Here is a 56435-nt window from a genome sequence, read left to right as displayed (position 1 = left end):
AGGGCGGGCGCAGTGCTGTCCTTGGGCGGGTCCAGGAAGGCGACGAAACCCGCCAGGGTCAGCGCGGTCTCATCGGTCACATGGTAGGCCGCCTGGGGCGGTACCTCGCGCCAGGCCACGGCCACCACCCGCAGGCCTTCGGCACTCAGGCGTGCCGCGGTGGCGCGGATCTCGGCCAGCCGCTCGGGTGTGAGCGGCTGTGCCGTCTCACCTTGCCCCTCGCGGGCCACCACGGCCTGGCAGCAGGCCAGCACCTCCTCCACCGCACCCTTGCAGACGAGGCGGGCGGCAGCCTCTGCGGCCGGCGGTTGCAGCACCACCGACATGCGCCGGCGCTGGAAGTCGAAGGGCACCTCGTCGAGCTTGGTCCAGCCACCGCAGGCGCTGGCCAGGTCGCCGCGGGCCAGCAGCGCGCGGTCCATCGGGTTTTTCAGACCGGTCTGGTGCTGGCTGTTGAGCCAGGCCCAGCGCAGCGGGCCGTCGTCGGGGCGGCCCCAGGCATCGATGGCATGCGACAGCGCGATGTGGTCCTGCGTCAGCGTACCGGTTTTGTCGGTGCACAGCACGTCCATGGCGCCCAGGTTCTGGATCGCGTCCAGCCGCTTGACGATGACCTGGCGCTTGGCCATGGCCACCGCACCCTTGGCCAGCGTGCTGGTGACGATCATCGGCAGCATCTCGGGTGTGAGCCCCACCGCCACCGACAGGGCGAACAGAAAGGCTTCCAGCCAGTTGCCATGGCCCCAGCCATTGAACAGCAGCACCAGCGGCACCATCACGGCCATCAGGCGCAGCAACAGGCGGCTGACCTGGTTGATGCCGGCCTCGAACTGGGTGGGCACGCGTTCGGTGCTGGCGGCGTGGCCGGCCAGCGCGCCGAAGAAGGTGAGTGAGCCGGTGGCCACCACCAGCACCGTGGCCGAGCCCGAGACCACGTTGGTTCCCATGAAGACCAGGTTGTCCGCCGCCAGCGGGTCGGTCACGGTCTCCAGCGCCCGGGCTTGCTTCTCCACTGGCAGGCTCTCGCCGGTCATGGCGGCCTGGTTGACGAACAGATCCTTGGCCGTCAGCACCCGCGCATCGGACGGCACCATGTCACCGGCCGACAGCAGCACCACATCGCCCGGCACCAGACGGGCCATTGGCGCCTCCTGCGCCGTCTGGCCGGGACGCAGCACGCTGGCCTGGCTGCTCACCATGGCCTTGAGCGCGTCGGCGGCATGGCTGCTGCGCCGCTCCTGCACGAAGCGCATGCCGGTGGCCAGGGCCACCATGGCCAGGATGACGATGGCCGAGCGCAGGTCCTGCGTCAGCCAGGAAATGGCGGCCAGCGCGGTCAGCAGCAGGCTGAAGGGGCTGCGATAGGCCTGCCACAGGTGTTGAGGCCAGGGCAGCGGCCCTTCGGTGCCGACCTGGTTGGGGCCCACCCGCCGGCGCACCCGCTGGGCCTGGGCTTCGGTGAGTCCTTCGGTGCTGCTGTGCCAGTGGGCCAGGGCAGCCTCTGGCGACAGGCGGGCCGTGCTGCGCAGCGGTCCGCCCACCTGGGCTGCCGCATGGCGGTGCGAGGGGCCACCGACCGCATGGCCCCACCAGATCAGGCGGCGGAAGCGGTGGCCGCCGTGCTGGCGGCGCAGAAAGCGTGCAAAGGCGCCGCGGGGGCGGGGGGGGGCCTGGGGCATGAAATGGGGGGCTCGGTTGGCGACTCAGTCCAGGTAATGCTGATGCACGTAGTGGCCTGGCGCCGGGCCCAGCGTGGCGTCTTCCAGCGGCAGGCGGCCCGGCACCGTGCCGCTGCCATGGCCGATCAGCCACTGGTGCCAGGCGGTCCACCAGGAGCCGTCCTGCGGCAAGGCCTGATCCTGCCAGTCGCTGCAGGTCAGCCAGGGGCCGTCGTCCGGGCGGGTCAGCATGGCGTAGTGGCGGTGCGGGTGGCCGGGTTCGCTGACGATGCCGGCGTTGTGGCCGCCACTGGTCAGCACGAAGGTGATCTCGGTGTCGGCCAGGCGGTGGATCTTGTAGACCGACTTCCAGGGCGAGACGTGGTCCTTCTCGGTGCCCACGACGAACATCGGCACCCGGATGTCGGCCAGCGAGACGGCCCGGCCCTCCACCGGGAAGCGGCCCTCGGCCAGCTCGTTGCGCAGGTAGCAGCGCCGCAGGTACTCGCTGTGCATCACCGCGGGCATGCGGGTGGTGTCGCTGTTCCAGGCCATCAGGTCGTTGGGCTGGTCGCTCTCGCCCAGCCACAGCTCGCGCAGGGCCTGCGACCAGACCAGTTCGCGCGAGTGCAGGTACTGGAAGGCCCCGCCCATCTGCGGGCCGCTGAGGAAGCCGCGCTCGGCCATCATGTCCTCCAGCAGCGCCACCTGCGATTCGTCGATCAGCACGCCCATCTCGCCGGGTTCGGTGAAGTCGGTCTCGGCCGCCAGCAGCGACACCGTCTTCAGCGCGGGCAGCAGGTGGGCCTGCTCGATCTGGCCCGGGCGGGAGAGCGCCGCCGCGGCGATGGACAGCAGCGTGCCGCCCAGGCAGTAGCCGCAGGCATGGACCGCCTCGCAGTCGGGCACCAGGGCCTTGATGGCCGCCAGGTTGTCGAACACGCCCTCGTGCAGGTAGTCGGCCATGTCCAGCAGCGCGTCGTTCTCGTCCGGGTTGCGCCAGCTCAGGATGAACACGGTGTGGCCCTGGTCGGTCAGCCACTTGACGAAGGAGTTGTGCGGCGAGAGATCCAGGATGTAGTACTTCATGATCCACGAGGGGACGATGAAGACCGGCTCGCGCTGCACCGTGGGCGTGGTGGGCGAGAACTGCAGCAGCTCGCTCAGGTGGTTGCGGTGCACCACCCGGCCCGGGGTGACGGCCACGTCGCGGCCAGGGCGGTACTCGTGTTCGGTGGGCCGCACCGGGGCCAGGCCGTGCTGCTGGCGCCAGCCGTCCAGCGCGTTGATCCAGCCGTTGAGCAGGTTGCTGCCCAGGGTCTCACGGGTGCGTTCGCGCACCTCGGGGTTGCCCCACAGGCCGGTGTTGCTCGGCGAGAGCATGTCCAGCCACTGGCGGGCGTAGAAGCGTGCCATCTCCTGGTGGTGCGGCTCCATGCCGCGCAGCCGGGTGGCGTCGTCCCACCAGGCCTCGGCCTCGTGGTAGGCATGCACCACGGGCGCCCAGGGCCAGTGCTTCCAGCCCGGGTGCGCAAAGCGCGGGTCGGCGTCGTCCTCCGGGCGGTTGTGCAGGGTGTCGGCCCACCAGTGCAGTGCGCTCTGCTGGACCGCGGTGGCCAGGCGGGCAGCCTGGGCCGGCTGGCTGGCCAGGTGCAAGGCCCAGTCCATGCCCGCCAGGGCCAGCGAGATGGGCGACAGCCCGCTGCTCATGGGCGCCAGGGCCGCATGCAGCCGGCTGTCGAACTGGGTGGCGGTGCGGCGGGCATGCTCTTCGGCGGTGAGCGCGGGGGTGGCGTTGTCTTTCATGGGGACCTTCATGGGGGCATTCAGGCGGGACGGTCAGAGGCAGAACGGCCAGAAGCCGGGGCGTCTGGCGCGGGCAGGGCCGGCAGGGGCAGGGCCGCACCGCAGGCGGTGAAGACGCGTGACAGGTCCACGCTGGCGGCCTGGCCCAGTTGGGCGCCGTGCCGGGCCAGCCACTGGGTGGCCAGCGCGCGGCCCTGCTCGAACAGCGTCAGCAGGAAGTCGTGCTGCACCATCATCTTGCTTTCGACGGACAGCTCGCCCAGCAGGGCGCCGCCGTCGAGCAGGTGAAAGCGGCTGCGGGCCAACAGCCGGTCCAGCCGGTCGGCTGGCCACCAGCGGCGCCGGGCCCGCTGCTGGGCCTGGGCCAGCAACTGCATCTCGCGCAGAAAGCCGGCCTGCACGCTCATCGCGCTGAGTCGGGCCTGGATGTCGGCCCCGGTCTGGGGTGTCTGCGCATAGTGCAGCGGGTTGAGCAGCACCAGCAGGGTGTCGCGGGCGCGGCCTTCCGCCACCAGCGGCAGCACCGCCGGGTTGGCGCTGTAGCCGCCATCCCAGTAGGCCACGCCGTCGATCACCACCGGGTGGAACAGGGTGGGCAGGCAGGCCGAGGCCAGCAGCACCTCGCAGCTGATTTCTTCCTCGGTGAACAGGCGGGTGCGGCCGGTGTCGGCCTCGGTGGTGGCCACCAGCAGCTTGACCGGGGTCTCGCGGCGCAGACGCTCGAAGTTGAACTGCGCCTGCACCACCTCGCGCAGCGGGTTGATGTCCAGCGGGTTGAAGTTGGCCGGCCCCAGGTGACGGGTCCAGTCCAGGGCCAGGGTCATCCAGGGCACGGCGCCGGTGCCCAGGTTCTGCATGGGCAGCATGCCCACCAGGGCCGGGACGCTGTCGGCCACCGCCTTCCAGAAGCGCCGCAGGCTGGCGCGGGCCCCTTCGGCGCCATCGTCCAGCAGCCCCTGGGCCAGGGCCACCGCGTTCATCGCCCCGGCGCTGGTGCCGCTGATGGCCACCGGGCGGATGCGGCCGTCCTCCAGCAGAGCGTCCAGCACGCCCCAGGTGAAGGCGCCATGGGCGCCCCCTCCCTGCAAGGCCAGGTTGACGGGCAGGGACGACTGGGTGGACATGGCGGGGACTCCTTCAGGCCAGGCCCTGCTGACGCAGCAGGGCAAAAGTGGCGCGGGCGGCAACCCGGCCCTCGTCGGTGGGCACCACCCACACCTCCACCGGGCTGCCGGCAGCGTGGATGGGGGCGACCCGGCCCCCCTTGGCATCGTGGTTGGCCGCGGCGTCGGGCCGGGTGCCCAGCCAGGTCAGCCGGGTCAGCAGGTCCTCACGCAGTTGTGCATCATGCTCCCCGATGCCGCCGGTGAAGGCGATCACGTCCACCCCGCCCAGCACGGCCAGCAGGGCGCCGGCCTCGCGCAGCAGCCGGTAGGTGAACAGCTCGATGGCTTCTTGCGCCGCCGGCGCGTCGCTGGCGCGCAGCGTGCGCATGTCGGCCGACAGACCGGACACGCCCTTGAGGCCCGAGCGCTTGTAGAGCAGGGTCTCGACCTGGTCCACCGTCTGGCCCTGGCGCCACAGGTGCAGCAGCACGCCGGGGTCCACGCTGCCGCTGCGGGTGCCCATCATCAGGCCGTCCAGGGCCGAGAAGCCCATGGTGGTGGCCACCGAGTGACCATCCCGCGCTGCACACAGGCTGGCGCCGTTGCCCAGGTGGGCCATCAGCACCCGGCCGCCGGCGCGCGGCGTGCGGCGTTGCAGCTCGCGCATGACGAACTGGTAGGACAGGCCGTGGAAGCCGTAGCGCTGAACGCCCTGGTCCCACAGGCTGCGGTCGACCGGCAGGCGGTGCTCCACCGCCGGCATGCCGGCATGGAAGGCGGTGTCGAAGCAACCCACCTGGGGCAGGTCCGGCAGGGCCTTCTGCAGCGCGCGCACGCCGGCCAGGTTGTGCGGCTGGTGCAGCGGGGCCAGCGGGTTGAGTTCGGCCAGCGCGGCCAGCGTGGCCTCGTCCAGCAGACAGGGTTCGACGAAGCGCTGGCCGCCGTGGACGATGCGGTGGGCCACGCCCTTGAGCCGGATGCCGGCCTGGCCCAGGGTCTCGACCAGCAGGGCCAGGGCCAGCTCAAAGCGGCCCAGCCCGTCGCGCGCGGGCAGCGGCAGGGCGCCGTGGCCGGCCACGCACAGCAGGGGCTGGCCACCGGGCTCCAGGCCCTGGAACTCGCCCGACCAGACGGCCGGTCCGTGCTCGGCGTAGACGCCGAACTTCAGCGAGGACGAGCCGGCGTTGACCGAGAGCACCGCCGCGTGCCCGCGCAGCACCCGGCTCAGGCCGGGCGGCAGGGCCAGGGCGTCGGCGGCGTTCATGCCTGGGCACTCCGGGCGGCCAGCATGGCTAGCGCGGCCGAGGCCATGCGCGAGGCCGCGGTGTCGGCCCGGCTGGTCAGCGCGATGGGCACGCGCGCGCCCAGCACCACGCCGCAGCTGGCGGCGCCGGCCAGGTACTCCAGCTGCTTGGCCAGCATGTTGCCGGCCTCCAGGTCGGGCACCATCAGGATGTCGGCCTGGCCGGCCACCGGCGAGGCGATGCCCTTGATGCGCGCCGCCTCGGCCGAGATCGCGTTGTCGAAGGCCAGCGGGCCGTCCAGCAGCGCACCGGTGATCTGGCCGCGGTCGGCCATCTTGCACAGGGCCGCCGCTTCCACGGTGGAGGGGATGCGCGGCGTCACCGTCTCCACGGCCGACAGGATGGCCACCTTGGGCTGGGCCACACCCAGCGCGTGCGCCAGGTCGATGGCGTTGCGCACGATGTCGGCCTTGGCCGCCAGGTCTGGCGCGATGTTCAGCGCCGCGTCGGTCACCAGCAGAGGCTTGGGATAGGCCGGCACCTCGAAGCGGAAGACGTGCGACATGCGGCGCTCGGTGCGCAGGCGGTGCTCGGCCAGCACGGCCTCCATCAACTCGTCGGTGTGCAGGCTGCCCTTCATCAGCATGGCCACCTGGCCATCGGCCGCCAGGGCCACGGCCTGGGCGGCGCTGTCGTGGCTGTGGGCGCTGTCGCGCAACTCCACACCCTCGAGCGACAGGCCGCCGGCCGCGGCCACCGCTTCGATGCGCGCGCGCGGGCCCACCAGCACCGGCACGATCAGGCCGTGCTGGGCCGCCTCCAGTGCCCCGCGCAGCGAGCCGTCGTCACAGGGGTGCACCACCGCGCAGCGCACCGGCTCGCCGCCGGCCAGGCTGGCGATCCAGGCCTGCAGCCGGGCCTCGGGGTCGAACAGGTGCATCGTCGGCAGGATGGCGCGCGGGCGCACCACCTTGTCCTTGGGCGCCTTGACCAGGGCCTCGCCGGACACCACCTCTTCGCCAGCCTGGTTGTTCACCACGCAATCCAGCACCACATTGTGGTGGGCGTCGTCCTTGCTGCGCACCGTCAGCGTCACCGTCAGCGTGTCGCCCACCCGCACCGGGCGCTCGAACTTCAGCGTCTGCGACATGTAGATGGTGCCCGGGCCGGGGAACTCGGTGCCCAGCACGGTGGAGATCAGCGCGCCGGCGAACATGCCGTGCACGATCACGCCGTGAAAGCGCGTGCCGTTGGCATAGGCCGGGTCCACATGGGCCGGGTTCACATCGCCCGAGACCAGGGCGAAGGCCTGGATGTCGGCATTGCTCAGCGTGCGCCGCAGCGTCGCGCTCTGGCCGACCTGCAGCTCGTCGTAGGTCACGTTCTCGATCAGGTCGCTCGCGTGCAGGCTTTCGCTCATGGACACATCCGTGCAGAAAAGGGGAAGGAACGGGGAACGGCGCCGGCCTCAGCGTACCGCATGGTCGCCGGCGTCCACATACAGGGTCTGGCCGGTCATGCCGCTGGCGTCCGGCCCCACCAGAAAGGCCACGCAGCGACCGATCTCGTCGAGCGTCACCAGCCGGCGCAGCGGCGCAGTCAGGGCGCTGCGGGTCATCAACTCGTCGAAGGCCAGCAGGCCCGAGGCCGCCCGGGTGGGCACCGGCCCGGGCGAGACAGCATGCACCCGCACGTTCTGTGGGCCCAGCTCCACCGCCATGTAGCGCACCAGGGATTCCAGCGCCGCCTTCACAGGCCCCATCAGGCCGTAGTGCGGCACCGCCTCGTCCGCGCCGATGTAGCTCATGGTCACCAGGGCGCCGCCGGCGGTCAAGTGCGGCTCCATCAGCCGGGCCATCTCGGCAAAGGAATGGCAGGACACCCGCACCGCCTGGTTGAAGCCCTCGGCGGTGCTGTCCACCACCCGGCCGTGCAGGTCGTCCTTGGGGGCCCAGGCGATCGAGTGGACGCCGAAGTCCAGGCCACCCAGCGCGTCTGCCGCCGCGTTCACCGCGGCCTGCAGCTCGCCCGGCTCCTCCACATTGCAGCGCAGCAGCGGCGCGCCGATGCGTTCGGCCAACGGGGCGACGTAGGGCACGGCCTTCTCGTTCAGGCAGGTCAGGGCCACGCGGGCACCGCGCTCGGCCAGCACCCGGGCGCAGCCCCAGGCGATGCTGTGCTCATTGGCCACGCCCAGCACCAGGCCACGCAGGCCGTCCAGGGGGCGGTGGATCGGCGGGACGGGATCGCTCATGACGGTCGCTCCTTGCGGCAGGTCAGACCCTAGTTTGCTGCAGTGCGGCAAAAGCTTTGTGAAAGAAGTGCTCAGCTTTGTCGGCAACAGGGGCTTGATTGATTCAGGTCAAGCGAGAGGGTCGATGTCCGGGCGGGCCGTGGGCTGTCACTGGCGCGTCACGGCAGGCACCAAGACTGCGCCCGACCGATTCCGGGAGTCTGTGATGAACAAGGACGAAGCCGTCAACCAGCTGGGCGCCTCGGCGCCAGGCTGGTCCTCGCTGCTGCAGCCGGCCCGTCTGCGGGCCGCGTTGTGCGCCAACGACCGGCTCAAGCTCTACCTCAGCGTGCTGCAGGCTGCGGCTGCCCATGCCCACGCGCCCCACCAGGCCCTGCTGGACCTGGCCCGCGAGATCGCCGCCGCCGGCATTGGCGTGCGCGAGGAGGCCGAGTGGCTGCACGACCTGCCGGCCACCGCCGCGCTGGAGGGCGAGGCGGTGCGTCTGCCCGAGCTGCCGCGGCTGGCGGGCCAGCTGCACGAGGACCTGGGCGTGATGGCCCGTCCGCTGCTGGCCCAGGCCGATGCCGACCCGGCCCTGGCCGAGCGGGTGGGCGGCTGGCAGGCCCGGCTGCAAGCCCTGGCGGCGGGCGCTTCCCTGCTGGACGAGGCCCTGCTGCGCGCGCTGACCAGCGGCCAGCCCGAGGCCGGCGACAGCCTGCACCGCCTGGTGATGGACCTGCACAAGGCGCTCAACCGCCTGGCCGCCCGCCTGGCCAGCGACAACGTGGCCGGCGCCCATGCCTGGGACCTGGCCACCGATGGCAGCGACCGGCCGCGCATCGAGGCCTTCATGCGCGGGCTGGAACGCACCCGCGCACTCAAGGGCGAGCACCCGGGCCTGGACACCGCGGCCACCCGCGAAGGTGCGCGCCTGATGATCCAGAACGACATCGGCACCAACGACGCCCACGTCATCGTGCTGCAGGTGGACACCGGTGCCGTCGCGCCCAGCATCAGCCTGACCTACTCGGACCTGCACCGCCAGCGTTTCACCTTCTTCCAGCGCCTGCTGGCCGAGGTGGGCGCGCAGTGGGGCCCCACCCAGAGCCGCCAGACCCCCGGCCTGAACGCCGGTGAGGCCTACCACGTGGGCAGCGCCCGCTTCGCGCCGGCCGACGAGGCCGCGCTGCAGCAGATGCTCGAAGGCATCGGCGAGCGCATCGTCTTCCTGATCGACTGGAACCGGGCCCGCAAGCGCCTGCTGCCCTTCGTCGACAAGGCCGCCGCGGTGGCGGTGCTGGACGCCACCGCGCGTCAGCGCGTGGGCCACCTGGCCTGGCTCACGCTGGGCGGCGAGCGCCTGATCTGGAACGCCATGGCCGCCCAAGGGCCCAGCGCCTTCCGCCTGGGCGACCGCCTGGACGAGGTGATGGGCGAGGACGCCGCCGCGGCCTTCCTGGTCGAGGCCCTGGCCCTGGCCGACCGCGCCCGGGTGCAGGCGCAGCCGCCGGCCCTGGTGGCCGACCAGGTGCGCACCCTGCTGGCCCAGCGCCTGCAGGGCCGCCACGGTGGCTTCGAGGACCTGGCCGAACACGCTGGCCTGTGCCACGCCATGGCCCAGGGCCTGCGCGACGCCCTGGCCCACGGTCACGACCGCGACGCCGCCGCCGCCGCCCACCTGGCCGCCCGCGCCAAGACCTGGGAACGCCAGGCCGATCACCTGGTGATGCGTGCGCGCAGCCAGGCCGAGCGCTACCCGCAGTGGCAGCCGCTGCTGCGCCTGCTGGAACAGAGCGACGACGTGGCCGACGCGCTGGAGGAGGCCTGCTTCGTGCTGGGCCTGCGGGCCGAGCAGGCCGGCAGCGCCCCGGCTGCCGTGCGCGAGACCCTGCTGGCGCTGGCCGACTGCGTGCTGGGCGCGGTGCAGGACCACCTCAAGGCCCTGGCCGTGGCCAGCACGCTGGGTCAGCGCAGCGACGCCGCCGACCGCGACGAGTTCCTGGGCGCCTCCTGGCGGGTGCTGCAGGCCGAGCGCCATGCCGACGAGCTGCTGCGCACCGCCCGCCGCGCCCTGGCCCAGGCGGCCCGCAGCGACCCCGACCCGGTGGCCCTGACCCTGGGCAATGAGCTGGCCGCCGCGCTGGAGCTGGCCAGCGACGCCCTGCTGTCGCTGGGCTACGGCCTGCGCGAGCGCGTCTTCCAACGCCTGGACCCGGGCAATGCCTGACCTCACCTCACCGCCCATGTCCGACTTCGATCCCCACGCCCCCTGGCTCATCGGCTGCGGCCAACCCTCGGCCGACACCCCGCTGCCCGGCCCCGAACAGCTGGGCAACAAGGCCCACAACCTGGCCCGCATGGCCGCGCTGGGCTTGCCCGTGCCGCCGGCCTTCGTGCTGGGCACGGCCTGGTGCGCGGCGCCGCAGCCGCCCGGCGCCGACGTCTGGCAGCCGGCACTGGCCGCGCTGGAGCAGGCCAGCGGCGCGCGCTTCGGCGACGACCGGCGGCCCCTGCTGCTGTCGGTGCGCTCCGGTGCGCCGGTGTCCATGCCCGGCATGATGGAGACGCTGCTCAACATCGGCCTGTGCGACGCCACCGTGCCCGGCCTGCTGCGCCTGACCGGCAACCCGCGCCTGGTGTGGGACGCCTACCGCCGCCTGGTGGCAGGCTTTGGCGAGACGGTGCTGGGGGTGCCCGCGGCCGTCTTCGAGGCCGACCTGCAGGCCGCCGCCGGCGGGCGCGACGAGCGCGAGCTGGACTTTGCCGAGCTGCGGGCATTGACCCGCGCCCATCTGATCAGCGTGCGCCGCGCGGCCGGCCAGCCCTTCCCGCAGGACCCGCAGGCCCAGCTGCAGGCCGCCATCGGCGCGGTGCTGGCCAGCTGGCAGGCGCCCAAGGCCCGGGACTACCGCCGCCTCAAGGACCTGCCCGACAGCCTGGGCACGGCAGTGACGGTGCAGCGCATGGTCTTCGGCAATGCCGGCGGCACCTCCGGTGCGGGCGTGGGCTTCACCCGCCACCCCAGCACCGGTGAGCCCCAGCCCTGGGTCGACTTTCTCTTCAACGCCCAGGGCGAGGACGTGGTGTCCGGCCGCCGCAGCGCCCACGGCCATGCCCAGCTGGCGGCAGTGGCGCCGCGGGTGTGGGACCAGTTGCTGGCCGCCACCCGCCAGGTCGAGCGGGCGCTGGGCGACATGCAGGACTTCGAGTTCACCGTGGAGAACGGCCAGCTCTGGCTGCTGCAGACCCGCGACGGCAAGCGCACGCCGCAGGCCCAGGCCCGCATCGCGCTGGACCTGTGCGACGAGGGCGTGATCGACGCCGCCGAGGCCCGCCGCCGCACCGCTGAGCTGGACCCGGCCACGCTGAGCGTGGAGCGGGTGGTGGGCGGCGACGGCAGCGCCCCGCTGGCCGAGGCGATGAGCGCCGCCCACGGCGTGGCGGTGGGCCAGGTGGCGCTGGACGAGGCGGCCGCGCGGCGCCTGGCGGCCCGGGGCCGGCCGGTGCTGCTGGTGCGGCAGGATGCCGAAACCGCGGACATCGCCGCGCTGGAGTTGTCGGTGGGCCTGCTGACCGAACGCGGGGCGCGCACCTCGCACGCGGCGGTGGTGGCGCGCCAGCTGGGCAAGGTTTGCCTGGTGGGCTGCGCGGCGCTGCAGATCGACCCGGCGCGGCGCCGGCTGCATTTCAGCACCCCGGCGGGCGAGGTGGCGGTGGACGAGGGCGAGCTGCTGACCCTGGACGGCCACCGCGGCTGGGTGCTGATGGGCGCGGCCCGCACCGAACGCGAGGCCCCGGCCGAGCTGCTGGCCCGGCTGGCGGTGCTGCGGGCGCGGGCCGGCTGAGGGCGGGGCGCTGGGTCAGGGCGGCGGCGCGCTCAGGCGCCGGCGTCCAGGTTCTCGTCGCGCAGGGCCCGCAGCAGGGCGTCCATGTGCAGGGTGGCGCTGCGCTGGCCGTGGGCGGTCAGCACGTTCTCGCGCTTGAGTTGGGAGATCAGCCGGCTGGCGGTTTCCACCGTCATGTCCAGCATGGCGCTCATTTCCTGGCGGGCCGGCAGCCAGACGGGTTCCTCGTCGTGCTCGGCGAATTCGCTGAGCTTGAGCAGGAGGCGCAGCACCCGGCGCCGGGCCGGGCCGGTGCACAGCTCGGTCAGCCATTCGTCGGCATCGTCCAGGGCGCGCTGCCAGCGCTTCATCATGTCGCGCAGCAGGCCGGGCTGATCCTGGGTCAGTTCGTCCAGCAGGTGGCGCGGCAGGCGGCAGACCACCACCTCGGTGCAGGCCACCGCGTCGGCGGCGTAGCTCTGGCCGAGCATGGCTTCCATGCCCACGGTGTCGCTGCGCCCGGCCAGGCGCAGGATGCGGCGCTCGCCACGCTCGTTGGTGCGTTCCAGCCGCACCACGCCCGAACGCACGGTGTAGGCGGCTTGGCCGGCCTGCTGCATGCGGTAGAGCGACGCGCCCGGAGCCAGCCGGATCTCGGCGATCTGGCCATGGATGTGCTCCAGCGCAGCCTCGTCCAGGGCGCCGAACAGGGCGAACCGGCGCACCCGGCATTCCGCGCACAGGCGGGCCTGAGGGTTGTAGAACGCCGGTTGGAGAGGGATGACTTCGGGCGCGCTCATGGCCCCGAGTATGCCCCGCGCGCCTGGGCTTTCATGCGCGGGAGGCGGGGATCAGCGCTTCTGATCGGCCTTTTGCAGGCGGGCGTGGCTGCGGGGGTTGCCCAGCGCGGCCATCCAGAAGGGCTCCGACTTGTGGGCCTTGTCGGCCAGGGGTTCGAAGCTGTCGCGGGTCTGGCGGGACGGAGATTTGGGGGGCTGGGCGGATTTCTGCATGGCGGTCAGGGTGGGTTGTCGTGTGCCAAGCCTCTCATTGGGGTACGTTCGGGGCCCGGTCGATCTGTCTAACGCGACAGGTCCCAGAAAGGATGACACAGGGAAACCTGGATTTGCAACAAATGCTCACACGGGGGGCGGCCGGCCTGCCGGCCCATGCGGCATCACGGCCACAGTCCGTGCGCTTCGCTCCAGCGGGCCGGGCTGGTTATCATGGCGGGTTGCCTGCAGGACCGCCCATGTCGTCCGTCTCCACGAACCCGAATTCTCCGGCCACCGCCGTTTCCCCGGTGGCCGCCGCCACCCGGATCTCGGTGCGCGGCGCTCGCACCCACAATCTCAAGAACATCGACCTGGACCTGCCCAAGCATGCGCTGGTGGTGATCACCGGCCTGTCGGGTTCGGGCAAGTCCAGCCTGGCCTTCGACACCCTGTATGCCGAAGGCCAGCGCCGCTACGTCGAGAGCCTGTCGGCCTACGCCCGCCAGTTCCTGCAGCTGATGGACAAGCCTGACGTGGACGTCATCGAGGGCCTGTCCCCGGCGATCTCCATCGAGCAGAAGGCCACCAGCCACAACCCGCGCTCCACCGTGGGCACGGTGACCGAGATCCACGACTACCTGCGCCTGCTCTACGCCCGTGCCGGCACGCCCTTCTGCCCGGACCACGGCCAGCCGCTGTCGGCCCAGAGCGTCAGCCAGATGGTCGACGCGGTGCTGGCCCTGCCCGAGGGCACCAAGCTGATGGTGCTGGCGCCAGTGGTGCGCGACCGCAAGGGCGAGTTCACCGAGCTGTTCCAGGACATGCAGGCCCAGGGCTATGTGCGTTTCCGGGTGGACGGGGTGATCGTCGAGGCCCTGAACCTGCCCGCGCTGAAGAAGGCTGAGAAACACGACATCGACGTGGTGATCGACCGCCTGAAGACCGGCGAGGGCATGAAGCAGCGCCTGGCCGAGAGCTTCGAGGCGGCGCTGCGCATCGCCGATGGCCGGGCCATCGGCTACGAGATGGACGGCGGGGCCGAGCACCTGTTCTCGGCCAAGTTCGCCTGCCCCATCTGCAGCTACTCGCTGCCCGAGCTGGAGCCGCGCCTGTTTTCCTTCAACTCGCCGGTGGGCGCCTGCCCGCACTGCGATGGCCTGGGGGTGCAGACCCTGTTCGACGCGGAGCGGGTGGTGGCCTTCCCCAGCCTGGCGCTGGGTTCGGGCGCCATCAAGGGCTGGGACCGCCGCAACGCCTATACCTTCTCGCTGCTGGAGAGCGTGGCCGCGCACTACGGGGTGGATGTGGAGCTGCCCTTTGAGGAACTGCCCGAGGCCTTCCGCCGCGTGGTGCTCTACGGCTCGGGCGAGGAGGAAATCGAGTTCACCTACGAGGCCGAGGGCCGGGGCGGCAAGATGCGCAGCGTCAAGCGCAGCCATCCCTTCGAAGGCGTGATCCCCAACTTCGAGCGGCGCTTCCGCGAGACCGACTCGGCCGCCGTGCGCGAGGACCTGGCTCGCTACCAGAGCGCCAAACCCTGCCAGCACTGCGGCGGCGCCCGGCTGCGGCGCGAGGCCCGCAACGTCTTCCTGCCCGGCACCCTGGCCGAGCGCGGTCAGCCCATCTACGAGGTGGAGCACATGACCCTGGCCGAGGCCCTGGCCTGGTTCGAGCACCTGGCGCTGGAGGGGGCCAAGGCCGAGATCGCCGACAAGGTCGTGCGGGAGATCCGCTCGCGGCTGAAATTCCTCAACGACGTGGGCCTGAACTACCTGAGTCTGGACCGCAGCGCCGACACCCTGAGCGGTGGCGAGGCCCAGCGCATCCGCCTGGCCAGCCAGATCGGCTCGGGCCTGACGGGGGTGATGTACGTGCTGGACGAGCCCAGCATCGGCCTGCACCAGCGCGACAACGAGCGCCTGATCGGCACCCTCAAGCACCTGCGCGACCTGGGCAACAGCGTGCTGGTGGTCGAGCACGACGAAGACATGATCCGCGCGGCCGACTGGTGCGTGGACATGGGCCCGGGTGCCGGCACCCACGGCGGCCAGGTCATGTCGCAAGGCACGCCAGCGCAGATCGCGGCCGACCCGAACTCGCTGACCGGCCAGTACCTGGGCCGGGTGCTGCGCATCGCCGTGCCGGCCGAGCGCCGCCAGCCGATGCTGGACGAGCACGGCCAGCCCCGCATGCTGCGGGTGGTCAACGCGCGGGGCAACAACCTCAAGGGCGCGACGGTGCAGATCCCGGTCGGCCTGTTCACCTGTGTGACCGGCGTGTCCGGTTCCGGCAAGAGCACGCTGGTCAACGACACGCTCTACGCTGCGGTGGCGCGCAAGCTCTACAACAGCCACGCCGAGCCCGAGGCGCACGACGCCATCGAGGGCCTGGAGGCCTTCGACAAGGTCATCAACGTGGACCAGAGCCCCATCGGCCGTACCCCGCGCAGCAACCCGGCCACCTACACCGGGCTGTTCACGCCCATCCGCGAGCTGTTCGCCGAGGTGCCCGCGGCGCGCGAGCGCGGCTACGGCGCGGGCCGCTTCAGCTTCAACGTCGCAGCCGGCTCCGGTGGCGGCCGCTGCGAAGCCTGCCAGGGCGATGGCGTCATCAAGGTGGAGATGCACTTCCTGCCCGACGTCTACGTGCCCTGCGATGTCTGCCAGGGCAAGCGCTACAACCGCGAGACGCTGGAGGTTCTCTACAAGGGCAAGAACATCGCCGAGGTGCTGGACCTGACGGTGGAGGACGCGCATGCCTTCTTCAGCGCCGTGCCGGCCATCGCCCGCAAGCTGCAGACCCTGCTGGACGTGGGCCTGGGCTACATCACCCTGGGCCAGAGCGCGACCACGCTGTCGGGCGGCGAGGCCCAGCGCGTCAAGCTGGCGCAGGAACTCTCCAAGCGCGACACCGGCCGCACGCTCTACATCCTGGACGAGCCCACGACGGGCCTGCACTTCCAGGACATCCAGTTGCTGCTCAAGGTGCTCAACCAGCTGCGCGACGCGGGCAACACCATCGTCGTCATCGAGCACAACCTCGACGTCATCAAGACCGCCGACTGGCTGGTGGACATGGGCCCCGAGGGCGGCGCCGGCGGTGGCACGCTGCTGGCCGAAGGCACGCCCGAGGTCATTGCCGCCTGCCCGGCCAGCCACACCGGGCGCTTCCTCAGGCCGTTGCTGGACGAGGTGCGCTGAGTCCGTCGATCATCAGGGCCCGCAGACCCATGAGGCGCCCCGATGCACGACGACGACACGCTCACCGCCTGGCTGGCACAGGCCTGGGACAGCCATGACCAGGACCCCGCAGCCCTGGCCGATGCCTTGCAGGCTCGGGCCCCGCGCCTGCCTGACGGTGCCGATGGGGCGGAGCTGGTGCGCCTGGCCCGGCATGTGATGCTGGCCCACCTGGCCGACGGCGATCGGCTGCAGGCCTTCATCCATGCCCTGCCCGATCACGCCGGGTTGCAGCAAGCGCGGGCGCGAGCCGGCTGGGCCCTGGCCACCTGGCAGGAGCGGACGCCGGCCCTGGCCCTGGCCGACGAGGTCGCCTGGTCGCTGCTGGGCGATGTGCTGCAGGCCCGCTGCCGTGTCGGCCGGGCCAGCGAGGTGCTGGCGCTGCTGACCGCTCGGGAGGCGCAGGCCTGCGACCACCCCGTGCCCGCCGCACGCCGCGCCTTCGCGGCCAACTGCAACAACACGGCCCAGGCGCTGCGTCTGGGCCCCCGGGGTGACGCGCAAGGCGACGCTGCAATGATCGCCCTGGCCCAGTTGGCACGGCGGGCCTGGCAAGCCGCCGGCGGCTGGCTGGAGGTGGAGCGGGCGGACTACCAACTGGCCTTGTGCCATGCGGCGGCCGGGCAGGGTGAACCGGCGCTGCGCCATGCACAGGCCTGCCTGGACGCCTGTGCCAGCCAGGGAGCCGATGCGATGGAGCGCTTCTTCGCGCACGAGTGCGCGGTGCATGCCGCGCGCAGCGCCGGGCGGCCGGCCGAGCAGCTGGCCCATCGCCAGGCCATGCAGGCGCTGCTGTCGCAGATCGATGAGCCGTCAACGCAGGCCTGGTGCGCCGAGGTCCTGGCCGGCCTGCCATCCTGAACCCGCGTCCGCCTCGGACATGAAAAAAGCCGGCACGGGGCCGGCTTCTCGAGTGGGCTGGCGGGCACTGGGCCCGCCCGCATCACTTCAGGTGGCTGTTGATCAGCTTGGTCATCTCGAACATCGACACCTGGGCCTTCTTGAAGATTTCCTTCAGCTTGGCATCGGCGTTGATCATGGTCTTTTGCGCAGCGTCCTGCAGACCATGCTTCTTGATGTAGGCCCAGACCTGCTTGGTCACCTCGGTACGCGGCAGAGCCTTGTCACCGATGATGGCGGCCAGCAAGGGGCTGGGGGTCATCTCCTTCATGAAGGCGGCGTTGGGGGTGCGCTTCTTGGCCGGAGCGGCCGCCTTCTTGGCGGGCGCAGCCTTCTTCGCAGCCGGAGCCGCAGCCTTCTTGGCCGGGGCGGCCGCCTTCTTCGCGGGGGCTGCAGCCTTCTTGGCCGGCGCCTCCTTCTTGGCCGGAGCCGCCTTCTTCGCAGTTGCCATTTGGATTCTCTCCATCAAAGAAATGTTGATGTGCCGGGCGCGGGCGAAAGCTGCATGAACTCTCGCTTCTCTGCATATCCGCAGCGGAGCCAATGGTAATGCCTGCACAGAGGGCTGAGAAGCCGTTTTCCCTCGTAAAACCCCCCGCGCTCCCTCTGAAATCGGGTTTTTTTGTCGCCCAGCAACGCAGGAGTGCCGCATTCGCGGTCCACGGGGTCTGCACGGCACAATCAACGCATCCCTTTCAAGGAGGCCGAGCTTGATCAAACTCCTCGTTCGCTGGGTGCTGCTGGCGGCGGCACTGGGCCTGGTGGCCAACCTTTACAGCGGGGTCGTGGTGGCCAGTTTCGGCAGCGCGATGATCGCGGCACTGGTGCTGGGTCTGTTCAACACCCTGGTGCGGCCGCTGCTGGTGCTGCTCACCCTGCCGGTCACGCTGATCACGCTGGGGCTGTTCCTCTTCGTGATCAACGCGCTGATGTTCTACTGGGCCGCGGGTCTGCTGGACGGCTTCCGTGTCTCCGGCTTCGGCGCGGCCTTGGTGGGCTCGCTGCTCTACAGCCTGTGCGGCGTGGTGATCGACATCGCGATGGAGCGGCTCTTCCCGCAGGACTGAAGCACGCGCTCGGCGCGCCTCAGTTCTTGTCTTCGGCCTGCTCGCGACGCTTCTCGGCTTCCAGTTCGCGCAGACGCGACTGGATGACCGCGGCTTCCACGTAGTCGGCGTTCGGATCTTCCTTGGCCAGGCGTTGCGCCGTGCGGAAGCGGTCCACCGCGCCGACGGTGTCGCCCTGGGTGGCGGCCACTTCAGCCGCCGCACGCAGCGAACGCAGACGCAGGCCCTGAGCCTCGGCGCTGGAGGACAGGGCCTGCCAGGCCAGGGTGTCGTTCTTGTGTTCGGTGACCCAGGTCTGCAGCGCTTCCATGGCGCGGCGCACCTCGGCCGGCGCGGCCGCGTCGCCGGCGCGCTGCCAGGCCAGGGCGGCATCGGTGCGGGCCAGCAGCACCGGGCGCGAGTCGTCCTTGACCAGCGGGGCCAGCGCGGTGGCCAGGGGCTGGTCGGGGCGGTTCATCGCCACCTCGATCTCCAGGTCCAGCAGGCTCAGATCGCGCAGCGCCGCGGCCTCGTCGGCAAAGTGCGCGCGCGCCAGGGCCAGGGCGCTGTCCGCAATGCGGCGAGCCTGGTCGAAGTCCCGCAGCTTCATCGAGGCCAGGGCCCCGGCATACAGCGTGCCCAGTCGCGCGGTGTCGATGGCGGGGGAGCCCGGCTGGGCTTGCTGCTGCAGCCGGCGCAGCGACATCTCGCCGGTGTCCATCAGCACCCGCGCGCGCGCCTGCATCAGCGCATGCACGGCCACGCTGGGCGGGCGGTGCGAGGGCGAGTCGTTCATGCGCAGGCGGGCGTCACTGATGCGCTCGATCGTCAGCGGGTGGCTGCGCAGATAGGGGTACTGGTTGCTGTCGTTCAGGCGCGAGCTGGCCTCGAGTTTCTGGAACATCTGCGCCATGCCCGAGGAGGCGAAGCCCGCCCGTTCCATCAGCTGCAGGCCGATGTGGTCGGCCTCGCGCTCCATCTCGCGCGAGAAGTTCAGCTGGCCCTGGATGGCCGCCGCCTGGCTGCCCATCACCACCGCATTGGCCGCGTCCACGTTGCGGCTGCGCGTGGCCGCGATCAGCCCCAGCACCAAACCGGCCATGGACAGCATGCTCTGGCGCTTCTGCGCCGCCATGCCGCGGGCGATGTGCCGCTGCACCACGTGGGTCAGTTCGTGGCCCAGCACCGAGGCCAGCTCGTCGCTGCTGCCGGTCATCGCGATCAGGCCCAGGTGCACGCCCACGTAGCCGCCGGGCAGGGCAAAGGCGTTGATCGACTTCTCCCGCACCTCGAAGGTTTCCCAGGCGAACAGGCGGGCGCGGTCGGGCTCCAGGTAGCCTGCGTCCTGAGCGGCCTGCACCAGCGGCTGCCAGATCGACTGGATGTAGTCGCTCAGCACCGGGTCGTCCAGATAGTCCGGGTCCTGGCGGATCTCCATCATGATCCGCTCACCCAGCCGGTTCTCGGCGTTGATGTCCAGGTCCTCGGACACCGAATCGCCCAGCGCGGGCAGGTTGACCTGGGCCTGGGCAACAGGGGCCGCGGCCGTGGCCAGCGCGCCGGCCAGGGCCAGGGCCAGGCCGCTGGGGCGCAGCAGGCGCCACGCCAGGAAAGGGTGCATCGACAAATCCGGTTCCTTCGGGGCGGAGCCCCTGCGTCCTTCACAGACCGGCGTGCCCCGCAAAAGTTCGGCTCGCTATCATCGCACCCCCGGGCCAGCCCACGGTTGCGCCTGCGTTTCTCTTCCTTGCACAGGCCCGCCGATGACCCAACCCCTCACCCATTTCGACGCCGAAGGCCAGGCCCACATGGTGGACGTGGCGGCCAAGAGCGAGACCCACCGCGTGGCCCGCGCCTGCGGCAGCATCCGCATGCTGCCCGCCACCCTGGCCCTGGTGGCCAGCGGCACAGCCAAGAAGGGCGATGTGCTGGGCATCGCCCGCATCGCCGCCATCCAGGCCAGCAAACGCACCGCCGATCTGGTGCCGTTGTGCCACCCGCTGCCGCTCACCCGCGTGGCGGTGGAGTTCGCGCTGGACGAGTCGGCCTGCGCGGTGCACATCACCGTGCAGGCCGAGACCCTGGGGCGCACCGGGGTGGAGATGGAGGCCCTGACCGCCGTGCAGGTGGGCCTGTTGACCATCTACGACATGCTCAAGGCCGTGGACCGCGGCATGGTGATGGGCGACATCCGCCTGCTGGAAAAACGCGGTGGCAAGAGCGGCCACTGGGTGGCCGGCGACCCGGCCTGACCCTCGACCCCGGCCAGGTCACTCCTGGGCTGGCATGAAGCCGCGCCAGGGCACGACATGGGCCGGCGCTTCGCACTGGAAGGGGCGAGGGGTCTGGGTCTCGTCCTCGCAGACGGCGAAGAAGTCATCGGCCGCCGGGTTGCGGAACTCGCGCAGACGCTGCGCCAGCGTGCGGGCCTCGTCCGGGTGGCCCGAGCCATCCAGGGCCCGCGCCCAGGCCATCATCAGGCGGGTGTCCAGCAGCGCGTGGGTGGCCGTCTCGAAGGCGCCCAGGGCTTGTGAGGGCGGCTCGGTGGTGGTGGCCAGTGCGTAGTCGGCTTGGTAGCTGAAGAACACGCTGTGCTGTCCATCGCGGATGCGCTGGGCCAGCGAGGTGGTGGCATCGCCCGGTTGGTAGATCAGCACCACGCGGTAGAAATCCTGCAGTGCGAACAGGGCGCCGGCGGTCATCAGCGCACCCAGCACCCGCGGCGCCCAGGCCGAAGGCGGGGTGGCTGACAGCACGGTGGGCCGGTTCATCGGCGGGCGGCGCAGCGCATGGCCCAAGGCCCAGGCCGTGGGCAGCAGGAAGTAGGCATACCACAGCGGGTACTCCAGCAGGCTGTGCAGGCCGGCCAGCAGCACGATCACCAGTGCGGCGCGTGCCGTCACGCCGGCTTCTGCCGGCTGGGCCAGGCTGCGGCGCCAGGCCAGCACCAGCGCCGCGGTCAGCAGCAGGGCCAGCAGGGCCGCCATCGGCAGACCCAGCTCCACCGCGAACTGCAGCAGCAGGTTGTGGGTGTGGTCGAAGAAGGCCACCGGCCGGTCCGGGAAGGCCGTCAGCGTCCAGGCGAAGTTGAACTCGCCCCAGCCCACACCCGTCCAGGGCTGGGCGGCGATCAGCGACAGCGTGTTCTTCCAGATCGCCCCGCGGGAGGACGACAGGTCCTTCTCGGCCAACCGGGCCTCGCCACCAAAGACGTGGCTGCCTTCGCGCGCCCAGCCCGCCATGCCCGCCCAGCACAGGCCATAGACCACCGGCACCAGCACCAGGGCGATGCGGGTGCGGCGCGACAGGCCCTTGTCCAGCAGGCCCCAGCCGGCCAGCAGCAGCGTGGCCACCATGCCGGTGCGCGAGGCGGTGAGCACCACCGCCTCGATCATCAACACGCCCAGCACCAGCGCCAGGCCACGGTGCAGCCGCAAGCCCCACACCCGCCCGGCCTCGGCCAGCGGCACCAGGGCGATCAGGCCGAAGAGGATGAGTGTGCTGAGGTGGTTGGGCTGGCGCAGATTGCCCACCGCCCGGCCCGGCAGGCCTGAGCGGGCGATCCAGTCGCCGTCCGTCCACTGAGGGGCAAAGACCTGCAGCAGCGCAATGACGCTGCTGAGCACGCCGGCCAACAGCAGCGCGGCCAGCACCGGCCGCAGCAGCGGGCCACCGGCGTCATCTTCCTGTGCGGTGTCCCGCGGCCAGCGGGCCTGGGCGGCCCACAACACCGTGCCGGCGCAGACCATCATCGCGATGGCCGACAGCGCCAGCGACGAAGGCAGGCCGCCGTGCCAGGACCAGAGGGCCTCCGCCACCAGCACGGCCAGCAGCGCCAGGGGCAGCACCACGGCGCCGATGGCACCACGCCCCGGCCGCACCGGCAGGCAGGCAATCAACGCCCCCCATCCGCCCACCGCCAACAACTGGTTGAGCAGCGTGGTGGAGGGGCTGACGTTGCGGGCGAGGAGGACGGGGACGGTGAGGGCGAGGAGGGCGGCGAGAAGGCGTGCCGGTGATGAATTGGGAGCGTGAGGCATGCGTTGGGGCAAAAGGGCCAGGAACCACAGCGGCCGTATTGTCGCCAACCGCATGCCAGTGTTGTCTCACGAAACGCCGGTCGAGCAGCATTTCCCAGAGACGGATGTCTGTTCAGTGGGATAAGCAGATGTAGCGTCCATCTACCCAGAAGCGAGGGAAGATGCGCCCCTGCGTGGGGGGGATGGTCGATGGCTCGGTGCAACCGGGCATCAAACTCCAGCCCAGCGTCACACCAAAGAGCAGTGTGCAAGCGGCGATGGTCCAGCGCCAAACTGCAGAAGTATTTATGCTGGGCGGCGCGCCCTCCGCCTTTGGCCAGAGATGGGAGGCCGCCAAAGCAAGCACCCAAATGTAAGCCAGTTGCGTGTGCGGATAGACCATGGCGCCCGAGAACATCGCGTTGATCGCCAATGCGCCGCAAGCGCCGACTGCCCATGCGTGGTCATGGCGTGCCTTCCATAGCAAAGGCAAGACCCTCCACCCCAGCAGCACCAGCAGCAGCCACCCAGCAAGGCCCCATTCCACCATCCACTGAAGGTACAGGTTGTGAGGATGCAGAATGTCTGTGCGGAGGATATCGGCGTACAGCGGGTTGTGTCGGTCATACAGGCCCCAGCCCTGTCCGCCAATGCCCCACAGCGGTTCGGTCTGTAGATAGCGCCAGCCCAGTTGCAGCAACTCTATGCGACCTGATGTGGTGGCTCGGTCTAACGCCAGTGGCGAAGACGGCAACAGAGCCGTCGCGGTCAAGCCGATGACCGACAGTGTCAAGCCGGCCGCGCCCAATGACAGCCAAGGCCGGCGCCATGTGCCGGCCCCCCAAATCCAAGCGCCGACACCAAAGGCCAGCAAATCGGCCCGTGCTCCGTCCTTGAACCAAGTAGCCACGTACATCACAAGCACAATGCCCGTGAGCACGTGAAGCCCTCGGGACCGAACTTGTTGTGATAGCCAAGGTAGCAGCACGGCCTGGGCTAGCAGATAGTCGTCCAGAAGTCGGATATTAGAGAACTGGGCGGCCGCGAGACCGCCGCCAGTCCACGTTTCCGCCCATGTGACTGCCACGGTGGGCAGCGGGGTGAGCGCCATCACCCATCCTGCCGAAATCCCACTCCGTGGATGCGCCTGTAGGTTGAGCCACAGGGCCAGTCCCGCAATCCACCACATGCCTGTAAGGGCTAACTCCAGGGCGCTGCGATGGGGGTCTGAGCTGTGGATGCAGCCGATCACCAGCATGACCAGCACAGAGGTTAAAGCCCAAGTGGGTGGGTGACGGAGCGGTAACGCTCCGCGTCTCAGCGACAGCGCGGCCAGCAGCAGCCAGAAGGACGCGCCCAATCGCCAAGCGTTGTAAGGCGCTTCCTGGCCGATGCCTGAACCGGACATCAGCCAAATGGCATAAAGCGCGGTAAACAGGTGCAGGAGCATGCCGAGTCGTTCGGGAGGAATGGAAACCTGATTGGGCGCGTGCCCTGGTCGGCTCTCAGCCGGCGTCAACATCGGCCGGACTCGGTTCCCAATCCATGAAGAAGAAAAGGCACCCGAAGGTGCCTTTTTCGAACCCAGCGCCTGGAGATCAGGTCCCAGCGCTGATGTTGTTCTTCTCAATCAGTGCCTTGGCTGCCGCGTTGGTGACCGTGGTCGTTGCAGCCCAGGTGATGTTCGCGTCATTCACTGTCGGGGTGAAGGTAATCGTCTGACTATCCACGTTGGTGCCGATGCCCGTCGCCAAGGTGATTTCAACGACGCCACCGTTGATGGTTGCGGATGTGACTTCCTTGGTGGAAGTGAATGTAGGGATACCCGTTGCGCCGTCAGAGCAGCTAGTGGCAACGCCCCCCGCTTCCTGAATGCACACGCCCACAGCCGTCTTCAGGGCGTCAGCCGAGGACAGTGCATTGCCGACCTTGGCCTTGATGGTGTAGTCCTGGTAAGCCGGCAGAGCGACGGCGGCCAGAATGCCGATGATCGCCACGACGATCATCAGTTCGATGAGGGTGAAACCTTGTTGGACACGCTTCATGGGGAGACTCCTGAAAGCAATTCCGGCGGGAAGGTGCCGGGTGGGTTGGTACGGGAACCATACAGCGAATCCTGTGCCAGCTCTCAAACCGTGCAAAACCACACGTCCGGCAGCGCAGGGTGACATTTCTTGTCAGTGCGGGGCGCCCATTCGCGTAATCCCCATCGGGGGCTGCCGCGTTTTGTCAGCCCGCTTGTGAGGAGATGTTGCGAGCGCGGTCCGTCGGCTTTCGACGGATGGCCGCGCCCGGGCGAGGGCTCAATCCCAGTCCAGCCGGTCGCCCGCGGTGAGTGGGTGCAGCGCCAGGCCGGGCAGGCGCTCGGCCAGGTCGCCCAGCACGGCCGGCATTTCGCCGGGCTTGATGTGGGTGAGGTGCACCCGGGCGCCGGCAGGCACATGGGCCAGTTCGGCCGCCAGGGTGGAGGGGCAGTGGTGCAGGCTGTCGGCGGCCACGCCGCGTTCGGCTTCGGAGAAGGCGATCTCGATCACCAGGTGCTGCACCGGCCGGTTGGCCAGCAGCGGGTGCAGGGCCGGGTTGGGGCCGGTGTCGCCGGTGTAGACCCACCAGCCGTTCTCTCCCTCCACGCCGTAGCCCACGGCCGGCACGCTGTGGCGGGCCGGCAGCACCTCGATGTGGCGCTCGCGCCGGCCCAGCCGCAGGTGCTGGCCGGTGTTGATCTCGTGCAGGCTGAGGACCGGGTGGCGCGGATGCGGCAGGCGGGTGAAGTCCGGCCAGAGCAGGTTGTTGAACACATGCTCGCGCAGCACGGCCAGCGTGGCCGGCAGGGCGTGGACCTGGATGGGCGGCTGGCCGGCGCGGCGGCGCATCACGCTGTCGGCCAGCAGGGGCAGGCCCAGCACATGGTCCAGGTGGGAGTGGCTGAGCAGGATGTGGTCGATGCGGGCCAGTTCGTCCAGGGTCAGGTCGCCCACGCCGGTGCCGGCGTCGATCAGGATGTCGTCGTCGACCAGGAACGAGGTGGTGCGGCAGCCCGCCGCGATCGAGCCGGAGCAGCCGAGGACGCGCAGGCTCATGGTGCGGTGTCCTGCGGGGTGCCCTGCGTCAGGCGGGCGTTCAGCCGTGCGCACAGGGTGCCCCAGGGGGAAGGCACCGTGTCGGCGGCGGGTGCGAAAGAGGGGGCGGCGGTGTCGGGCATGAGGCTGTGCTGCAGGGCCGTCAGATGGGCCCGGGCGATCATCGGATCGTCCCCTCGCGCAGCCTGCAGCGCAAGCACCCAATTCCTCAGCAGGGCCTGCTGCGTCGCCCGGTTTGGGGAGGAAGCGGGCAGCACTGTGAAGACGGTCACACTCTGCTGGCGCCCCTTGACCTGGCATTCGTCCACCTCCAGCCAGTCCAGCGCGGTGTCGAGTTGTTCGCCGCAGGCGGTCCGGGTGCTGCCGGCCACCAGCAGATCCACGCCCAGTTCGCGGGTGAGGGTTTCCAGCCGGGCGGCCAGGTTCACCGCGTCGCCCACGGCGGTGTAGGTGCGGCGCTGGGGGGTGCCCAGGTCGCCCACGCAGACGGTGCCGGTGGCCAGGCCGATGCCGAAGCGCACACCGGGCAGGCTCTGGGCGGCCAGGTGGGCGTTGAGCGGGCCGGCGGCCTGGGCCAGGTCCAGGGCGGCGCGCACCGCGCGCACGGCGTGGTCCGGCTGGGCGGTGGGGGCGTTCCAGAAGGCCATGGCGGCGTCGCCGATGAACTTGTCCAGCGTGCCGCCGTGGCGGTGGACGATCTCGGTGACGGTGCCGAAGTAGCGGTTGAGCACCTCGCGCAGGGCTTGCGGCGGCAGCTGCTCGCTCAGGGTGGTGAAGCCGCGCAGGTCACAGAACAGGATGGTGAGTTCGCGGTTGCTGGCTTCCAGGGCCTGGGTGTCGCCCTGGGCGGCCAGGGCCCGGGCCCTGGCGGGGGGCAGGTACTGCTCGAAGAGCTGTTGCAGGGTGCGGCGCTGCTGCCACTCGTGCAACAGGCCGCGGGTGAGCAGCGCGACCGCGTACAGGCCCCCCAGCAGCAGCGCGCTGGCCAGCGGCAGCACCTGGTCGGCCATCTGCCAGGCCAGGGCCTGGCCCACCACGGCGGCGCCCACCCCGGCCAGGGCGGCCAGGGCCCGCGCCGGGCTGCGGCGGCGCACGGCCCAGGCGACGGCGGCCAGGGTCAGCAGGATCAGCACCGCTTCGTAGCCGGGGGCCCAGGCCGGGCGCTGGGCCAGGTGGCCGCCCAGCAACCCGGCCAGCATCAGGGCATGGATTTCCACGCCGGGCAGGGCGGGGTTGACCGGGGTGGCCCGCAGATCAGCCAGGCCCGGGGCTGAACTGCCCAGCAGCACGAGCTGGCCGCGCAGGCTGCCGGCCGGCAGGTGGCCGGCCAGCACGTCGGAGGCGCTGAGGTAGCGGAAGCTGCCACCCGTGGGGCCGCCCGGCCCCTGGTAAGGCACCCGCCACTGGCCGCGCTCGTCCAGCGCCAGGCGTTGGGGGGCATGGCTTGACGATTGCAGGCGCAGGGCTTCCAGCAGCGGGGGACGGCCGACACCGGCCGGGCGCAGCTCGGGCTGGACCGTGGGCTGCCCCGCGGCCTGCAGGGCCATGGACAGGGCCAGCGAGGGCCAGGCCTGGCCGTCCAGCACCGCCACGCCGGGGACCGAGCGGACGAGGCCGTCGGTGTCCGGCACGACGTTGAAGAAGCCGCCCCGCGGCGCGGCGGCGGCCAGTGTCGGGGTGTTGGCCGCCAGCCCGTTCCAGGCGGGCAGGCCTGTCGGCCGGGGCGGCGGCAGGGCAAACAGGGGCTGCGGGGCCTGGCCGCTGTGCAGGCCGCCGCGGTCGGCGGTCAGGTAGAAGCCGGTGAGCACCGGCCGGTCTTGCCAGGCGCGGGCCAGGGCAGCGTCTCCAGCCGTGGGTTCGGGGAAGACCAGATCCACCCCCAGGGCGGCCACCTGCTGGCGCTGGAGCAACTCGTCGCTCAGCGCGGCCAGGCGTTCGCGCGGCCAGGGCCAGTGACCCAGGGTCTGCAGGCTGGCCTCGTCCAGGTCGACGATGGCGATGTCGGGGTGGGGCGCGGCTGGGCGGCTGCGCAGCTGCTGGCGCCAGTCTTCGGTGGCCTGCTCCAGGCGGGCCAGCAGGGGCAGCGGGGCCAGCAGGGCATGCCAGAACCCCAGCCCGGCCAGGACCAAGCCTGCCCAGTGCGCTGCGGCAGGCCGCGGTACGGCCATCGGGCGCTCAGCCCTGGATGAATTGCATCTGGGTGCCGGCCAGTTCGATGATGTCGCCGTTCTTCAGCGGCACCACGCCTTCACCCAGCGGGCTGCCGTTGATGGTCGGGCGCTGGTCGCCTTCGACATGGGCCAGCACATAGCCGGTCGGGCGCTTGGCGATCGAAGCCACCTGGGTGCCCGGTTTGCCCACGGTGGTGACCGCCTTGCTCAGCAGCACCTCACGGCCGGCGGCGCCACCATTGAGCACCTTGATGGAGGCCGGCAGCATCTGCACGGTGGGCAGGGGCGGCGCGGGCGGGGGCAGGGTGCCCGGACGCAGCACCATGGTCTTCTCGTAGTCGGCAACTTCGGCGCCGATGTACTTGATGCGGTACTTGCCGATCTCGATGACGTCGCTGTTGGACAGCAGCTGCTTCTTGATCGCCTTGCCGTTGATGTAGGTGCCGTTGGTGCTGTTGAGGTCTTCGATGTAGATGTCTTCGCCCACGGCCAGCAGCACGGCGTGTTCGCCGCTGACGGCCAGGTTGTCGATCACGATGTCGTTGTAGGGGCGCCGGCCCAGTGTGGTGCGCTCCTTCTGGATCACCACTTCCTTGAGAACCACGTTGTCGAGTGAAACGACCAGCTTGCCCATGAATGCCTCGTGTTGCCCGTGCGCGGGGCGTTTTCTTCTCGGCGTGCCTTGCCGTGCCAGCCGCGAGTCCTGTTGTTGCGCGTTCGCGTTAATGCAACTTGGCCAGGATGACGGAGATGTTATCCCGTCCGCCTGCGGCATTGGCGGCTTCCACCAGTGCGGCCGCCTGCTCGTCCAGTGAGTTGTTGATCTGGAGCACCTGGGCGATCTGCGTGTCCGACAGCATGTCGGAGAGTCCATCGGAGCACAGCAGGATGGTGTCGCCCGCCTTCACATCATGCGGATGCACCTCGAGAACCACCTGAGGTTCGACCCCAATGGCCCGGGTGACGAGGTTGCGGTGCAGGGCATAGGCGGCCTCTTCCTGGGTGAGCAGGCCGGCGTCCACCTGTTCCTGCAGCAGGGAGTGGTCACGGGTCAGCTGGGCGATGCGACCGTTGCGCAGGCGATACGCGCGGGAGTCGCCCAGGTGGCCGATCCAGACATGCTGGCGCTCGAAAACGGCCGCAACCAGCGTGGTGCCCATGCCGGCATAGGCGGCCACGGTGTTGGCAGCGGTGAAGACCTGGCGGTTGGCCTCCTGGGCGGCAGCGATCAGGGCCCGGGCGACTTCGGCCTCGGCAGGCGCCTGGGTCAGGCTCAACAGCCATTGGCGAAAGGTGTCCCGCATGGTCTTGGTGGCCATTTCGCTGGCCACCTCGCCAGCGTTGTAGCCCCCCATGCCGTCGGCCAGGATGCACAGGCCCAGGCTGGGATCGATCAGGACGGCGTCTTCGTTGTTGTGGCGCGCACGACCGACGTCGAGCGCGCTGCTGTATTCAAGGCGCAGTGGCACGGGGTTCTATCCTGCTGTTGTTCTTGTGGATGGGACCATTGTGGCCGTCCCCCGCGGCCCTGTTGGCCTCACAAAGCCGGGCAATGAGGCGCAATTCACGGGCCAGGGCATGGGCATCGGCATGACGGTCGGCCGGGGACTTGGCCAGCAGGCGGGCCAGCACATCCCCCAGCACCGCCGGCAGTTCGGGACGCCGTGCCAGCAGCGGCGGCGGCGCTTCCCCGGCAATGGCGGCCAGGGTTTCACCCATCGAGCTGCGGTCGAAGGGGCGTTGTCCGGTGAGCAGCTCGAACAGCACCACGCCCAGAGCGTACAGATCGCAGCGGCCGTCCACCGGCACGCCGCTGAGCTGCTCGGGGGCCATGTAGCAGGGCGTGCCCACCATCAGCCCGCTGCGGCTGTTGCCCTGATCGAGCAGGCGGGCGCTGCCAAAATCGCCCACCTTCAGCACGCCGCCAGCGGCCGGGTTGAACAGCAGGTTGCTCGGCTTCAAGTCCCGGTGCACCACACCCTGGGCATGGGCGTGGGCCAGGGCTTCGGCAGTGACTGCGCCGATGCGCAGCACCAGTTCCTCGGGCAGCAGTCGTCCGGGTTGGGCGTAGCGGCTGAGGTCGCTGCCGGGCACCCATTCCATGGCCAGCCAGCCGCAGGGCTGACCTCCTTGGGTGACGATGCCGGCTCCCAGCGTCCGGACGATGGCGGGGTGCTGCAGGCGGCCGGCGGCGGTGGCCTCGCGCAGGAAGCGGTCCGGCGCCTCCTCCTGTGAGCCAAAACGCACGACCTTGAGGGCCACCGGTTCATCGGTGCCGGCCACGCGGGCCTGGTAAAGCTCGCTGTGGTCGCTTTGCGCGCAGAGGCGCTCGATGTGGAAGCCCTCGGTTTCCATCGGCAGCGCGGAGCTGTCGATCATCGAGGACGCCGGCTGCGTACTGGGCGCGACCGGGGCGCGCCCCACCGGCGTCGAAAGCGGCGGCTGTCGGCGCAGGAGCGTGTGCCAGAAACGCGAACGACCGGCCATCTTCGTGCCTTGGGCATCCCTCCGGGTGGTGTTGCAACACATTACCACAGGGGGGCTGCCGGGCCCTTGACTCAGGCGGCCAAGGTCTTGTCGCGAAGCTTGCGGCCCGCCCACCAGCCCGCGGCCAGCACGCCGGCCACCACGGCGGCCTGCAAGCTCCAGCTGGCCCAGGGGCGAGGGTCGAACACGCTGTCCAGGGCCGGCTCGCCCACCATCATCTTGGCGGCGGTCCAGGCCAGCACGCCAGCACCGATGTAGGTGATGGACGGGAAGCGGTCGACCAGCTTGAGCACCACGCTGCTGCCCCAGACCACGATGGGCACGCTGATGAGCAGGCCGATGACGACCAGGTCGAAGGCGCCGTGGGCGGCGCCGGCCACGCCCAGCACGTTGTCCACGCCCATCAGGGCGTCGGCGACGATGATGGTCTTGAGCGCACCCCACAGCGTGGTGGCGCTGCTGCCTTCGTGGCTGTCGCTGCCCTCGCCGGGGACCAGCAGCTTGTAGGCGATCCAGACCAGGCCCAGGCCGCCCACCAGCATCAGGCCGGGGATCTTGAGCAGCCAGACCACCACCAGCGTCATCAGGGCGCGGATGCCGATGGCCCCCACCGTGCCCCAGACGATGGCCTTGCGTTGCAGGTGGGCGGGCAGGCTGCGGGCGGCCAGGGCGATGACGATGGCGTTGTCGCCGGCCAGGATCAGGTCGATCAGGACAATGGCCAGCAGGGCCGAGAACCATTCAGGGGAAAACAGCGGCATGTCGGTCTTTCGATGTGTCACGCGGGTCGGTGAACACCACGGCGGACGGACGGGACATGCCGGACAGGGGCTGCCTTCGAGCCGCCCGCCATGGTGACGGGGGTCGAAGGTCTGGCTCGGCCACCGGGAACGGTGGCTGGCGGGCCGGAGGCTGATGCTTCGTACTGACGACCCGACCGGAAGTGAGCTACTCCCCTTCAGAGCTCAAATTGTGGCACAGGCGCGGAAGGCCTCACTGGCCGCGGGCCTTCAGTGTCACCACGGCGCGACCGATCACCAGCACGAGCAGGGCGCCGATGGCTGCGGCGGCGTAATGAACGGCTGGGATCACCTCGACGGTGGCGCCGGCATGCGAGGCCGGCTGGGTGGGCAGCAGGTGCAGCAGGGCGGGGTCGGTCACGGCCATGCTGCCGGCAATCCAGCCCAGCAGCATGCCGCCCAGCGTGATGACCAGCGGGAAGCGGTCCATCAGCTTGATCACCAGCTGGCTGCCGCCGACGATGATGGGGATGCTGACCAGCAGGCCGAAGATGACCAGCGGCATCTGGTGGGGGCCGCCCGCGGCCTGGGCCGCACCGGCAATGGCGATGACGTTGTCCACGCTCATCACCAGGTCGGCCACGATGACGGTCTTGACCGCACCCCAGAGCTTGTCGCTGCCCTCGATCTTGCCGTGTTCGTCTTCGTCGTCCGGGGCCAGCAGCTTGACGCCGATCCACACCAGCAGGGCCGCGCCGGCCAGCTTCAGGTAGGGAATGGACAGCAGGGTGAGGGCGAAGAAGATCAGCACCACGCGCAGGGCGATGGCGCCTGCCGTGCCCCACAGAATGCCCTTGAGCCGCTGGCTCTCGGGCAGCTTGCGGCAGGCCAGGGCGATGACGACGGCGTTGTCGCCGCCCAGCAGGATGTCGATCAGGATGATCTGGCCCACACCCAGCCAGAAGGGCAGATGCAGCAGGGATTCCAATTCCATGGGGTGCTCAGTCGGGATCTGTGTCAGGTTCCATCCGCCAGTGTAGGCGCATGAAAAAGGCCGCCCGAAGGCGGCCTAGGGGTGGCGCAGAGCCGTGCTTACAGCATGGCCTTGAGCAGCTTGCCCATCTCGGACGGGTTGCGGGTCACCTTGAAGCCGCACTCTTCCATGATGGCCAGCTTGGCATCGGCGGTGTCGGCACCACCGGAGATCAGCGCGCCAGCGTGGCCCATGCGCTTTCCGGGAGGAGCGGTGACGCCAGCGATGAAGCCAACGATCGGCTTCTTCATGTTGTCCTTGCACCAGCGGGCGGCTTCGGCTTCGTCCGGGCCGCCGATCTCGCCGATCATGATGACGGCGTCGGTCTCCGGATCGTCGTTGAAGGCCTTCATCACGTCGATGTGCTTCAGGCCGTTGATCGGGTCGCCACCGATGCCCACCGCCGAAGACTGGCCCAGGCCGATCTCGGTCAGCTGCGCCACGGCTTCATAGGTCAGCGTGCCCGAACGGGACACGACGCCGATGCGGCCCTTCCGGTGGATGTGGCCCGGCATGATGCCGATCTTGATCTCTTCCGGGGTGATCAGGCCGGGGCAGTTCGGGCCCAGCAGCAGGGTCTTCTTGCCGCCAGCGGCTTCCTTGGCCTTCATCTTGTTGCGCACCATCAGCATGTCGCGCACGGGGATGCCTTCGGTGATGGCGATCACCAGGTCCAGGTCGGCCTCGACCGCTTCCCAGATGGCGTCAGCGGCGCCAGCGGGCGGCACGTAGATCACCGACACGGTGGCGCCGGTTTGCGTGGCAGCTTCCTTGACGGAGGCGTAGATGGGGATGTCCGAGAACTTCTCGCCGGCCTTCTTGGGGTTCACCCCCGCGACGAAGGCGTTCTTGCCGTTGGCATAGGCCTGGCAGCCCAGGGTGTGGAACTGACCGGTCTTGCCGGTGATCCCCTGGGTGATGACCTTGGTGTCCTTGTTGATGTAGATCGACATGACTGGATTCCTTCTGGGCGTGCTTACTTGACGGCGGCCACGATCTTCGTGGCGGCTTCGGCCATGGTGTCGGCCGAGATGATGGGCAGGCCCGATTCGGCCAGCATCTTCTTGCCCAGGTCTTCGTTCGTGCCCTTCATGCGCACGACCAGCGGCACCTGCAGGTTCACGGCCTTGCAGGCGGTGATCACGCCTTGCGCGATGGTGTCGCACTTCATGATGCCGCCGAAGATGTTGACCAGGATGCCCTTGACGTCCGGGTTCTTCAGCATGATCTTGAAGGCTTCGGTGACCTTCTCGGCCGTGGCGCCGCCGCCCACGTCCAGGAAGTTGGCCGGATCGCCGCCGAACAGCTTGATGGTGTCCATGGTGGACATGGCCAGGCCGGCGCCGTTGACCAGGCAGCCGATGTTGCCGTCCAGGCTGATGTAGGCCAGATCGAACTTGGAGGCCTCGACTTCCGCCGGATCCTCCTCGTCCAGGTCGCGGTAGGCCACGATCTCGGGGTGGCGGAACAGCGCGTTGGCGTCGAAGTTGAACTTGGCGTCCAGGGCGATCAGGTTGCCCTTGCCGTCACGGTTGAGCGGGTTGATCTCGACCAGCGATGCGTCCGTCTCCATGTAGCAGCGGTACAGGTTCTTGAACAGGGTCACGGCCTGGTCCACGGTGTGGCCTTCCATGCCGATGGCCTTGGCCACCTGGGCCGCCTGCGCGTCGGTCAGACCGGCCAGCGGGTCGATCATCTCGGTGATGATCTTCTCGGGGGTGGAGTGGGCCACTTCCTCGATGTCCATGCCGCCTTCGGAGGAGGCGATCAGGGCCACCTTCTGGGTGCCACGGTCGGTCACCAGGGAGACGTAGAACTCCTTCTGGATGTCCGCGCCCTCTTCGATGTACAGGCGGCGGACCTTCTGGCCTTCCGGGCCGGTCTGGTGCGTGACCAGCTGCATGCCCAGGATCTTCTCGGACAGGGCCTTCACGTCGTCCAGGGTCTTGGCGACCTTCACGCCGCCGCCCTTGCCGCGGCCACCCGCGTGGATCTGGGCCTTGACCACCCACACCGGGCCGCCCAGCTTCTGGGCAGCTTCCACCGCCTCTTGCACATTGAATGCCGGGATGCCCTTGGGGACCGGCACGTCGAACTGGCGCAGGATTTCCTTGCCTTGGTATTCGTGAATCTTCATGGGTGGTCTTTTCGTGAGTTCAGGACGAAAGAGAGGAGCGGAATCCGCGGCCAGCTCATCGACGAAGGGCTGACGGCATCTTCAGGGGCCGCATTTTGCAGTTCAGGAAACGCTTTTACCTGACGAAACCCCAGAATTTCCCGCAGGATCAGGGCTGGCGCTTGCAATCGACTGACATTGCTGCCAGTGCAGGCTAGGCGTTTTCCCGGAAAGCCTTGCACCGTAGCATGCGATGTTGCGGTGCAGCAGGGGGAAAACCCTGTGCCATCGGCGGCAGGGCTGCACCGGACTGGCTCAACATGCTCAGCGGGGTTCGTCCCCGTCGCCACCGAGCACCTGGCGGACAACTTCGCCGCTGAAGCCGCGGGCGGCCAGGAAACGCATCTGACGGAAACGCTCGCGCAGATCCGTTGGGGGTTGTCCAAAGCGCTTCTGCCAGACCTCCCGTGCGCGCTGGAGCTCACTTTGCCGCAGGGTACGCACCGTGTCGCTGTCGAGCTCCAGCCCGTGACGGGAGAGCTCCTGGCGGATGCGCGTCAGGCCCAGGCGGGATGCACGGCTGTTCAGGCGGCTCTCGACGAAGCGCTCGTCGCTCTGGTAGCGCTGGGCCTGCAGCCAGTCCAGCACATCATCCACCTCGGCCGCCAGGGCGTCGGCATCCAGCACGACCGCAGGGTCAGCCGGGGCGCGGGCCGCAAGGGCGGAGGGCTCACCAAAGGGATCGCCTTCCCAGCCGCTGCCCCAGTGGCCTGGTGCCGCCTGGGCAGCGGCCTCGGCGGCCACGTGGACCGCACGTTTGCGTGCATGGGCCAGCAGCTTGGTCCGCAGCTCGGCCCGGCTGTGCTCGCGCCGGGCCAGCAGGGCCAGGGCCTGTGCCTTCAGACTCAGCGGAGCGCGCTTCATGGGCTGGATGCGAGACCGGGCGGCCAAGGCCGCCCGGGTCGGGTGACGTGTGTGCTGACGCTTACTCGGCGGCGCCCGTGGCGGCTCCACCCACCGGGTTCATCTGTCGCACCCCCAGGGCTTCGCGCACCTTGTTCTCGATCTCGCGGGCCAGTTCGGGGTTCTCGCGCAGGAACTCGCGGCAATTGTCCTTGCCCTGCCCGATCTTCTCGCCGTTGTAGGCGTACCAGGCGCCGGCCTTGTCGACCACCTTGGCCTGCACGCCCAGGTCGATGATCTCGCCTTCGCGGCTCACGCCCTCGCCGTAGAGGATGTCGAACTCGGCTTCGCGGAAGGGCGGGCTGACCTTGTTCTTGACGACCTTGACGCGGGTTTCGTTGCCGACCACTTCTTCGCCGCGCTTGATCGAGCCAATGCGACGGATGTCCAGCCGCACCGAGGCGTAGAACTTCAGCGCATTGCCGCCGGTGGTGGTCTCGGGGCTGCCGAACATCACGCCGATCTTCATGCGGATCTGGTTGATGAAGATGACCATGCAGTTGGACTTCTTGATCGTGGCGGTGAGCTTGCGCAGGGCCTGGCTCATCAGGCGAGCCTGCAGGCCGGGCAGCTGGTCGCCCATCTCGCCTTCGATTTCGGCCTTGGGCGTCAGCGCGGCCACCGAGTCGATGACGACCAGATCCACCGCGCCGGAGCGCACCAGAGAGTCGACGATTTCCAGGGCCTGTTCGCCAGTGTCGGGCTGGCTGATCAGCAGATCCTGCAGATTGACGCCCAGCTTCTGGGCGTACTGCGCGTCCAGCGCGTGTTCAGCGTCGATGAAAGCGGCCACGCCACCGAGCTTTTGCATCTCGGCCACGACCTGCAGGGTCAGTGTGGTCTTGCCGGAGGACTCGGGACCGTAGATCTCGATCACCCGGCCGCGCGGCAGACCGCCCACGCCCAAGGCGACATCCAGGCCCAGCGAGCCGGTGGACACCACCTGGATGTCCTCGGGTTGCTCATCCACCCCCAGGCGCATGATGGAGCCCTTGCCGAACTGCTTTTCGATCTGCGACAGCGCAGCCTGCAGGGCCTTGGCCTTGTCGGGGTTCAGGTTGGTGACAGGGGCGTTCATGCGGTTCTCCTCAGTTCAGGCCATTATGGCAGGAGCTGGATATTCGTACAGTAATTTTTGAGGATCATCGAAGGCGCAGGGTTGTCCTGTGCAGGGCCGTGTTGGCGACTGCCTAGAATGCCTCTCCAGGAGAGAGAGCATGCGTATCCTGATTGCCGAAGATGACCAGGTGCTGGCGGACGGCCTGCTGCGTTCCCTGCGCGGGACGGGCTATGCGGTCGATCAGGTGGGCACCGGCTCCGAGGCCGATGCCGCGCTGGCGGCCCACGAGTTCGACCTGGTGATCCTGGACCTGGGCCTGCCCAAGCTGCATGGGCTGGAGGTGCTGCGGCGCATGCGTGCCCGCGGTTGCGCCACGCCGGTGCTGATCCTCACTGCGGCCGATTCGGTGGAGCAGCGGGTCAAGGGCCTGGACCTCGGGGCCGATGATTTCATGGCCAAGCCCTTCTCCCTGCAGGAACTTGAGGCGCGTGTACGGGCCCTCACGCGGCGCGGCCTGGGCACGGCCTCCAGCGTGATCAAGCACGGGCCGCTGAGCTTTGACGCCACCGGCCGTGTGGCCTACCTGAACGACCAGATGATCGACCTGTCGGCACGCGAGATCAGCCTGCTGGAGGTGCTGCTGCAGCGCGCCGGTCGGCTGGTCAGCAAGGACCAGCTGGTGGCGCGCCTGTGCGAATGGGGCGAAGAGGTCAGCAACAACGCCATCGAGGTCTACATTCACCGGCTTCGCAAGAAGATCGAACATGGCCCGGTGCGCATTGCCACGGTGCGTGGGCTGGGTTATTGCCTCGAGAAGATTCCCGGCTGAGGGGCGGCGCAGGCCGATGCGCCAGCACGGCGTCAGGCGCCTGGCCTAGGCTGCACGCACCATGAGGCTGCTCTCGTCCGTCCGCCGCTCCAGTGCTCCGCGTGAGCAGCGCTCGCTGTTCGGCGAGATCCTGGACTGGATGCTGGCGCCGTTGCTGCTGCTGTGGCCGATGAGCGTGGCCCTGACCTGGCTGGTGGCGCAGAACATTGCCGCCCGCCCCTATGACCGCGATCTGGCTCAGCTGGCCCGGGTCATCTCCCGCCAGGTGGCGCTCGAGCTGGCCGCTCACCCCATCGATCTGCCGGTGCCGCTGCCGGAGCCCACCGCGGTGCTGCTGCGGGGCGACGAGGTCGACAAGATCTACTTCCAGGTGATGGACGCGCAGGGGCGGCTGCTGGCGGGCGACGGCGAGATTCCCGTGCCGATCGGGGATCCGCTGCCAGTGGGCGAGGTGGTGTGGCGCGATGCCGAGGTGTTCAGCGAACCGGTGCGGGTGGCGATGCTGCGGCCCACGGCCGAGACCAGCGAAGCCTCGCCGATCGCGCTGGTGCAGGTGGCCGAGACGCAGGGCAAGCGTTCCCGCCTGGCCACCGAGATCATCAAGGGCGTGATCCTGCCCCAGTTTGTGATTCTTCCGGTGGCGGTGCTGCTGGTGTGGTTCGCACTGGCGCGTGGCATCGCCCCGCTCAATGAGCTGCAGCAGCGCATCCGCCGCCGCGAGAGCCACGACCTCAGCCCCATCGACGAGCTGGAGGCGCCCGAGGAGGTGGCGCCGCTGGTGCGCTCCATCAACGACCTGCTGGGCCGGCTGGACCAGTCGGTGGGCGCACAGAAGCACTTCCTGGCCGATGCGGCCCACCAGCTCAAGACGCCGCTGGCGGGTCTGCGCATGCAGGCCGAGCTGGCCCAGCGCGAGATCGACGCTGGCGGCGACGCCCAGTCGGTGCGCCGCAGCCTGGCGCAGATTGCCCTGTCCAGCCAGCGGGCGGCCCACATGGTCAACCAGTTGCTCTCGATGGCCCGGGCCGAGGACGAGGAGCAGTCGCGGCGGCAGCTGCCCTTCGACCTGGCCGACATTGCCACCGAGACGGTGCAGGACTTCGTGCCCAAGGCCTTGGACAAGCGCATCGACCTGGGCTACGAAGGCCCGGCCCCGGGCGACCCCATGCCCACGCTGATGGGCCAGCCCCTGCTGGTGCGCGAGATGGTGCGCAACCTGGTGGACAACGCGTTGCAGTACACGCCGGCCGAGGGCACGGTGACGGTGCGCGTGGTGCCCGATCCCTTTGGCCAGGTGGTGGCCCTGCAGGTGGAGGACAACGGCCCGGGCATCCCGTCGGCCGAGCGCGAACAGGTCTTTCAGCCCTTCTACCGGGCCCTGGGCACCGATGTCGATGGCAGCGGCCTCGGCTTGGCCATCGTCAAGGAGATCGCCGAGCGCCACGGTGCCAGTGTGGACATCGAGAACGCCTGGAGTGGCGGGCCGGTGCCACCGGGCGAGCGTCCGGGCACGGTCTTCACTGTGCGCTTCACGGCCACCCGCGAGACCTAGCCTCAGGGTGTCATCCCCCCTGTTCTTGGGGGTGGGTCCCCTGTCCAGGGGACGGCTCATCCCTTATGGGGATGGTCGGTGCAGGGAGGGATTCCTACGATTGCTTCAGGCTCAAGGGTGCGCCAAAGTCAATCCAACATTTGGCAGTACCCAAGGACCACGCTTTTTCCCGATCGAGGATCTCCTCATGAAGAATGTCCGAGCCTGCCCCCGTCTGTCGGCGCTGCTCCTGTCGGCGATGGCCCTTGGTGCATCGGCTTCCGTGACGACGCAGCGACCCCCTCAGGCGGATGCTCTGCGCGCCGTCCCCATGGCTTCCACGGCTGCTCAGCTGGCGCCGCCCACGGTGCTGCTGCTACAGGAGACCCAGCCCTGGGGATCGGTGGCCAACGAAACCATCCTCAACAATCTGGGGGTGGCTTTTTCCACCGCCACCGCCGACGCGCTGGCCGCGATGTCCGACATCGGGCTCGAACAGTATTCGGTGATCATCGTTTCCAGCGACCAGCCGCAGCCCTTCTATGACACGTTGAAGGCGCAAATGGGCCGGATCAACCACTGGGTGAAGACCGGCCCGCGGACGCTGGAGTTCCATGTGGCCGACCATGGCTGGAACAACGGGCGTTTCACCGGGGTCCTGCCCAAGATGGTGGCCTCTTTCAATGCCCGTGACGACCTGGATGTGGCCGTTCGCCCCAAGTGGCCGCTGATGAAGGGCGTGCCCTCTACCATCAACGGCAGCTCGGCCAGCCAGAATGCCCTGATGGTCCAACCCCCGATCAAGACCATCCTGACCGACACCGTGGGGAACGCGACGTTGGTGGACTACTGCTGGAAGCAGGGACGCGTGATCGCCAGTGGCCTGACCCTGGAGTACGCCTGGGACCACGACTGGGACGCCAAACCCCTGCTGGAGAACATGCTGGCGGCATCGACCTCCGCACCGGGTTGCCAGCACGCCAATTGACGGCAGGCCATGCGCCGAAAAATCGGGCTCCCTTGGGGAGCCCTTTCTCATTGCGGTCTCAGGTCTGGATCAGCCGGCGGCTCTTGGCGATGGACATCAGCATGCCCAGCGCAAAACCCAGGGTGACCATGGCCGTGCCGCCGTAGCTGATGAAGGGCAGGGGGATGCCCACCACCGGCAGGATGCCGCTGACCATGCCCATGTTCACCATCGCGTAGGTGAAGAAGCTCATCGTCAACGCGCCGGCCAGCAGGCGCGAGAAGACGGTGGGGGCCGAGTTGGCGATCAGCAGGCCGCGCGCCAGCACGAAGGTGAAGGCCGTGATCAGGGCCAGCGCGCCCATCAGGCCGAACTCCTCGGCGAAGGCGGCGAAGACGAAGTCGGTCGTGCGCTCGGGGATGAATTCCAGGTGGGTCTGGGTGCCCTGCATGAAGCCCTTGCCGGTGACGCCGCCCGAGCCGATCGCGATCATGCCCTGGATGATGTGGAAGCCCTTGCCCAGCGGGTCGGTGGTGGGGTCCAGCAGCGTGCAGACGCGGTGCTTCTGGTATTCGCGCAGCAGCGGCCAGGTCACGTCGTCCTGGCAGATGCGGTCGGCCGACAGCACGATGGCCGTGACGGCGACCGCGCCAGCCAGCAGCACCGGCAGGATGAGCTTCCAGGACAGGCCGGCGAAGTAGATGACGTAGAGCCCGCCGGAGAGGATCAGGATGGCGGTGCCCAGGTCGGGCTGCTTGACCACCAGCCCCACCGGCACGATCAGCAGCAGGGCCGCGGCCACGAAGTCCAGCGCGCGCAGCTGGCCTTCGCGCTTCTGGAACCACCAGGCCAGCATCAGCGGCATGGCGATCTTCATCAGCTCGCTGGGCTGGATCACGACCCCGACATTGAGCCAACGGGTCGCCCCCTTCTTGGTGATACCGAACAGGGCGGTGGCCACCAGCAGGGCCACGCCAAGCGAGTAGAGCGGCACCGCCAGCTGGGCCAGGCGCTGCGGAGGCACCTGGGCCACCAGGAACAGGATGCCCAGGCCCAGCAGCATGTTGCGACCGTGGTCGGCAAAGCGGCTGCCGTTGTCGTAGCCGGCCGAATACATCGTCACCAGGCCCATCATGCCCAGCACCACCAGGCCAGCCAGCAAGGGCAGGTCGAAGCCGCTGAAGATGGGCTGCAGGCGGCGCCACAGCGAGGGACGCTCGAAGACGACGCTCATCGTGAGGCTCCTGAGGCCACGGGGGCGGCCGGGATCGGGTTGGCGGCCGGACGAGACGCGGAACGGGACGCGGCCGTCGCACCGCTGGCTGCCGGCACCGCGCCCGCCGCGGAGGCGCCGCTGGCGGCCGGCGCGGGGGCCAATCCCAGTGGCATGTCCACCGGGTTGGTGTGAGGCAGCGGCACGTCCTCCACCCGGCGCGGGGTGCCCACCGGCGGGCCAACGGACTTGCCTTCGCGCACCAGGGCGATGTCTTCCTCGCTGGGGTACTGTCCCATCAGCACATAGTCCAGCACGCGGCGCGCAATCGGGGCTGCGGCTGCCGTGCCCCAGCCGGCGTTCTCGACGATCAGGGCCAGGGCCACGCGCGGGTTGTCGCGCGGCGCGAAGGCGATGTAGAGCGAGTGGTCGCGCTGGTGCTCGGCCACCCGGGCGGCGCTGTACTTCTCCCCGCTGCGCATGGTCACGGCCTGGGCGGTGCCGGTCTTGCCGCCGCTCACGTAGGGCGCGCCGGCAAACACCCGCGAGGAGGTGCCGGCCTGGGCCACGCCCACCATGGCGTCCAGCACCAGCGACACATCCTGCGGCTTGAGGGGCAGTGGGGGCAGGGCGTCGGAGGAGACGATGCGCTTGTCGTGCGAGACCAGGTCCTCGACCTCGCGCACCAGCCGGGGCTGGAAGCGCTGGCCGCCAGTGCACAGTGTGGCCATGGCGGTGGCCAGCTGGGTCATCGTGAAGTTGTTGTAGCCCTGGCCGATGCCCAGCGACACCGTCTCGCCGGGGTACCACTTCTTCTGCTCCGGCCGCTTGTAGGTGCGCCGCTTCCATTCGGTGGAGGGCAGCACGCCGGTGACCTCGCCCTCCAGGTCGATGCCCGTCCTGCGGCCGAAGCCGAAGGGCTCGAGCTGCTCGTGGATCAGGTCCACGCCCATCTCCACGGCCAGGCTGTAGAAGTAAACGTTGGACGAGGTGATGATGGCCAGCCGCATGTCCTTGGGGCCGGCGCGGTCGGTTTCGGGGCTGCCGAAAGTGTGGCCGCCGAAGGTGTAGCTCAGGTTGTCCTGGATGACCAGGTGCGGATCGCGCTTGCCCGTGGTCAGCGCCGCCACCGCCATGTAGGGCTTGAACGTGGAGCCCGGCGGATAGGTGCCGCGCAGCGCCCGGTTGAGCAGCGGCTTGTCGATCGATTCGTTGAGCTCGCGCCAGCTGTCGAAATCGATGCCGTCGACGAAGAGGTTGGGGTCGAAGGTGGGCTTGGAGACAAAGGCCAGCACCTCGCCGTTGCGCGGGTCGATGGCCACCAGCGCGCCGCGGCGGTCGCCGTAGAGCTGCTCCACCAGGTGCTGCAGCTTGATGTCGATCGACAGGTGCAGCTCGTTGCCGGGGGTGGGGGGGTGGCTGTTCAGGCGCCGCACCGCGCGGCCGCTGGCGGCGGTCTCCACCTCCTCGTAGCCGGTGCGACCGTGCAGTTCGGCCTCGTAGCTCTGCTCCAGGCCCAGCTTGCCGATGTATTCCGTGCCGCGGTAGTTGGCCAGGCGGTCCTCGTCCCAGTCCTCCATCGCGGTCTTCTCGGCCTGGTTGATGCGGCCGATGTAGCCCAGCAGGTGGCTGGCGGTGTCACCCAGCGGGTAGCTGCGGAACAGCCGGGCCTTGATGTCCACGCCGGGGAAGTGGAAGCGCTGGGCCAGGAAGCGCGCCATCTCCTCGTCGGTCAGCTTGGTGCGGATGGGCAGGCTCTCGAAGCTCTTGCTCTCCTCCATCTGCCGCTTGAAGCGCTTGCGGTCGCGCGGCTGGATGTCGATCAGCTGAGCCAGCTGGTCGATGGTCTGCTCCAGATTGCTCACCTTGGAGGGGGTGATCTCCAGCGTGTAGGCCGTGTAGTTGGTGGCCAGCACCACGCCGTTGCGGTCCAGGATGCGGCCCCGCTGCGGCACGATGGGCAGCACCGCGATGCGGTTGGCCTCGGCCCGGGTGGACAGTTCATCGTGCCGGGCCACCTGCAGCACCACCAGACGGCTGACGAGCAGGCCGAAGCTCAGCAGCACGAAGGCCGCAGCGGCGATCGAGCGGAAGCGGAAGCGCTCCAGTTCCCGCTGGATGTTGCGCAACTCGGTCATGCGGGCACCCGGCTCACAGGACGCGGTTCTTGTCGGGGTCTGGTGGGCGGCGCTGCGGCGCCAGCAGCACCAGGCTGGCCACCGGCCACAGCAGGGTCTGGGCCAGCGGCGCGACCAGCACGCTCCAGCCCGGCCAGCCATCGCCGGCCACGGCACGCACTAGCAGGGTCAACAGGGTGGCCGCGAAGAACGCGGGCGCCACCTGGGCCATCTGGCCGGACAGGCCGAACCACAGCACCCGGCGGTGGATGGCGATGCCGAAGAAGCCCAGCAGGCTGTAGGCCAGCGCGTGCTGGCCCAGCAGCGAGCCGTGATGCACGTCCATCAGCAAGCCGAAGAAGAAGGCGGTGGTGATGCCCACCCGGCGCGGCTGGTGCACGCTCCAGAACACCAGCACCAGGGCCACGAAGTCGGGCATCCAGGGCGTGGAGCCCAGGGGGATCAGGTTCAGGGCCAGGGCCAGCAGCAGCGAGGCCCACAGGAACCAGGGGTTGACCGGCAGCAGCAGCTGGTCCGCACCCCGCGGCATGATGCTCATCGCGGTGCGCTCCCGAACTCGTTGGCGCTGGCGGCCGAGGCGGCGGATGCCGCGGCGCTGGCGGCCGCCACGGCCGCAGCCACGGCGGTGTCGGCCTTCTTGTCCAGCGGCCCCACCAGCAGCACGAAGCGCAGGCCGCCGGTCTTGGCCACCGGGGCCAGGCCGATGTGGGCGAAGCCACCCTCGCCCTGGCGGTTGACCGAGGTGACTGTGGCCACCGGCACACCGGCCGGGTAGATGCCGTCCACGCCGCTGGTCAGCAGTGTGTCACCCACCTTCACGTCGTCGTTGGCGGCCACGAAGCGCAGCTCCATCTGCCCCTCGTCACCGGAGCCGAAGGCGGCGCTGCGGTGTTGGGTGCGGGCGTTGAGCACCGGGATGGTGGCGTCGCGGTCGGCCAGCAGCGTCACCTCGGACGACAGCAGATAGGCCCGGGTCACCTGGCCCAGGATGCCGTGCTCGTTCATCACGGGCGCACCTTCGGCCACCCCTTGCTGGGTGCCGCGGTCGATGAAGATCTTGTGCACGTAAGGGTCAGGAGCCTCGTAGAGCACCTCGGCCACCTGGCTGCGGGGCGGCGTGGCCGGGCGCAGGCCCAACAGGCCGCGCAGCTGGAGGTTCTCCTGCGCCAGACGGTCGGCCCGGCTGGCCTGCTCCGCCTGCGCGGTCAGCTGGCGCTGCAGCGTCAGGTTGCGGGCCAGGGCCTGGTCCAGGCCGCCGAGATAGTCGGCGCTGCCGCCCACCAGGGCCACGGGCAGGCCGAGCACGCGCACCGCCGGCAGCAGGCCGGTGGCCAGGGCGTTGCGCAGGGGCTGGATGAGCGCGAAGCGGTGATCCGCGGCCATCAGGAAGATGGCCAGGGCGGCAGCCAGCAGCAGCCTCGACAGGGCCGAAGGGCCCTGGTGGAAGAACGGCGGCGGGTTGCGGTCGAGCGTGCCGAGCGGCATGGGTGTCGTCCCGGGGCGCGCCAGGCGCCCGCCGGAGTCTTATTCCGAGGTGAAGATCGAGCCCAGGCGTTCCATGCTCTCGAGCGCCATGCCGCAGCCGCGCACCACGCAGGTCAGCGGGTCCTCGGCCACCAGCACGGGCAGGCCGGTTTCCTCGGCCAGCAGGCGGTCCAGATCGCGCAGCAGGGCGCCACCGCCGGTCAGCATCATGCCGCGCTCGGCGATGTCGGCGCCCAGCTCCGGCGGGGTCTGTTCCAGCGCGTTCTTGACGGCGGAGACGATCTGGTTGAGCGGGTCGGTCAGGGCTTCCAGGATCTCGTTGGACGAGATGGTGAAGCTGCGCGGCACGCCCTCGGAGAGGTTGCGGCCCTTGACCTCCATCTCCTTGACCTCGGAGCCGGGGAAGGCGCTGCCGATGCTCTTCTTGATGGCCTCGGCGGTGGGCTCGCCGATCAACATGCCGTAGTTGCGGCGGATGTAGTTGATGATGGCCTCGTCGAACTTGTCACCGCCCACGCGGACCGAGCCCTTGTAGACCATGCCGCCCAGCGAGATCACGCCGACCTCGGTGGTGCCGCCGCCGATGTCGATGACCATCGAGCCCGAGGCCTCGGACACCGGCAGGCCTGCGCCGATCGCGGCGGCCATCGGTTCCTCGATCAGGTGCACCTCGGAGGCGCCGGCGCCCAGGGCGGCGTCGCGGATGGCGCGTTTTTCCACCTGGGTGGAGCCGCAGGGCACGCAGATGATGATGCGCGGGCTGGGCTTGAGCACCGAGCGCGGATGCACCATCTTGATGAACTGCTTGATCATCTGCTCGGTGATCACGAAGTCGGCGATCACGCCGTCCTTCATGGGCCGGATGGCCTCGATGTTGCCGGGCACCTTGCCCAGCATGGCCTTGGCCTCGTGGCCGACGGCCTGGATGACCTTCTTGCCGTTCGGGCCGCCTTCGTGGCGGATGGAGACGACCGAGGGTTCATCGAGCACGATGCCCTTGCCCCGGACGTAGATCAGGGTGTTGGCAGTGCCGAGGTCGATCGCGAGATCGGTGGAAACGTAGCGACGCAGGGAGGCGAACATGGAGGACTCAGGTCAGACGGAGGGCGCGCGCCCGCAGCTGGGGCGCGGCGAAGTCAGCCGCGCGCGCGCCGACCCTGACGGGACGCGGAGCAGGCGGCAGACCGGGATGCGCATGGATGGCGTGGCAATGGACGGGTGTGGCCAGGAGATCTGTCGCAAGAGGCAGAGGCACTGGCCAGCAGCACGGACTGGCGGCACAGGCTTGCAACGTTCACACGCAAACCCATGTGCGGCAGGGCTTCCGTGCGTGTGCAGATAACCGGAGATAATACCTTATGCCCCCCTGACAAAGGGGGCCGGCAGCCCTTAGTTGGGGCTCTGGCGGCTTTGGTTCCGCCCTCCGAATCCACTTGATACACCCATGGCCCTGACCCCTGCGGACGTGAGCCGCATCGCCGAGCTGGCGCGCCTGGAGCTTTCCGGTGCCGAAGCCGATGCGATGCTGGTCCAGCTCAACGACTTCTTCGGCATCGTCGAGCAGATGAGCGCCGTCGACACCAGCGGTGTCGAACCCCTGTACACCCCGCTGTCGGCGGTGATGGACGTGCAGCTGCGCCTGCGCGAGGACGCCGTCACCGAAGGCAACAACCGCGAGCGCAACCAGCGCAGCGCCCCGGCCGTCGATGGCGGCCTGTTCCTCGTGCCCAAGGTGATCGAATGAGCGCGGACCTGCACACCCTGGGCGTGGCCGCCGCCGCCCGTGCCCTGGCCGACAAGACTGTCTCCAGCGTCGAGCTGACCCAGGCCCTGCTGGCCCGGGCCGAGGTCCATGCCGCGCTGGGCGCCTTCCTGCACCTGGACCGCGACGGTGCCCTGGTCGCCGCCCAGGCCGCCGATGCCGCCCGCGCCGCCGGCCAGGCCGGCGTGCTGACCGGCGTGCCGATGGCCCACAAGGACATCTTCGTCACCGCCGACGCGCCCACCACCGCCGGCTCCAAGATGCTCGCCGGCTACCAGAGCCCCTTCGACGCCACCGTGGTGGCGCGCCTGAAGGCGGCCGGCACGGTCAGCCTGGGCAAGCTCAACTGCGACGAGTTCGCGATGGGCTCGGCCAACGAGAACTCGGCCTACACGCCCGTGCAGAACCCCTGGGACCGCAGCCGCGTGCCCGGTGGCTCCTCCGGCGGCTCGGCCGCCGCGGTGGCCGCGCGCCTGGTGCCGGCGGCCACAGGCACCGACACCGGCGGCTCCATCCGCCAGCCGTCCAGCTTCTCGGGCCTCACCGGCATCAAGCCCACCTACGGCGTCTGCAGCCGCTACGGCATGATCGCCTTCGCCTCCAGCCTGGACCAGGCCGGCCCGATGGCCCGCTCGGCCGAGGACTGCGCCCTGCTGCTGTCGGCCATGAGCGGCTTCGACGAGCGCGACAGCACCAGTGCCCAGCGCCCGCCGCAGGATTTCCACGCCCAGATGTTGGCTCCCCGAGAGGGCGCCAGCGCCGCCAAGCCGCTGCAGGGCCTGCGCATCGGCCTGCCCAAGGAGTTCTTCCCGGCGGCCCTGGCTGCGGACGTGGACGGCGCGGTGCGCGCCGCGCTGGCCCAGCTGGAGGCGCTGGGCGCCACGCTGGTCGAGGTCAGCCTGCCGCGCACCGAACTGTCCATCCCGGTGTACTACATCATCGCCCCGGCCGAGGCCAGTTCCAACCTGAGCCGCTTTGACGGCGTGAAGTTCGGTCATCGTGCGGCGAACTACACCGATCTGCTGGATATGTACAAGAAGACCCGGGCCGAAGGCTTCGGCCCCGAGGTCAAGCGCCGGATCATGATCGGCACCTATGTGCTCTCGCACGGCTACTACGACGCCTACTACCTGCAGGCCCAGAAGCTGCGCCGCATGATCGCCGACGACTTCCAGCGCTGCTTCCAGCAGTGCGATGTCATCGCCGGCCCGGTGGCCCCCACGGTGGCCTGGCAGATCGGCGCCCAGGGCGACGACCCCCTGCAGGCCTACCTGGCCGACATCTTCACCCTGCCCGCCAGCCTGGCCGGCCTGCCCGGCATGAGCGTGCCGGCCGGCTTCGGCGCCCACGGCATGCCGGTGGGTCTGCAGCTGATCGGCAACTACTTCCAGGAAGGCACTCTGCTGCAGGCCGCGCATGCGCTGCAGCAGGTGACCGACCATCACCTCCGCAGCCCGGAGGGTTTCTGAGATGAGCAGCCAACCCCAACTCGTGCGTGGCTACGAGGTCGTGATCGGCCTGGAAAACCACGTCCAGCTCTCCACGCAGTCCAAGATCTTCAGCGGCGCCTCGACCGCCTTCGGCGCGGAGCCCAACACCCAGGCCTGCCCGGTGGACCTGGCCCTGCCCGGCACGCTGCCGGTGCTCAACCGCGCCGCGGTGGAGCGGGCCATCCGCTTCGGCCTGGCCGTGGGCGCCAAGGTGGCGCCGCTGTCCATCTTCGCCCGCAAGAACTACTTCTACCCGGATCTGCCCAAGGGCTACCAGATCTCGCAGTTCGAGATCCCGGTGGTGCAGGGCGGCAGCGTGGCGTTCTTCGTCGGTGACCGCCAGAAAGTGGTGCAGCTCACCCGCGCCCACCTGGAGGAAGATGCCGGCAAGAGCCTGCACGAGGACTTCCACGGCCAGTCGGGCATCGACCTGAACCGCGCCGGCACGCCGCTGCTGGAGATCGTCTCCGAGCCCGACATGCGCTCGGCCCAGGAGGCCGTCGAATACGCCAAGACCCTGCATGCGCTGGTCATGTGGCTGGGCATCTGCGACGGCAACATGCAGGAAGGCTCCTTCCGCTGCGACGTCAACGTCTCGGTGCGCAAGCCCGGCGAGCCCTTCGGCACCCGCCGCGAGATCAAGAACCTCAACAGCTTCCGCTACCTGGTGGACGCGGTGCACTACGAGGTGAACTGGCAGATCGACCAGTTGGAAGACGGCTTCACGATCCAGCAGGCCACGGTGCTCTACAACCCGGACAAGGGCGAGACCCGGGCCATGCGCAGCAAGGAAGACTCGGCCGACTACCGCTACTTCCCCGACCCGGACCTGCCGCCGCTGGTCATCGCTCCCGAGTGGGTCGAGCGCGTCAGGGGCGAGATGCCCGAGCTGCCGCGTGCGATGGCCGAGCGCTTTCAGCAGGCCGACGGCCTGCCGGCCTACGACGCGACGATGATGACCCAGTCGCTGGCCTTCGCCCGCTACTACGAGGCCGCGCGCGACGCCTGCGGCCAGCCCAAGCTGGTGGTCAACTGGCTGATGGGCGAGGTGAGCAAGCGCCTGAACGCCGAGGAGCGCGAGCTCCAGGATGCCCCGGTGAGCCCGGCCCTGCTGGCGCAGCTGATCGGCCGCATCCAGGACGGCACCATTTCCAACAACGCTGCGCGTCAGGTTTTCGACGCTCTGTGGACCGGCGCCGGCAGCGACGTGGACGCGGTCATCGAGGCCAAGGGCCTCAAGCAGATGAACGACAGCGGCGCGCTGGAGAAGATCGTCGACGAGGTGATCGCCGCCAACGCCAAGTCGGTCGAGGAGTACAAGTCCGGCAAGGACAAGGCCTTCAACGCCCTGGTCGGCCAGGTGATGAAGGCGTCCAAGGGCAAGGCCAACCCGGCGCAAGCCACCGAGCTGCTCAAGCAGAAGCTCGGCTGAGGCCGCCGATGAGCGAGGCGGGCGGCCCTGGGAAGGGCCGCGCCGCTCAGCGGGCCGGCGTGGTCGGTGCCGGTCGCTGGCCGGCCAGCGCCTCAGGTTCCAGCGAAGCCACCACCTTGCGGCAGACCAGATCGTCCTCGCCCTTGCGCTGCCAGGTGGCGTTGCTGCCGGACAGGGCCAGGCTCACGCCCTGCTTGCCGTTCGTGAAGCGGGCCTCGCGGCTGTCGCGCACACGGCGCAGGGTGTAGTTCTGGCCGTCGAAGGTGACGATGGCATCCCGCGGCGTGAAGGCGGCGCGCAGCGTGTGCGGCGCCGGGCAGCGGTAATCGGTGGGCCCGGCCAGGGCGGTCGCGCTGGCCAGCATCAGGCCCAGGCCGAGGGCCGGCAGCGGCAGAAGGGTGTTGAAACGCATGGTGGGTCTTCAGCGGGACGTCGGAGCGGCCGGTGCCCCGGCATCCACCTGAGCCCCCGGCGGCAGGCCGGCCAGCAGCAGGGCCAGACGCTGGCGCTCGTTGTCGTACTGCAGGTTGATGCGGGCCCGTTCGGCCTCCATGCTGTGCAGCAGGGTGCGCTGCGCCTCCAGGCTGCCGTCGTTGGCGTTGGTGCGCATCTTGAGGTTCTCCGGCACCGCCTTGAAGCCCTGGTTGGCGCGTTCGTTGGCCAGGACCACCCGCTCGGTCTCCAGCTGCGCAATGCGCACCTGGATGGTGTCGATGGCCTTCTGGGTCGATTCCAGCGCGCGCTGGCGCGCCTGGTCATGGGCCGCCAGGGTGGGGTAGCGCGAGAGCAGCAGTCGGTCGTTGCGAACCTGTTCCATCCGCGCCGCCTGGGCCCGGGCCTGGGCCGCGCGCTCGGCGTCCTTCTGGGACTGCTGTTCGGGCGACAGCAGCGGGGGCACCTTCTTGCGCACCGTGCCATCCTTGCCCAGCACGTTCTGCTCCTGGCTCAGGCATTCGGGGATGGGGCGGTCCGAACTCAGGCGACGGCCATTGGCATCCACGCAGGAATAGATGGGGGCGGAGGCCCCCTCCTTGGCCGGTGTCACGGCTTGGGCGGGCGACACCAACAGCCCGGCCACGGAGCCGGCCGCCACGGCGACCGACCGGGCCAACCCGGGGCGAAAGCTCATCGGGGTCGGCCGCGCCATGCTCACACTCCGTAGCGCTGGCGGTAGGCCGCCACCTTGTCGCGGTTGGCGGCCAGGGTCGGGTCGCCGGTGGTGTCCAGGAACTGCATCAGGTCGGCCAGGGTGGCGATGGACAGCACCTTCAGGCCCAGCTCCTGCTCGACGTACTGCACGCCCGAGCGCGGGTTGGCCGGGTCGTCGCTGGCGCGCTCCTGGCGGTCCATCGTGATGGCCACGCCCACCGGGGTGGCGCCGGCCGCGCGGATCATGTCGGCGGCCTCGCGCTTGGAGGCGCCGTCGGTGATCACGTCGTCGATGATCAGCACCCGGCCCTTGACGGGCGCCCCCACCAGCGTGCCGCCCTCGCCATGGTCCTTGGCTTCCTTGCGGTTGTAGGCGTAGGGCACGCTGCGGCCTTCCTTGGCCAGGCCGATGGCCACCGCAGCGGCCAGGGTGATGCCCTTGTAGGCCGGGCCGAACAGCATGTCGAATGCGAGCCCCGAGGCCAGCAGGCGGCGTGCATAGAATTCGCCCAGCCGCATCAGCTTGGCGCCGTCATCGAACAGGCCCGTGTTGAAGAAGTACGGCGACTTCCGGCCGGCCTTGGTCGTGAACTCGCCGAAGCGCAGCACCCCCGCGTCCACCGAGAACTTCACGAAGTCCTGGGCCAGCGGGTCGGTGTGGGTGGTGTTCGTCATGGAAGGGACTTCAATGGGATTCAGACTGGTCACACTCAACCTGAACGGCATCCGATCGGCGGCCAGCAAGGGCTTCATGCCCTGGACGGAGAGTATCGCGCCCGATTGTATGGGGGTGCAGGAAGTCAAGGCCCAGGCGCCCGACGTGCAGGGGAAATACGACACGGTGGCCGGCATGGCCGGGCATTTCCACTTTGCCGAGAAGAAGGGCTACTCCGGTGTCGGGGTGTACAGCCGCCACGAGCCCAGCGACGTCATCATCGGCCTGGGCGAGCCCGAATTCGATGCCGAGGGCCGCTACGTCGAGTTGCGATTCGACAAACCCGGACGCCAGCTCAGCATCATCAGCTGCTACTTTCCCAGCGGCTCCTCGGGCGAGGAGCGGCAGCTGGCCAAGTACCGCTTCCTGGACGTGGTCTACCCGCACCTGCACGCCCTCAAGGGCACGCGCGAGTTCATCCTGGTCGGCGATGTGAACATCGCCCACAAGGAAATCGACCTCAAGAACTGGAAGGGCAACCAGAAGAACAGCGGTTTCCTGCCCGAGGAGCGGGCCTGGATGACCCGCTTGCTGGACGAGGCCGGGGTGGTGGACGTCTACCGCCGCCTGCACCCGGAGACCACCGGCGAGGCCTACACTTGGTGGAGCAACCGCGGCCAGGCCTATGCGAAGAACGTGGGCTGGCGCCTGGACTACCACCTGGCCACGCCGGCCTTGGCCGAGCAGGCCCGTCAGGCGGCCATCTACAAGGACCAGAAATTCAGCGACCACGCGCCGTTGATCGTCGATTACGACTTCGACCTGTGAGGGCGCGTCGGCACTAGCTGATGCCGATGCCACGGCCCACCAAATGGCACATGCAATCTGCGTCCACTGTGCGGTTGACCCGCACAGCTTTGGGATGCAATGTGATGTAAAGTGCTGCATCAAATTCAGCAGGGGCACTGGAGATGCCATCCAAGCGAGGCCGCAAGCCATCTGGTAAGCCACGCGCCGCTAGGGCAACGGCGAGCCTACCCCCTGAGGTTTACTCCACGCTTCAGGACATCGCGCGACAGAAGAAGGTCTCTGTGGCGTGGGTCATTCGCGATGCCGCAGAGCGGTACATCAACGAGCAGTGGCCTCTCTTGGCAGAGTCCCGCTAGGGACTTCCGCTTCTTCGTTCGGGGCACTCTTTGACCAAACCATGTCTTGCGACGCCTCGCCGGCGTCATGTCCTTTCAACAGTTGCAGAGCACTACGGAGCAGATCTGCGCCGCGCAGTTGGGCTCCTCCGTCCTGAACTGAAGTCCGACGTTGCGACGACACTTTGGGACAACCTCTATTCAGTTCGAGCCCGAACTTATAAGACTGCAGGTAGTCGGCCTACCGATGAGTTGGCTGCTTGGCAACTAGTTGCCATCTGGGTCGTAGGCGTGGCCTCCGAAGCTATCTCTGCAGAAGTCGACCTGCGCAGTGCGGAAGACTGGTTCCTCGGGTCTACGACGGCTAAACGACTCAGCGCGGTGGTTAGACCCGCCGTCTTGGCCGAAGTGGAGCGATGCCTCCGCGCGCGCGCCGATGCTCAAGCATATTCAGAACTCCTGCCCTATGTGCTGGACCCACACGGTCAGGCGAGCAGACTGAGTGTCCGACATAAGCCGGAGACCATAGAGGCACGCCAGAAAAAGAAGGAAGAAGGTGTCTTCTACACCCCGCGCGACGTCGCTGACTTCATGGTTCGAAATTCGCTCCAAGGACTCGAAGCTCGTCGCCGGGGCTACACCGCTTTTGATCCAGCTTGCGGCACTGGCGTCTTTCTCCGCTCATACCTGAAGGCCGCGAATTCGACGAGTAGTGACGGTGCGGGAAGCCTTGACTTGGCGACCTCCCGAATTTTTGGTGCCGATATTGACTCCTGGGTGGTGAATGCATCGGCGTTTGTGCTGTGGACGGAGTGCGCGGCAGACATCAGGCAACGAGGCCTCCCGCCGATTTGTGCTTGGCACTTGCTGCGCCTCAATCTTGCCCATCAAGATTCGCTGGCGCTGGACCCCGGGCTGCGCGTTCCCACCATCGCTCCTGGCCTAGCTGTTCGACGCGAGGCCGTTCAATCGCTTGTAGGTGGGGTCTTGCCTGAGGTCAGGTGCTTGACCCGTTTGCCGGCGGGCAACTCGCTGCCATTCAGCGAATTGTTTCCGGAGATCGGCGAGGGTGCTGACCTGGTCATCGGCAATCCGCCTTATGCCGAGATTGGTGAAGGAAGAGACCTTCTTGAGCTGGCTGCAAGGTTTGAGACCATCAGAGCTGCGCCCCGTGTGACAGCCGATATGTATCCGCTCTTTGTTGAGCAGATGATTCGGCTGAGCTCACCCGCCTCGCATGGCGGCGCTATGGTGCTTCCGCTTTCTGTTGGATGCAGCACTGGGAAGCAGTTTGTGGCACTTCGGTCACTTATAGCCAGGACGGCTGGGCAATGGCGCTTTGCGTTCTTTGACAGAGAGCCCCACGCCCTTTTTGGAGAGGACGTCAAGACTCGGAACGCCATTGTCATTTGGACTCGGCAAGAAGCAGAGACCCGCTCAATGATTGCTTCTGGACCGCTCAGGAAATGGCGGGCAGACAGTCGCGCGCAGATGTTGGAATCGATAGCCTTTACACCCGTCGACACAGACATCACTCGAGGGGTCCCAAAGGTTAACGGAACCCTCGAGGCAGTCGCCTTCCAGCAGGCCCACCAAATCACTCGAGTCTTGGAGCACGCTGTCCGAGGTTTCGGGCGTGCCACTCTGCATGAGACGCTCCAAGGGGACGAACGGACAGTCTATGTAGGAGCCACTGCCTACAACTTTCTTAATGTGATGCTCGGTGCTCCAGAGTGGGAACAAAGCGCCGGCACCCTGTCTGAGCACCCGCTGCATGCGCTTTACTGTGCGTCAAGGGAGGATGCAGCAAGGGTGTACGCCCTTCTTGTTAGTCGATTTGCGTTCTGGTGGTGGCATGTAAACGGCGACGGATTTCATGTCTCGCGGGGTAGTCTCTGGACGTTGCCGATTGGGCGCCTATTCGGTTCTCACTCGGTTGATGGGACGTTGGCACAGCTGGGTGAGGCTATCTGGGCCATGGCGCAGCGCAATCCAGTTATCAGCGTGAATCGTGGTCGCACATCGTTGGCGTACTCCACCAATAGCGCTCACTCGACGCGGGACGCTCTCGATGCATTGATCGTCGAGGCGCTAGACCTGGATCCCCGCTTCATCCAGAGTTTGCTCACTTTCACGAGCGGCGTGACCGCTGCAAAGATGCCGGAATGGAACGAGGGCCGTTGCGAGTCCCTTACTGCTGAGGAAAGAACAAGCGATGAGTACACCTACTCCTGAAGACAAAGAGAGAAGCAAGCTTACGAAGGAGGAGTGGCGGGAGTACACAAAGACAGTCTGGGCCATCGCGAACACTTCCCACGATCTTCATCCGGCGGTCTTCCCATTGGAGATCCCGCATCGACTGACCAAGCTCTTCAGCTTCCACGGTGAGACTGTTCTTGATCCGTTTGCTGGCACTGGAACGACCGCTCGGGCAGCGATTCCTTTGGGTCGGCGCGCCATCTGTGTGGACCAGAATCCAACCTACGTCCGCACCATCGAACAAGAGTGCAAAAAGCTCAAGGGACACGATTCGAAGCACTCGGATCCGCTTCTCGTCGTTAACGGCGACAGTCGGAATCTGCACTTCGTGGACACGGGCAGCGTCGGACTTGTAGTCACGAGCCCGCCCTATTGGAACAAGGCGGACTATGGCGACGGCGCCTCAAATCTTGGAGCAATCGAAGGATACGGTGACTTCCTTGAGTCTATCCGTCCAGTCTTTGAAGAGTGCTTTCGGGTCTTGAAGCCCGGCCGAAAGCTGTGCATCGTCACGGCCAACGTCAACCAGCACACCGACCACGGATTGCTCACGTTCCCTCTCGCCACAGACTTCGCAGTGTTGCTGCGTCAAATCGGGTTTGTAATGGTCAATGAGATCATCTGGAACAAAGATGGAACCGGCGGCAGGTGGGGATCGGCAAATGGACAGCGCCCCATCTTCGGAAGCTACCCCTATCCGCCGAATTTTCTCTTCAAGAACGTCCACGAGTACATCCTCATCTTCGCGAAGCCGCCAGCGGTCAAGACCAAGGGGCCAAAGGTTCGGGCCTACCAAGAGTTGATGTCCAACTTTCCAGATGGGGTGGTGCCTTTGCCTGCTTACTCCGCGTCCACAGACTGAGTCCTGCCTGGTTGGTGCGTGACTTCGACCCGCCGAACCAGGTCAGGTCCAGCTCAAGCCCCAGTCTGCATCAGCCCGGCATGTAGCATTGGAGAGATAAACGCACTCAAAACAGCGGAGGTCTCTCGTGTTCTACAACCAACCCCTCGCCACCCGCTTTGGGACAGCGTTCCTGCGGCATGTTGATCAGGTCAATGGCGTGGATCCTTACTGGGATTCACTCGACATTGCAGTGGCCTGGGTCCGAGCCTCAGGGATGGCTCACTTGTCCGCCCATTTCGCGAACTTTCTGCAGCGCGGTGGACAGCTATCTGTGGTGGTTGGAATCGACATCCAAAACACCACCATGGAGGGTCTTCGGGCGCTTCTTGACCTGGGTGCTTACGGACGCATTGAGACCTTCGTGTATCACAATGAGGCGTCGGGAGTCTTTCACCCCAAGCTGTACCTGTTCAGGAATGAGGAGGAGGCTCGTTTGATTGTTGGCTCCAACAATCTCACTCGTTCCGGCTTGTATGTGAACGTCGAGGCAGGACTGCAGGTGGACGTTCCGGTAGATGCCCCGGTGATTGGCCAAGCGCTACATGCACTTGAGTCGTGGAAGGACACCGAGAGTAGGTTAGCAATCCGACTTGACGGAGAACTGCTCGAGCGGCTTGTCCTTGATGGCTACGTTGTCGAGGAGGCGCGGGCACAGGCGGACAGGCCTAGAGGCAATGGCGCTGGTCGTGGTCTTCAAGGTAGGCAACCACTATTCGGGTCTCGTCGGGTGCTACCTCCACCGGTACCTGGTGCCCACCGTGGCGAGGCAGCAGCGGGTCGGGAGGGGGGCCCTGCGGGTGCGGGTGGCGCCGCTATGCCACCTGTTGCGCCTGCAGGAACCGTGCTTCTGATGCGGCTAAGGAAGGCCAATCAGTCTACTCGACCCACTCAAACCCAGATTCCCTTGCGTGTCGCCCACACCTTCTTCGATGGCGTAGCTGAAGTGCAGAGCGCTCATACAGGGGAGCGCCATGGCATTCGCTTTGCACACGCTAGAGGCGGCCTCAATACCCTGAAGCTTGAGATCCCAGAGATGGCGAACTTCGCCCAGCCAGTCGCACGCTTTGAGAGAACGCCAGACGGCGTGGTCTATCAGGTCTATGACAACACCTCAGCACCAGGCCTTCAGATCATGCACTCACTCAATGAAGGCCGGCGGGACAATAGTACCCAGATGTCGATTGCAGACGCCGAACGCGCGACTTGGTGGCGCTCAATCTAACGGCGTTTGAGGCGTCCTTCCTATGTGCGCTTCACCGTCAGAGCGATGCCCATCAATGACATTAGCGACGCAACCTGATTGCTACGGACTTGGAATAATGCAGGTTTTTTGTCGCATTGACTACCACCTGGCCACGCCGGCCTTGGCCGAGCAGGCTCGTCAGGCGGCCATCTACAAAGACCAGAAATTCAGCGACCACGCGCCATTGATCGTCGATTACGACTTCCAGATCTGAACGCCCCAGCGCGCGGGCATGGCCCGCCCCGCAGGTGCTGCCGAACACAGCCCGTCCCGGTTTCATGACCGCGACGGGCTTTTTCATGCGGGGCCCAGTGACCTGCCCCCCCCAGGCCGTACCAATGTGAAGTAGCAAGGGGTCCGCCATTCTGACCTGCCCCCTTCAGCCGCACCAGTGATTCGGTTGGGGTCCTGGGGTTGAAGGTTAATGGATCTGGGCAGGGATCTCGTGACGAGCGGCGTCGCCTGCCTGCTGACGCAGTTGCTCGGCATACCTGGCTGGCGGTATGCGGC

49 protein-coding genes and 1 pseudogene (1 of these 50 running past the window's edge) are annotated in these 56435 nt (G+C 68.5%); 18 read left to right on the top strand and 32 right to left on the bottom strand.

The features are described from left to right. The 6 genes in view from mgtA to fabI are tightly spaced (at most 48 nt apart) and all read right to left on the bottom strand, a layout consistent with a single transcriptional unit that may run on beyond the window. Positions 1 to 1679 carry the 5' portion of a magnesium-translocating P-type ATPase gene (mgtA, locus tag M0L44_RS12880; RefSeq protein ID WP_252770101.1) on the bottom strand. The gene continues 1033 nt to the left of window position 1, outside the view, so only the first 1679 of its 2712 coding nucleotides appear in the window; its start codon is at positions 1677 to 1679; its stop codon lies off the left edge, out of view. A gap of 24 nt (positions 1680 to 1703) precedes the next feature. Continuing rightward, on the bottom strand, positions 1704 to 3464 hold the full coding sequence (locus M0L44_RS12875) for a PHA/PHB synthase family protein (protein WP_252770100.1): 1761 nt from the start codon (positions 3462 to 3464) through the stop codon (positions 1704 to 1706). Between the two features lie 20 nt (positions 3465 to 3484). Continuing rightward, positions 3485 to 4588 (bottom strand): patatin-like phospholipase family protein, encoded by a 1104-nt coding sequence (locus M0L44_RS12870; RefSeq protein WP_252770099.1) that lies wholly within the window; start codon positions 4586 to 4588, stop codon positions 3485 to 3487. Positions 4589 to 4601: 13 nt separating this feature from the next. Then, complete coding sequence (locus tag M0L44_RS12865) at positions 4602 to 5834, bottom strand: acetate/propionate family kinase (RefSeq protein WP_252770098.1); 1233 nt, start codon at positions 5832 to 5834, stop codon at positions 4602 to 4604. After that, on the bottom strand, positions 5831 to 7234 hold the full coding sequence (locus M0L44_RS12860; RefSeq protein ID WP_252770097.1) for a bifunctional enoyl-CoA hydratase/phosphate acetyltransferase: 1404 nt from the start codon (positions 7232 to 7234) through the stop codon (positions 5831 to 5833). The genes M0L44_RS12865 and M0L44_RS12860 overlap by 4 nt, the downstream gene beginning before the upstream one ends. A 48-nt stretch (positions 7235 to 7282) precedes the next feature. Beyond that, entirely contained in the window at positions 7283 to 8068 is a 786-nt protein-coding gene (fabI, locus tag M0L44_RS12855) for an enoyl-ACP reductase FabI (protein WP_252770096.1), read from the bottom strand. 205 nt (positions 8069 to 8273) lie between these two features. Between fabI and M0L44_RS12850 the strand changes: the two genes are divergently transcribed. Continuing rightward, the gene (locus tag M0L44_RS12850; RefSeq protein ID WP_252770095.1) at positions 8274 to 10277 is read left to right on the top strand and encodes a phosphate transport regulator; all 2004 of its coding nucleotides are present in this window, start codon (positions 8274 to 8276) and stop codon (positions 10275 to 10277) included. A gap of 16 nt (positions 10278 to 10293) precedes the next feature. After that, positions 10294 to 11895 (top strand): PEP/pyruvate-binding domain-containing protein, encoded by a 1602-nt coding sequence (locus M0L44_RS12845; RefSeq protein WP_252770094.1) that lies wholly within the window; start codon positions 10294 to 10296, stop codon positions 11893 to 11895. A gap of 32 nt (positions 11896 to 11927) precedes the next feature. Here M0L44_RS12845 and M0L44_RS12840 read toward each other — a convergent pair whose 3' ends face one another. Both M0L44_RS12840 and M0L44_RS12835 read right to left on the bottom strand, forming a co-directional pair. Then, positions 11928 to 12674: a Crp/Fnr family transcriptional regulator gene (locus M0L44_RS12840; protein WP_252770093.1), complete on the bottom strand. Its 747-nt coding sequence runs from the start codon at positions 12672 to 12674 to the stop codon at positions 11928 to 11930. 51 nt (positions 12675 to 12725) lie between these two features. Continuing rightward, entirely contained in the window at positions 12726 to 12887 is a 162-nt protein-coding gene (locus M0L44_RS12835; protein ID WP_252770092.1) for a hypothetical protein, read from the bottom strand. A gap of 239 nt (positions 12888 to 13126) precedes the next feature. Here M0L44_RS12835 and uvrA point away from each other — a divergent pair, with 239 nt between their 5' ends. Together uvrA and M0L44_RS12825 are read left to right on the top strand one after the other, a co-directional pair. Further along, positions 13127 to 16069, top strand: coding sequence for an excinuclease ABC subunit UvrA (uvrA, locus tag M0L44_RS12830; protein WP_252770091.1), 2943 nt, complete (start codon positions 13127 to 13129; stop codon positions 16067 to 16069). Positions 16070 to 16111: 42 nt separating this feature from the next. Beyond that, positions 16112 to 16969, top strand: a complete 858-nt coding sequence (locus M0L44_RS12825; RefSeq protein WP_252770090.1) for a hypothetical protein — start codon at positions 16112 to 16114, stop codon at positions 16967 to 16969. Between the two features lie 82 nt (positions 16970 to 17051). Here the strand turns inward: M0L44_RS12825 and M0L44_RS12820 are convergent, their stop codons facing one another. Further along, positions 17052 to 17459, bottom strand: a complete 408-nt coding sequence (locus M0L44_RS12820; RefSeq protein ID WP_252770089.1) for an SWIB/MDM2 domain-containing protein — start codon at positions 17457 to 17459, stop codon at positions 17052 to 17054. A gap of 262 nt (positions 17460 to 17721) precedes the next feature. On the opposite strand from M0L44_RS12820, the gene M0L44_RS12815 reads away from it, so the two are divergent. Next, positions 17722 to 18075 (top strand): phage holin family protein, encoded by a 354-nt coding sequence (locus tag M0L44_RS12815; RefSeq protein ID WP_252770420.1) that lies wholly within the window; start codon positions 17722 to 17724, stop codon positions 18073 to 18075. Between the two features lie 19 nt (positions 18076 to 18094). Here the strand turns inward: M0L44_RS12815 and M0L44_RS12810 are convergent, their stop codons facing one another. Next, positions 18095 to 19675, bottom strand: coding sequence for a M48 family metalloprotease (locus M0L44_RS12810; RefSeq protein WP_252770088.1), 1581 nt, complete (start codon positions 19673 to 19675; stop codon positions 18095 to 18097). A 142-nt stretch (positions 19676 to 19817) separates the two neighbouring features. Between M0L44_RS12810 and moaC the strand changes: the two genes are divergently transcribed. Next, positions 19818 to 20306 carry a cyclic pyranopterin monophosphate synthase MoaC gene (moaC, locus tag M0L44_RS12805; RefSeq protein ID WP_252770087.1) on the top strand — a complete coding sequence of 163 codons (489 nt, stop codon included), beginning with the start codon at positions 19818 to 19820 and terminating at the stop codon, positions 20304 to 20306. A gap of 18 nt (positions 20307 to 20324) precedes the next feature. Here moaC and M0L44_RS12800 read toward each other — a convergent pair whose 3' ends face one another. The 14 genes from M0L44_RS12800 to recA all read right to left on the bottom strand — a co-directional run bounded on the left by M0L44_RS12800 (position 20325) and on the right by recA (position 35741). Then, complete coding sequence (locus M0L44_RS12800; protein ID WP_252770086.1) at positions 20325 to 22094, bottom strand: PglL family O-oligosaccharyltransferase; 1770 nt, start codon at positions 22092 to 22094, stop codon at positions 20325 to 20327. 112 nt (positions 22095 to 22206) lie between these two features. Next, complete coding sequence (locus M0L44_RS12795) at positions 22207 to 23523, bottom strand: O-antigen ligase family protein (protein ID WP_252770085.1); 1317 nt, start codon at positions 23521 to 23523, stop codon at positions 22207 to 22209. Between the two features lie 148 nt (positions 23524 to 23671). After that, positions 23672 to 24118: a pilin gene (locus M0L44_RS12790; RefSeq protein WP_252770084.1), complete on the bottom strand. Its 447-nt coding sequence runs from the start codon at positions 24116 to 24118 to the stop codon at positions 23672 to 23674. Positions 24119 to 24376: 258 nt separating this feature from the next. After that, entirely contained in the window at positions 24377 to 25153 is a 777-nt protein-coding gene (locus tag M0L44_RS12785; RefSeq protein ID WP_252770083.1) for an MBL fold metallo-hydrolase, read from the bottom strand. Next, positions 25150 to 27321, bottom strand: a complete 2172-nt coding sequence (locus tag M0L44_RS12780; protein ID WP_252770082.1) for a CHASE2 domain-containing protein — start codon at positions 27319 to 27321, stop codon at positions 25150 to 25152. The genes M0L44_RS12785 and M0L44_RS12780 overlap by 4 nt, the downstream gene beginning before the upstream one ends. A gap of 7 nt (positions 27322 to 27328) precedes the next feature. Next, positions 27329 to 27958 (bottom strand): FHA domain-containing protein, encoded by a 630-nt coding sequence (locus M0L44_RS12775; protein ID WP_252770081.1) that lies wholly within the window; start codon positions 27956 to 27958, stop codon positions 27329 to 27331. 88 nt (positions 27959 to 28046) lie between these two features. Beyond that, the gene (locus M0L44_RS12770) at positions 28047 to 28793 is read right to left on the bottom strand and encodes a Stp1/IreP family PP2C-type Ser/Thr phosphatase (protein WP_252770080.1); all 747 of its coding nucleotides are present in this window, start codon (positions 28791 to 28793) and stop codon (positions 28047 to 28049) included. Beyond that, positions 28777 to 29703 (bottom strand): serine/threonine-protein kinase, encoded by a 927-nt coding sequence (locus M0L44_RS12765; RefSeq protein ID WP_252770079.1) that lies wholly within the window; start codon positions 29701 to 29703, stop codon positions 28777 to 28779. The genes M0L44_RS12770 and M0L44_RS12765 overlap by 17 nt, the downstream gene beginning before the upstream one ends. A 179-nt stretch (positions 29704 to 29882) precedes the next feature. Next, a complete protein-coding gene (locus M0L44_RS12760; RefSeq protein ID WP_252770078.1) occupies positions 29883 to 30572 on the bottom strand; it encodes a TerC family protein in 690 nt (229 codons plus the stop codon). Positions 30573 to 30804: 232 nt separating this feature from the next. Further along, entirely contained in the window at positions 30805 to 31545 is a 741-nt protein-coding gene (locus tag M0L44_RS12755; protein ID WP_252770077.1) for a TerC family protein, read from the bottom strand. Between the two features lie 98 nt (positions 31546 to 31643). Then, positions 31644 to 32537: a succinate--CoA ligase subunit alpha gene (gene sucD / locus M0L44_RS12750; protein ID WP_252770076.1), complete on the bottom strand. Its 894-nt coding sequence runs from the start codon at positions 32535 to 32537 to the stop codon at positions 31644 to 31646. A 23-nt stretch (positions 32538 to 32560) separates the two neighbouring features. Further along, positions 32561 to 33721 carry an ADP-forming succinate--CoA ligase subunit beta gene (gene sucC, locus M0L44_RS12745; RefSeq protein ID WP_252770075.1) on the bottom strand — a complete coding sequence of 387 codons (1161 nt, stop codon included), beginning with the start codon at positions 33719 to 33721 and terminating at the stop codon, positions 32561 to 32563. A gap of 303 nt (positions 33722 to 34024) precedes the next feature. Then, positions 34025 to 34624, bottom strand: a complete 600-nt coding sequence (locus M0L44_RS22200; RefSeq protein WP_354004128.1) for a regulatory protein RecX — start codon at positions 34622 to 34624, stop codon at positions 34025 to 34027. 61 nt (positions 34625 to 34685) lie between these two features. Further along, positions 34686 to 35741: a recombinase RecA gene (gene recA, locus M0L44_RS12730; RefSeq protein ID WP_252770074.1), complete on the bottom strand. Its 1056-nt coding sequence runs from the start codon at positions 35739 to 35741 to the stop codon at positions 34686 to 34688. 139 nt (positions 35742 to 35880) lie between these two features. On the opposite strand from recA, the gene M0L44_RS12725 reads away from it, so the two are divergent. From M0L44_RS12725 to M0L44_RS12715, 3 genes are all read left to right on the top strand, one after another. Further along, a complete protein-coding gene (locus tag M0L44_RS12725) occupies positions 35881 to 36552 on the top strand; it encodes a response regulator (RefSeq protein WP_022979189.1) in 672 nt (223 codons plus the stop codon). A gap of 61 nt (positions 36553 to 36613) precedes the next feature. After that, on the top strand, positions 36614 to 38104 hold the full coding sequence (locus M0L44_RS12720) for a sensor histidine kinase (RefSeq protein ID WP_252770073.1): 1491 nt from the start codon (positions 36614 to 36616) through the stop codon (positions 38102 to 38104). A gap of 310 nt (positions 38105 to 38414) precedes the next feature. After that, positions 38415 to 39071 carry a hypothetical protein gene (locus M0L44_RS12715; protein WP_252770072.1) on the top strand — a complete coding sequence of 219 codons (657 nt, stop codon included), beginning with the start codon at positions 38415 to 38417 and terminating at the stop codon, positions 39069 to 39071. Between the two features lie 58 nt (positions 39072 to 39129). On the opposite strand, the gene rodA is transcribed toward M0L44_RS12715, so the two are convergent. The 5 genes from rodA to M0L44_RS12690 are packed head-to-tail and all read right to left on the bottom strand — an operon-like array spanning position 39130 to position 44969. After that, the gene (rodA, locus tag M0L44_RS12710; RefSeq protein ID WP_252770071.1) at positions 39130 to 40284 is read right to left on the bottom strand and encodes a rod shape-determining protein RodA; all 1155 of its coding nucleotides are present in this window, start codon (positions 40282 to 40284) and stop codon (positions 39130 to 39132) included. Then, the gene (gene mrdA, locus M0L44_RS12705; protein ID WP_252770070.1) at positions 40281 to 42401 is read right to left on the bottom strand and encodes a penicillin-binding protein 2; all 2121 of its coding nucleotides are present in this window, start codon (positions 42399 to 42401) and stop codon (positions 40281 to 40283) included. Before mrdA ends, rodA begins: the two co-directional genes overlap by 4 nt. 13 nt (positions 42402 to 42414) lie before the next feature. Further along, entirely contained in the window at positions 42415 to 42939 is a 525-nt protein-coding gene (gene mreD, locus M0L44_RS12700; protein WP_252770069.1) for a rod shape-determining protein MreD, read from the bottom strand. After that, positions 42936 to 43886 (bottom strand): rod shape-determining protein MreC, encoded by a 951-nt coding sequence (gene mreC, locus M0L44_RS12695; protein ID WP_252770068.1) that lies wholly within the window; start codon positions 43884 to 43886, stop codon positions 42936 to 42938. The genes mreD and mreC overlap by 4 nt, the downstream gene beginning before the upstream one ends. 39 nt (positions 43887 to 43925) lie before the next feature. Next, positions 43926 to 44969, bottom strand: coding sequence for a rod shape-determining protein (locus M0L44_RS12690; protein WP_022979182.1), 1044 nt, complete (start codon positions 44967 to 44969; stop codon positions 43926 to 43928). A 361-nt stretch (positions 44970 to 45330) separates the two neighbouring features. Between M0L44_RS12690 and gatC the strand changes: the two genes are divergently transcribed. The 3 genes from gatC to gatB are packed head-to-tail and all read left to right on the top strand — an operon-like array spanning position 45331 to position 48570. Continuing rightward, a complete protein-coding gene (gene gatC / locus M0L44_RS12685) occupies positions 45331 to 45630 on the top strand; it encodes an Asp-tRNA(Asn)/Glu-tRNA(Gln) amidotransferase subunit GatC (protein WP_252770067.1) in 300 nt (99 codons plus the stop codon). Then, positions 45627 to 47117 carry an Asp-tRNA(Asn)/Glu-tRNA(Gln) amidotransferase subunit GatA gene (gene gatA / locus M0L44_RS12680; RefSeq protein ID WP_252770066.1) on the top strand — a complete coding sequence of 497 codons (1491 nt, stop codon included), beginning with the start codon at positions 45627 to 45629 and terminating at the stop codon, positions 47115 to 47117. The genes gatC and gatA overlap by 4 nt, the downstream gene beginning before the upstream one ends. Position 47118: 1 nt before the next feature. Then, positions 47119 to 48570, top strand: coding sequence for an Asp-tRNA(Asn)/Glu-tRNA(Gln) amidotransferase subunit GatB (gene gatB, locus M0L44_RS12675; RefSeq protein ID WP_252770065.1), 1452 nt, complete (start codon positions 47119 to 47121; stop codon positions 48568 to 48570). A 46-nt stretch (positions 48571 to 48616) separates the two neighbouring features. Here the strand turns inward: gatB and M0L44_RS12670 are convergent, their stop codons facing one another. From M0L44_RS12670 to pyrE, 3 genes are read right to left on the bottom strand one after another with little or no spacing between them, the layout of a single operon-like run. After that, positions 48617 to 48982 carry a hypothetical protein gene (locus M0L44_RS12670; protein ID WP_252770064.1) on the bottom strand — a complete coding sequence of 122 codons (366 nt, stop codon included), beginning with the start codon at positions 48980 to 48982 and terminating at the stop codon, positions 48617 to 48619. A gap of 9 nt (positions 48983 to 48991) precedes the next feature. Beyond that, the gene (locus tag M0L44_RS12665) at positions 48992 to 49717 is read right to left on the bottom strand and encodes a DUF4124 domain-containing protein (RefSeq protein WP_252770063.1); all 726 of its coding nucleotides are present in this window, start codon (positions 49715 to 49717) and stop codon (positions 48992 to 48994) included. Positions 49718 to 49719: 2 nt separating this feature from the next. After that, complete coding sequence (gene pyrE / locus M0L44_RS12660; protein WP_252770062.1) at positions 49720 to 50394, bottom strand: orotate phosphoribosyltransferase; 675 nt, start codon at positions 50392 to 50394, stop codon at positions 49720 to 49722. Positions 50395 to 50407: 13 nt separating this feature from the next. On the opposite strand from pyrE, the gene M0L44_RS12655 reads away from it, so the two are divergent. The 6 genes and pseudogenes from M0L44_RS12655 to M0L44_RS12630 all read left to right on the top strand — a co-directional run. Beyond that, on the top strand, positions 50408 to 51202 hold the full coding sequence (locus tag M0L44_RS12655) for an exodeoxyribonuclease III (protein ID WP_252770061.1): 795 nt from the start codon (positions 50408 to 50410) through the stop codon (positions 51200 to 51202). A gap of 143 nt (positions 51203 to 51345) precedes the next feature. After that, complete coding sequence (locus M0L44_RS12650) at positions 51346 to 51540, top strand: ribbon-helix-helix protein, CopG family (protein WP_252770060.1); 195 nt, start codon at positions 51346 to 51348, stop codon at positions 51538 to 51540. Positions 51541 to 51810: 270 nt separating this feature from the next. Beyond that, positions 51811 to 53754, top strand: a complete 1944-nt coding sequence (locus tag M0L44_RS12645; protein ID WP_252770059.1) for an N-6 DNA methylase — start codon at positions 51811 to 51813, stop codon at positions 53752 to 53754. After that, on the top strand, positions 53735 to 54640 hold the full coding sequence (locus M0L44_RS12640; protein WP_252770058.1) for a DNA methyltransferase: 906 nt from the start codon (positions 53735 to 53737) through the stop codon (positions 54638 to 54640). The genes M0L44_RS12645 and M0L44_RS12640 overlap by 20 nt, the downstream gene beginning before the upstream one ends. A gap of 127 nt (positions 54641 to 54767) precedes the next feature. Further along, a complete protein-coding gene (locus M0L44_RS12635) occupies positions 54768 to 55904 on the top strand; it encodes a phospholipase D-like domain-containing protein (protein ID WP_252770057.1) in 1137 nt (378 codons plus the stop codon). A gap of 112 nt (positions 55905 to 56016) precedes the next feature. Then, positions 56017 to 56139 (top strand): annotated as a pseudogene (locus M0L44_RS12630) (exodeoxyribonuclease III); the annotation flags it as partial. Positions 56140 to 56435: the final 296 nt, after the last annotated feature.

This window comes from Ideonella oryzae (assembly GCF_024055665.1).
In the GTDB taxonomy this organism is placed as follows: domain Bacteria; phylum Pseudomonadota; class Gammaproteobacteria; order Burkholderiales; family Burkholderiaceae_C; genus Ideonella; species Ideonella oryzae.
This window is presented reverse-complemented; position numbering and strand designations above follow the sequence as displayed.

Bases quoted from the DNA above. Each gene is read 5' to 3' on its own strand.
- M0L44_RS12875 (WP_252770100.1), bottom strand. From the start codon at position 3,464: ATGAAAGACAACGCCACCCCCGCGCTCACCGCCGAAGAGCATGCCCGC.
- M0L44_RS12870 (WP_252770099.1), bottom strand. From the start codon at position 4,588: ATGTCCACCCAGTCGTCCCTGCCCGTCAACCTGGCCTTGCAGGGAGGG.
- M0L44_RS12865 (WP_252770098.1), bottom strand. From the start codon at position 5,834: ATGAACGCCGCCGACGCCCTGGCCCTGCCGCCCGGCCTGAGCCGGGTG.
- M0L44_RS12860 (WP_252770097.1), bottom strand. From the start codon at position 7,234: ATGAGCGAAAGCCTGCACGCGAGCGACCTGATCGAGAACGTGACCTAC.
- fabI (WP_252770096.1), bottom strand. From the start codon at position 8,068: ATGAGCGATCCCGTCCCGCCGATCCACCGCCCCCTGGACGGCCTGCGT.
- M0L44_RS12850 (WP_252770095.1), top strand. From the start codon at position 8,274: ATGAACAAGGACGAAGCCGTCAACCAGCTGGGCGCCTCGGCGCCAGGC.
- M0L44_RS12845 (WP_252770094.1), top strand. From the start codon at position 10,294: ATGTCCGACTTCGATCCCCACGCCCCCTGGCTCATCGGCTGCGGCCAA.
- M0L44_RS12840 (WP_252770093.1), bottom strand. From the start codon at position 12,674: ATGAGCGCGCCCGAAGTCATCCCTCTCCAACCGGCGTTCTACAACCCT.
- M0L44_RS12835 (WP_252770092.1), bottom strand. From the start codon at position 12,887: ATGCAGAAATCCGCCCAGCCCCCCAAATCTCCGTCCCGCCAGACCCGC.
- uvrA (WP_252770091.1), top strand. From the start codon at position 13,127: ATGTCGTCCGTCTCCACGAACCCGAATTCTCCGGCCACCGCCGTTTCC.
- M0L44_RS12825 (WP_252770090.1), top strand. From the start codon at position 16,112: ATGCACGACGACGACACGCTCACCGCCTGGCTGGCACAGGCCTGGGAC.
- M0L44_RS12820 (WP_252770089.1), bottom strand. From the start codon at position 17,459: ATGGCAACTGCGAAGAAGGCGGCTCCGGCCAAGAAGGAGGCGCCGGCC.
- M0L44_RS12810 (WP_252770088.1), bottom strand. From the start codon at position 19,675: ATGCACCCTTTCCTGGCGTGGCGCCTGCTGCGCCCCAGCGGCCTGGCC.
- moaC (WP_252770087.1), top strand. From the start codon at position 19,818: ATGACCCAACCCCTCACCCATTTCGACGCCGAAGGCCAGGCCCACATG.
- M0L44_RS12800 (WP_252770086.1), bottom strand. From the start codon at position 22,094: ATGCCTCACGCTCCCAATTCATCACCGGCACGCCTTCTCGCCGCCCTC.
- M0L44_RS12795 (WP_252770085.1), bottom strand. From the start codon at position 23,523: ATGCTCCTGCACCTGTTTACCGCGCTTTATGCCATTTGGCTGATGTCC.
- M0L44_RS12790 (WP_252770084.1), bottom strand. From the start codon at position 24,118: ATGAAGCGTGTCCAACAAGGTTTCACCCTCATCGAACTGATGATCGTC.
- M0L44_RS12785 (WP_252770083.1), bottom strand. From the start codon at position 25,153: ATGAGCCTGCGCGTCCTCGGCTGCTCCGGCTCGATCGCGGCGGGCTGC.
- M0L44_RS12780 (WP_252770082.1), bottom strand. From the start codon at position 27,321: ATGGCCGTACCGCGGCCTGCCGCAGCGCACTGGGCAGGCTTGGTCCTG.
- M0L44_RS12775 (WP_252770081.1), bottom strand. From the start codon at position 27,958: ATGGGCAAGCTGGTCGTTTCACTCGACAACGTGGTTCTCAAGGAAGTG.
- M0L44_RS12765 (WP_252770079.1), bottom strand. From the start codon at position 29,703: ATGATCGACAGCTCCGCGCTGCCGATGGAAACCGAGGGCTTCCACATC.
- M0L44_RS12760 (WP_252770078.1), bottom strand. From the start codon at position 30,572: ATGCCGCTGTTTTCCCCTGAATGGTTCTCGGCCCTGCTGGCCATTGTC.
- M0L44_RS12755 (WP_252770077.1), bottom strand. From the start codon at position 31,545: ATGGAATTGGAATCCCTGCTGCATCTGCCCTTCTGGCTGGGTGTGGGC.
- sucD (WP_252770076.1), bottom strand. From the start codon at position 32,537: ATGTCGATCTACATCAACAAGGACACCAAGGTCATCACCCAGGGGATC.
- sucC (WP_252770075.1), bottom strand. From the start codon at position 33,721: ATGAAGATTCACGAATACCAAGGCAAGGAAATCCTGCGCCAGTTCGAC.
- M0L44_RS22200 (WP_354004128.1), bottom strand. From the start codon at position 34,624: ATGAAGCGCGCTCCGCTGAGTCTGAAGGCACAGGCCCTGGCCCTGCTG.
- recA (WP_252770074.1), bottom strand. From the start codon at position 35,741: ATGAACGCCCCTGTCACCAACCTGAACCCCGACAAGGCCAAGGCCCTG.
- M0L44_RS12725 (WP_022979189.1), top strand. From the start codon at position 35,881: ATGCGTATCCTGATTGCCGAAGATGACCAGGTGCTGGCGGACGGCCTG.
- M0L44_RS12720 (WP_252770073.1), top strand. From the start codon at position 36,614: ATGAGGCTGCTCTCGTCCGTCCGCCGCTCCAGTGCTCCGCGTGAGCAG.
- M0L44_RS12715 (WP_252770072.1), top strand. From the start codon at position 38,415: ATGGCTTCCACGGCTGCTCAGCTGGCGCCGCCCACGGTGCTGCTGCTA.
- rodA (WP_252770071.1), bottom strand. From the start codon at position 40,284: ATGAGCGTCGTCTTCGAGCGTCCCTCGCTGTGGCGCCGCCTGCAGCCC.
- mrdA (WP_252770070.1), bottom strand. From the start codon at position 42,401: ATGACCGAGTTGCGCAACATCCAGCGGGAACTGGAGCGCTTCCGCTTC.
- mreD (WP_252770069.1), bottom strand. From the start codon at position 42,939: ATGAGCATCATGCCGCGGGGTGCGGACCAGCTGCTGCTGCCGGTCAAC.
- mreC (WP_252770068.1), bottom strand. From the start codon at position 43,886: ATGCCGCTCGGCACGCTCGACCGCAACCCGCCGCCGTTCTTCCACCAG.
- M0L44_RS12690 (WP_022979182.1), bottom strand. From the start codon at position 44,969: ATGTTCGCCTCCCTGCGTCGCTACGTTTCCACCGATCTCGCGATCGAC.
- gatC (WP_252770067.1), top strand. From the start codon at position 45,331: ATGGCCCTGACCCCTGCGGACGTGAGCCGCATCGCCGAGCTGGCGCGC.
- gatA (WP_252770066.1), top strand. From the start codon at position 45,627: ATGAGCGCGGACCTGCACACCCTGGGCGTGGCCGCCGCCGCCCGTGCC.
- gatB (WP_252770065.1), top strand. From the start codon at position 47,119: ATGAGCAGCCAACCCCAACTCGTGCGTGGCTACGAGGTCGTGATCGGC.
- M0L44_RS12670 (WP_252770064.1), bottom strand. From the start codon at position 48,982: ATGCGTTTCAACACCCTTCTGCCGCTGCCGGCCCTCGGCCTGGGCCTG.
- M0L44_RS12665 (WP_252770063.1), bottom strand. From the start codon at position 49,717: ATGGCGCGGCCGACCCCGATGAGCTTTCGCCCCGGGTTGGCCCGGTCG.
- pyrE (WP_252770062.1), bottom strand. From the start codon at position 50,394: ATGACGAACACCACCCACACCGACCCGCTGGCCCAGGACTTCGTGAAG.
- M0L44_RS12655 (WP_252770061.1), top strand. From the start codon at position 50,408: ATGGGATTCAGACTGGTCACACTCAACCTGAACGGCATCCGATCGGCG.
- M0L44_RS12650 (WP_252770060.1), top strand. From the start codon at position 51,346: ATGCCATCCAAGCGAGGCCGCAAGCCATCTGGTAAGCCACGCGCCGCT.
- M0L44_RS12640 (WP_252770058.1), top strand. From the start codon at position 53,735: ATGAGTACACCTACTCCTGAAGACAAAGAGAGAAGCAAGCTTACGAAG.